At 34.2% G+C, this 57671-nt stretch carries 51 protein-coding genes, 5 pseudogenes, 1 riboswitch and 1 other annotated feature (2 of these 58 cut by a window edge); of the genes and pseudogenes, 15 read left to right on the plus strand and 41 right to left on the minus strand.

What is annotated here, in order from left to right:
- Window positions 1-429 carry the 5' portion of a cobalamin biosynthesis protein CbiN gene (locus tag JFT89_RS05095; protein ID WP_033706646.1) on the minus strand. It extends 123 nt beyond the left edge of the window, so only the first 429 of its 552 coding nucleotides appear in the window; it begins with the start codon at window positions 427-429; the stop codon falls past the left edge of the window.
- Between the two features lie 182 nt (window positions 430-611).
- Between JFT89_RS05095 and JFT89_RS05100 the strand changes: the two genes are divergently transcribed.
- Window positions 612-1595, plus strand: coding sequence for a ketoacyl-ACP synthase III (locus JFT89_RS05100; protein ID WP_002135577.1), 984 nt, complete (start codon window positions 612-614; stop codon window positions 1593-1595).
- A 48-nt stretch (window positions 1596-1643) separates the two neighbouring features.
- Here JFT89_RS05100 and JFT89_RS05105 read toward each other — a convergent pair whose 3' ends face one another.
- From JFT89_RS05105 to JFT89_RS05130, 8 genes are all read right to left on the minus strand, one after another.
- Window positions 1644-2921: an MFS transporter gene (locus JFT89_RS05105; RefSeq protein WP_201039569.1), complete on the minus strand. Its 1278-nt coding sequence runs from the start codon at window positions 2919-2921 to the stop codon at window positions 1644-1646.
- 139 nt (window positions 2922-3060) lie between these two features.
- Entirely contained in the window at window positions 3061-3633 is a 573-nt protein-coding gene (locus tag JFT89_RS30105; protein ID WP_242488370.1) for a hypothetical protein, read from the minus strand.
- A 143-nt stretch (window positions 3634-3776) separates the two neighbouring features.
- Window positions 3777-3932 carry a hypothetical protein gene (locus JFT89_RS30110; protein WP_242488371.1) on the minus strand — a complete coding sequence of 52 codons (156 nt, stop codon included), beginning with the start codon at window positions 3930-3932 and terminating at the stop codon, window positions 3777-3779.
- The gene (locus JFT89_RS30115) at window positions 3929-4243 is read right to left on the minus strand and encodes a hypothetical protein (protein ID WP_242488372.1); all 315 of its coding nucleotides are present in this window, start codon (window positions 4241-4243) and stop codon (window positions 3929-3931) included. Before JFT89_RS30115 ends, JFT89_RS30110 begins: the two co-directional genes overlap by 4 nt.
- A 257-nt stretch (window positions 4244-4500) precedes the next feature.
- Window positions 4501-6249 carry an MFS transporter gene (locus JFT89_RS05115; RefSeq protein ID WP_201039576.1) on the minus strand — a complete coding sequence of 583 codons (1749 nt, stop codon included), beginning with the start codon at window positions 6247-6249 and terminating at the stop codon, window positions 4501-4503.
- A gap of 36 nt (window positions 6250-6285) precedes the next feature.
- On the minus strand, window positions 6286-6825 hold the full coding sequence (locus tag JFT89_RS05120; RefSeq protein ID WP_002086322.1) for a PadR family transcriptional regulator: 540 nt from the start codon (window positions 6823-6825) through the stop codon (window positions 6286-6288).
- 178 nt (window positions 6826-7003) lie between these two features.
- On the minus strand, window positions 7004-7816 hold the full coding sequence (locus JFT89_RS05125) for a polyphosphate kinase 2 family protein (RefSeq protein ID WP_201039578.1): 813 nt from the start codon (window positions 7814-7816) through the stop codon (window positions 7004-7006).
- A 327-nt stretch (window positions 7817-8143) separates the two neighbouring features.
- On the minus strand, window positions 8144-8452 hold the full coding sequence (locus JFT89_RS05130) for a hypothetical protein (protein WP_016126765.1): 309 nt from the start codon (window positions 8450-8452) through the stop codon (window positions 8144-8146).
- Window positions 8453-8541: 89 nt separating this feature from the next.
- On the opposite strand from JFT89_RS05130, the gene JFT89_RS05135 reads away from it, so the two are divergent.
- Complete coding sequence (locus JFT89_RS05135) at window positions 8542-9006, plus strand: hypothetical protein (protein WP_201039579.1); 465 nt, start codon at window positions 8542-8544, stop codon at window positions 9004-9006.
- Window positions 9007-9025: 19 nt separating this feature from the next.
- On the opposite strand, the gene JFT89_RS05140 is transcribed toward JFT89_RS05135, so the two are convergent.
- The 4 genes from JFT89_RS05140 to JFT89_RS05155 all read right to left on the minus strand — a co-directional run bounded on the left by JFT89_RS05140 (window position 9026) and on the right by JFT89_RS05155 (window position 13670).
- Window positions 9026-9304: a hypothetical protein gene (locus JFT89_RS05140; RefSeq protein WP_002135550.1), complete on the minus strand. Its 279-nt coding sequence runs from the start codon at window positions 9302-9304 to the stop codon at window positions 9026-9028.
- Window positions 9305-9332: 28 nt separating this feature from the next.
- Window positions 9333-10595: an MFS transporter gene (locus JFT89_RS05145; RefSeq protein ID WP_201039580.1), complete on the minus strand. Its 1263-nt coding sequence runs from the start codon at window positions 10593-10595 to the stop codon at window positions 9333-9335.
- A 196-nt stretch (window positions 10596-10791) separates the two neighbouring features.
- Window positions 10792-12171, minus strand: coding sequence for an S-layer homology domain-containing protein (locus JFT89_RS05150; protein ID WP_016094323.1), 1380 nt, complete (start codon window positions 12169-12171; stop codon window positions 10792-10794).
- A 254-nt stretch (window positions 12172-12425) separates the two neighbouring features.
- A complete protein-coding gene (locus JFT89_RS05155; RefSeq protein WP_016094324.1) occupies window positions 12426-13670 on the minus strand; it encodes an N-acetylmuramoyl-L-alanine amidase in 1245 nt (414 codons plus the stop codon).
- A gap of 175 nt (window positions 13671-13845) precedes the next feature.
- Between JFT89_RS05155 and JFT89_RS05160 the strand changes: the two genes are divergently transcribed.
- Window positions 13846-14331 (plus strand): 8-oxo-dGTP diphosphatase, encoded by a 486-nt coding sequence (locus JFT89_RS05160; RefSeq protein ID WP_002064755.1) that lies wholly within the window; start codon window positions 13846-13848, stop codon window positions 14329-14331.
- Between the two features lie 27 nt (window positions 14332-14358).
- Here the strand turns inward: JFT89_RS05160 and JFT89_RS05165 are convergent, their stop codons facing one another.
- Genes JFT89_RS05165 through JFT89_RS05175 form a run of 3 tightly spaced genes read right to left on the minus strand, consistent with a single transcriptional unit; the run spans window position 14359 to window position 17514 of the window.
- A complete protein-coding gene (locus JFT89_RS05165; RefSeq protein ID WP_002064754.1) occupies window positions 14359-15984 on the minus strand; it encodes a YndJ family protein in 1626 nt (541 codons plus the stop codon).
- A 5-nt stretch (window positions 15985-15989) separates the two neighbouring features.
- A complete protein-coding gene (locus JFT89_RS05170; protein ID WP_002064753.1) occupies window positions 15990-16601 on the minus strand; it encodes a DUF4166 domain-containing protein in 612 nt (203 codons plus the stop codon).
- 4 nt (window positions 16602-16605) lie between these two features.
- Complete coding sequence (locus JFT89_RS05175; protein WP_016094325.1) at window positions 16606-17514, minus strand: DoxX-like family protein; 909 nt, start codon at window positions 17512-17514, stop codon at window positions 16606-16608.
- A gap of 192 nt (window positions 17515-17706) precedes the next feature.
- Window positions 17707-17893, plus strand: a riboswitch (Lysine riboswitch).
- A gap of 201 nt (window positions 17894-18094) precedes the next feature.
- On the opposite strand from JFT89_RS05175, the gene JFT89_RS05180 reads away from it, so the two are divergent.
- Window positions 18095-19324 carry an aspartate kinase gene (locus tag JFT89_RS05180; protein ID WP_201039581.1) on the plus strand — a complete coding sequence of 410 codons (1230 nt, stop codon included), beginning with the start codon at window positions 18095-18097 and terminating at the stop codon, window positions 19322-19324.
- A 280-nt stretch (window positions 19325-19604) separates the two neighbouring features.
- A pseudogene (locus JFT89_RS05185) lies at window positions 19605-19703 on the plus strand (VOC family protein); the annotation flags it as partial.
- A 557-nt stretch (window positions 19704-20260) separates the two neighbouring features.
- On the opposite strand, the gene JFT89_RS05190 reads toward JFT89_RS05185, so the two are convergent.
- Window positions 20261-21475: an IS110 family RNA-guided transposase gene (locus JFT89_RS05190; RefSeq protein WP_002148946.1), complete on the minus strand. Its 1215-nt coding sequence runs from the start codon at window positions 21473-21475 to the stop codon at window positions 20261-20263.
- Between the two features lie 413 nt (window positions 21476-21888).
- Between JFT89_RS05190 and JFT89_RS05195 the strand changes: the two genes are divergently transcribed.
- The gene (locus JFT89_RS05195; RefSeq protein WP_000717614.1) at window positions 21889-22191 is read left to right on the plus strand and encodes a hypothetical protein; all 303 of its coding nucleotides are present in this window, start codon (window positions 21889-21891) and stop codon (window positions 22189-22191) included.
- Between the two features lie 242 nt (window positions 22192-22433).
- On the opposite strand, the gene JFT89_RS05200 is transcribed toward JFT89_RS05195, so the two are convergent.
- A complete protein-coding gene (locus JFT89_RS05200) occupies window positions 22434-23141 on the minus strand; it encodes an IS6 family transposase (RefSeq protein ID WP_201039582.1) in 708 nt (235 codons plus the stop codon).
- A gap of 251 nt (window positions 23142-23392) precedes the next feature.
- Between JFT89_RS05200 and JFT89_RS05205 the strand changes: the two are divergent.
- Window positions 23393-23560, plus strand: a pseudogene (locus JFT89_RS05205) (transposase); the annotation flags it as partial.
- Between the two features lie 399 nt (window positions 23561-23959).
- On the opposite strand, the gene JFT89_RS05210 reads toward JFT89_RS05205, so the two are convergent.
- From JFT89_RS05210 to asnA, 3 genes are all read right to left on the minus strand, one after another.
- Window positions 23960-24316 (minus strand): helix-turn-helix domain-containing protein, encoded by a 357-nt coding sequence (locus JFT89_RS05210; protein WP_374191838.1) that lies wholly within the window; start codon window positions 24314-24316, stop codon window positions 23960-23962.
- Between the two features lie 113 nt (window positions 24317-24429).
- Window positions 24430-24543 (minus strand): helix-turn-helix transcriptional regulator, encoded by a 114-nt coding sequence (locus JFT89_RS05215; protein WP_002031128.1) that lies wholly within the window; start codon window positions 24541-24543, stop codon window positions 24430-24432.
- A gap of 144 nt (window positions 24544-24687) precedes the next feature.
- Window positions 24688-25671: an aspartate--ammonia ligase gene (gene asnA / locus JFT89_RS05220; protein ID WP_002064745.1), complete on the minus strand. Its 984-nt coding sequence runs from the start codon at window positions 25669-25671 to the stop codon at window positions 24688-24690.
- 70 nt (window positions 25672-25741) lie between these two features.
- Window positions 25742-26001 (minus strand) — a binding site (T-box leader).
- Window positions 26002-26409: 408 nt separating this feature from the next.
- Between asnA and JFT89_RS05225 the strand changes: the two genes are divergently transcribed.
- Window positions 26410-26541: a DUF3934 family protein gene (locus tag JFT89_RS05225; protein ID WP_000047589.1), complete on the plus strand. Its 132-nt coding sequence runs from the start codon at window positions 26410-26412 to the stop codon at window positions 26539-26541.
- A gap of 135 nt (window positions 26542-26676) precedes the next feature.
- Here JFT89_RS05225 and JFT89_RS05230 read toward each other — a convergent pair whose 3' ends face one another.
- The 8 genes from JFT89_RS05230 to JFT89_RS05265 form a co-directional block, all read right to left on the minus strand.
- Window positions 26677-29883 (minus strand): DEAD/DEAH box helicase, encoded by a 3207-nt coding sequence (locus tag JFT89_RS05230; RefSeq protein ID WP_002064744.1) that lies wholly within the window; start codon window positions 29881-29883, stop codon window positions 26677-26679.
- Window positions 29884-30254: 371 nt separating this feature from the next.
- Window positions 30255-31490 (minus strand): MFS transporter, encoded by a 1236-nt coding sequence (locus JFT89_RS05235; protein WP_033706641.1) that lies wholly within the window; start codon window positions 31488-31490, stop codon window positions 30255-30257.
- Window positions 31491-31636: 146 nt separating this feature from the next.
- Entirely contained in the window at window positions 31637-32107 is a 471-nt protein-coding gene (locus JFT89_RS05240; protein WP_001030885.1) for a MarR family transcriptional regulator, read from the minus strand.
- A gap of 161 nt (window positions 32108-32268) precedes the next feature.
- Window positions 32269-33201 (minus strand): response regulator, encoded by a 933-nt coding sequence (locus JFT89_RS05245; protein WP_002135525.1) that lies wholly within the window; start codon window positions 33199-33201, stop codon window positions 32269-32271.
- 2 nt (window positions 33202-33203) lie between these two features.
- Window positions 33204-34502 (minus strand): sensor histidine kinase, encoded by a 1299-nt coding sequence (locus JFT89_RS05250; RefSeq protein ID WP_087946990.1) that lies wholly within the window; start codon window positions 34500-34502, stop codon window positions 33204-33206.
- Between the two features lie 64 nt (window positions 34503-34566).
- Complete coding sequence (gene malS / locus JFT89_RS05255; protein WP_201039584.1) at window positions 34567-36279, minus strand: oxaloacetate-decarboxylating malate dehydrogenase; 1713 nt, start codon at window positions 36277-36279, stop codon at window positions 34567-34569.
- Between the two features lie 74 nt (window positions 36280-36353).
- The gene (gene aspA / locus JFT89_RS05260) at window positions 36354-37793 is read right to left on the minus strand and encodes an aspartate ammonia-lyase (protein WP_002012229.1); all 1440 of its coding nucleotides are present in this window, start codon (window positions 37791-37793) and stop codon (window positions 36354-36356) included.
- A 24-nt stretch (window positions 37794-37817) separates the two neighbouring features.
- Window positions 37818-39089, minus strand: a complete 1272-nt coding sequence (locus JFT89_RS05265; protein WP_002165995.1) for a cation:dicarboxylate symporter family transporter — start codon at window positions 39087-39089, stop codon at window positions 37818-37820.
- A 380-nt stretch (window positions 39090-39469) separates the two neighbouring features.
- On the opposite strand from JFT89_RS05265, the gene pyrH reads away from it, so the two are divergent.
- Window positions 39470-40213 carry a UMP kinase gene (gene pyrH / locus JFT89_RS05270; protein WP_002064732.1) on the plus strand — a complete coding sequence of 248 codons (744 nt, stop codon included), beginning with the start codon at window positions 39470-39472 and terminating at the stop codon, window positions 40211-40213.
- Window positions 40214-40440: 227 nt separating this feature from the next.
- On the opposite strand, the gene JFT89_RS05275 is transcribed toward pyrH, so the two are convergent.
- From JFT89_RS05275 to cls, 3 genes and pseudogenes are all read right to left on the minus strand, one after another.
- A complete protein-coding gene (locus tag JFT89_RS05275; RefSeq protein WP_201039585.1) occupies window positions 40441-41010 on the minus strand; it encodes an imm11 family protein in 570 nt (189 codons plus the stop codon).
- A 37-nt stretch (window positions 41011-41047) separates the two neighbouring features.
- Window positions 41048-42234 (minus strand): annotated as a pseudogene (locus JFT89_RS05280) (AHH domain-containing protein); the annotation flags it as partial.
- Between the two features lie 318 nt (window positions 42235-42552).
- Window positions 42553-43764 (minus strand): cardiolipin synthase, encoded by a 1212-nt coding sequence (gene cls / locus JFT89_RS05285; protein ID WP_201039592.1) that lies wholly within the window; start codon window positions 43762-43764, stop codon window positions 42553-42555.
- A 116-nt stretch (window positions 43765-43880) separates the two neighbouring features.
- Between cls and JFT89_RS05290 the strand changes: the two genes are divergently transcribed.
- Complete coding sequence (locus JFT89_RS05290; RefSeq protein WP_201039594.1) at window positions 43881-44819, plus strand: esterase/lipase family protein; 939 nt, start codon at window positions 43881-43883, stop codon at window positions 44817-44819.
- A gap of 44 nt (window positions 44820-44863) precedes the next feature.
- On the opposite strand, the gene JFT89_RS05295 is transcribed toward JFT89_RS05290, so the two are convergent.
- From JFT89_RS05295 to JFT89_RS05315, 5 genes and pseudogenes are all read right to left on the minus strand, one after another.
- Window positions 44864-46009 (minus strand): ABC transporter permease, encoded by a 1146-nt coding sequence (locus tag JFT89_RS05295; RefSeq protein ID WP_201039596.1) that lies wholly within the window; start codon window positions 46007-46009, stop codon window positions 44864-44866.
- 1 nt (window position 46010) lies between these two features.
- Entirely contained in the window at window positions 46011-47120 is a 1110-nt protein-coding gene (locus JFT89_RS05300) for an ABC transporter permease (protein WP_016094343.1), read from the minus strand.
- Between the two features lie 66 nt (window positions 47121-47186).
- Entirely contained in the window at window positions 47187-48125 is a 939-nt protein-coding gene (locus JFT89_RS05305; protein WP_002086377.1) for an ABC transporter ATP-binding protein, read from the minus strand.
- Between the two features lie 136 nt (window positions 48126-48261).
- Window positions 48262-49361: pseudogene (locus JFT89_RS05310) on the minus strand (sensor histidine kinase).
- Between the two features lie 4 nt (window positions 49362-49365).
- Window positions 49366-50004, minus strand: coding sequence for a response regulator transcription factor (locus JFT89_RS05315; protein ID WP_002012250.1), 639 nt, complete (start codon window positions 50002-50004; stop codon window positions 49366-49368).
- Between the two features lie 324 nt (window positions 50005-50328).
- On the opposite strand from JFT89_RS05315, the gene JFT89_RS05320 reads away from it, so the two are divergent.
- The 4 genes from JFT89_RS05320 to exsE are packed head-to-tail and all read left to right on the plus strand — an operon-like array spanning window position 50329 to window position 53225.
- Complete coding sequence (locus tag JFT89_RS05320) at window positions 50329-50769, plus strand: RNA polymerase sigma factor (RefSeq protein ID WP_229178794.1); 441 nt, start codon at window positions 50329-50331, stop codon at window positions 50767-50769.
- On the plus strand, window positions 50766-51209 hold the full coding sequence (locus tag JFT89_RS05325; protein ID WP_002126705.1) for a hypothetical protein: 444 nt from the start codon (window positions 50766-50768) through the stop codon (window positions 51207-51209). The genes JFT89_RS05320 and JFT89_RS05325 overlap by 4 nt, the downstream gene beginning before the upstream one ends.
- Window positions 51202-52272 carry a hypothetical protein gene (locus JFT89_RS05330; protein ID WP_201039598.1) on the plus strand — a complete coding sequence of 357 codons (1071 nt, stop codon included), beginning with the start codon at window positions 51202-51204 and terminating at the stop codon, window positions 52270-52272. The genes JFT89_RS05325 and JFT89_RS05330 overlap by 8 nt, the downstream gene beginning before the upstream one ends.
- On the plus strand, window positions 52269-53225 hold the full coding sequence (gene exsE / locus JFT89_RS05335; RefSeq protein ID WP_002166003.1) for an exosporium protein ExsE: 957 nt from the start codon (window positions 52269-52271) through the stop codon (window positions 53223-53225). The genes JFT89_RS05330 and exsE overlap by 4 nt, the downstream gene beginning before the upstream one ends.
- Window positions 53226-53255: 30 nt before the next feature.
- On the opposite strand, the gene JFT89_RS05340 is transcribed toward exsE, so the two are convergent.
- Complete coding sequence (locus tag JFT89_RS05340; protein WP_002064720.1) at window positions 53256-54503, minus strand: DUF445 domain-containing protein; 1248 nt, start codon at window positions 54501-54503, stop codon at window positions 53256-53258.
- Between the two features lie 159 nt (window positions 54504-54662).
- Window positions 54663-56003, minus strand: coding sequence for a D-serine ammonia-lyase (locus JFT89_RS05345; RefSeq protein ID WP_002064719.1), 1341 nt, complete (start codon window positions 56001-56003; stop codon window positions 54663-54665).
- A 149-nt stretch (window positions 56004-56152) separates the two neighbouring features.
- Here JFT89_RS05345 and JFT89_RS05350 point away from each other — a divergent pair.
- Window positions 56153-56697: pseudogene (locus JFT89_RS05350) on the plus strand (helix-turn-helix domain-containing protein).
- A 48-nt stretch (window positions 56698-56745) separates the two neighbouring features.
- Here the strand turns inward: JFT89_RS05350 and JFT89_RS05355 are convergent.
- Window positions 56746-57426 carry a prolipoprotein diacylglyceryl transferase family protein gene (locus JFT89_RS05355; protein ID WP_201039600.1) on the minus strand — a complete coding sequence of 227 codons (681 nt, stop codon included), beginning with the start codon at window positions 57424-57426 and terminating at the stop codon, window positions 56746-56748.
- A 14-nt stretch (window positions 57427-57440) separates the two neighbouring features.
- A protein-coding gene (locus JFT89_RS05360) for a TlpA family protein disulfide reductase (protein ID WP_002031090.1) crosses the window boundary here: on the minus strand, window positions 57441-57671 show its 3' portion. It continues 324 nt past the right edge of the window; the window shows 231 of its 555 coding nt (coding positions 325-555); the start codon falls outside the window, past its right edge — the gene reads right to left on this strand; the stop codon is at window positions 57441-57443.

The raw sequence follows: 57671 nt of genomic DNA on the forward strand, positions 1-57671 counted from the left end.
TTTCTTCGTCGGAACAGACTCTTTTGCAATATGACTTAAAGCCGTTTTTTCTATCTCTGCCTCATCTAATCTCTTCGTTCCACTGCAGATAGATGTCTCTAACTTTTCTTCTCCTCTGTAAGAAGAAAAGACTAGGTACTCTCCTCCCTTTGCAAAAGGAAATGCACAGCTACTAACACTTGTATATATAATAATTTGCGAAGAACTTGTCCCTTTCCAAATGTTCTTCACTTCAAATAATACTTCAGTTCCAACTCCCTCTTTCCTTCCAATTTCAATTACTTTCCCCTCAAACACCACATCATTTTTTTGAAATGCATCCTCTGGAGATTTTTTAATACAGTCACAAGCATAAGATTTATCTGAAAAAACAATAAGAATAAAGCTACAAATAATGACAACAGGCAACATGTGCAAAATTCTTTTCAAGGAGCCCCACTCCCTTCATTATCAATTTCAAAAGCTTCTCGTATATTATTTTTACGCTACTCGCCAAATTCCTCCAGAGTAAATTAAACATTATCGTTCCCATAGAATAAAAGTATTTATTGACATTTTTATAACCTGATATTAGTATCAGGTTATAAAAATAAAAATTAGGAGATGTCCCTATGAATTCTAAATCTCGTATTACCGCAATTGGTACTTATGTTCCAGATCAAGTATTGTCTAATAACGATTTAGAAAAGATGGTCCATACGAATGATGAATGGATTGTACAAAGAACAGGCATGAAAGAAAGAAGAATTGCTAACGAAGACGAATACTCCTCACACTTAGCCATTAAAGCCATCGAAAATTTATGTACAACATATAAGAAAAACTTAGAAGATATTGACTGTATCATCGTCGCTACAACTACTGCTGATTATGTTTTTCCTAGTGTCGCGTGCCAAATACAACAATACTTCAACATACCTCATACACTAGCTTTTGATTTAAATGCAACTTGCGCTGGTTTCACATACGGACTGCATGTCGGTAATAGCTTAATCACTTCTGGATCACATCAAAAAGTACTCGTCATAGCGACAGAGACATTATCTAAAGTTACTGATTACACCGATAGAACGACCTGTATTTTGTTCGGTGATGGCGCTGGAGCTATTTTATTAGAAAGAGATGAAAACAAACCAAGCTTTATCGCTGCTCACATGGGAACAAACGGTGACGGTGGCATTCATCTATACAGAACAAACTTATCTACTACTATGAATGGCACACCACTACAAACAAGTGAAAAAATCGTTCAAAATGGAAGAGAAGTATATAAATGGGCTGTACGAACAGTACCATACGGCATAAAAGAACTATTACATACTGCAAATTTGCAAATAGATGATATAGACTGGTTCATACCACATAGTGCTAACTTAAGAATGATTGAATCTATTTGCGAAAAATCAAAAATATCTATTCAAAAAGCATTAACGAGTGTGGAAGATATGGGGAATACATCTTCCGTCTCTATTCCACTCGCTTTAGATTTAGCTAGAAAAGAAGGAAGATTAAATAACGGAGACACACTTTTGCTATACGGATTTGGCGGTGGACTTACGCATTTAGGGCTTATTGTGGAGTGGGATTTAAGTTAAACGAATTAAAAAGAGGTTCTAGGAAATAACTAGAACCTCTTTTTAATTTCATGAATTTTTTTTACCTAACCGAGACCACATCACAACAGGAATTAGCAATAATGCTAACAATCCTCCCGCTAATGATAATGCCGCATAACTGGAATTCGCTACTATCATACCTGACATCGCTCCACCAGAAGCTCCAGCTAGCGCAATAAAAACATCTATTTTCCCTTGTGTTTTAGCACGTGTAGACGGTGTTGTGGAATCAACGATTTGTGCTGTACCACTAATTAATCCGAGATTCCATCCTAATCCAAGTAAAGAAAGCGCAACAATTAATAATAGTAAAGAATCACTTGGTGCTATCGCAGCTATAACACCCGCTGCAAGTAAAATCATCCCACCAGCTATACTCATCGCAGTACGGCCAATTTTATCAATTAACATTCCTGTAACAAGTGATGGAAGGTACATTGCACCTACATGAAAACCAATCACGAGACCTACTGCACTTAATCCATGACCGTGGTGTCCCATGTGAACTGGAGTCATCGTCATAATCGCAACCATCACTATTTGAGTAAGTATCATTACGATTGCTCCGATGGTAATACCCCTTTTATTTTCTAACGTTTCATTAGTTACCGATTGTCCTTTATATGTATGTTCCTGTTTATATCTTTCTATTATGTTAGCAATAATTAACGGATCTGGACGAAGCATAATAAAAAGAACAAGACCCGCAAGTATAAATGCCGCTGCTGATAATATGAACGGACCTGCAAGGTTAGGAATTCCAATTGAATCAGCAAAATTCCCCATTACACCTACTAAATTCGGACCAGCTACCGCACCAAAAGTCGTCATGACCATTGTAATACTAACAGCAGTTGCTCGTTGCTTCTTATCTGCTAAATCGGTACCAGCATAACGAGCTTGTAGATTCGTCGCTGTACCTGCACCATATATGAGTAAAGAAACTAGTAAAAGAATAATACTATTTGTTAACGCAGCCAATACAACTCCAATAGCCCCTAGTCCCCCTATTATAAACCCTGTTGCAAGTCCTATTCGGCGACCATATTTTTGCGATAACTTCCCAACAAAGAAAGCCGCTACCGCAGATCCCATTGTAAACATAGCAGCCGGTAATCCTGCATATGCATCTGTCCCAAGCATTTGCTGCGCAAGAAGTGCCCCCACTGTAATTCCAGCAGCTAACCCCGCTCCGCCAAACATTTGTGAAATACTTACGATTATTAATGTTCGTTTATATAATTTTTGTTGGTCTTCTTCGGTGTATATGTGATTACTTAATGAAGCGTCTGCTGTATCTATCATTTTTTTCACCTACTTTATATAATGAATTCTCATTGTTAATGTACTATAATTATTGTTTCTCTTTGATTCGTCTCATTTAAATACAAATATGCCCTCATTCCTTATTTTAGAAATGAAGGTATTTCTAAAATAAATAGACTTAAAAAATCTCTGAAATTTTAAAACTATATTCTGAAGGTAATTTATCTCGTTTTCTCGAGATTTCTGCTCTGAAACTTTCTCTGCCTTTAATAATAATTTCTTCTTTTTTTATTAATATTTTCCCAAAGCTATAGGGTGCCCAATATGTATCAATAAAGTCAATATGAACAATTTCTATATTCCCTGATTTTAAATCTGTTACTTTAAGTCTATATTCCGCTTTATCTCTAAAATCTTTAGGAACTTTATAAATAACTTCAACCCTGTAGTTTTTATTCTCCTTTTCTGCATAAACTAAATCAATATCTTCTCCATTATTTTTTATATAATTAATTACTTTTTCTATTTTCTCTTTTTCTAAATGATCAAACTCTGCAATTAGTCTCATTCCATCACATACACTCTCAAAAAGCATTTGAGATTTTTCATATTTGTCGCTACATGTATACTTAGATATATTCAATGTAGCATATGTGTATTTATGCCATGTTTCTAATGATATTTCTTGTTTTGCATCTTCTATTGTTTCGCCAATATTAACGTATATTTCACTGTAATTTGGAAGTTTCACCTCGGCACGCCTCAGCAAATTACTAAATAACTCCGAATAGATATAATCAAAAGGTGCTAATATTCCATTTTCAAGTTGGTCATATATCCGAATACCAACTATATTTCTGTTCAATTCCGTTGGATTAGTTTTATACTTATAGATTAAACAATCGCTTCGTTTTGCATTATTATAAAATTTCTTTTTTCTTCTTCTCGAGCATAATCCTTTAGCTCTTCCAAATTTTTCGGTGCTTTTTCAATTGCTTTATAATAATCATTTAAAAGCTCATTCTCTTTATAATCTAAAGGTTCTTTCAACCTAATATGCCGAACTTTTTTATTGCTTCTTCTATTTTTAATAACGCTATTTGAAATTCCTCAAAATTTAATTTATTACTACTTTTAAAGTCCTCTATTAATTCAATCTCAGCTATTATTTTATAAAGAGATTTATTTTTTAATTTCCGTGTTACAGGTGAATTATTAATAAATCTGACCAGAATTGTATCGAAGGTTTGTCCATGATATTTATCAATTAAGTGTTCGTTTAAAAATGTATCAAGTACATTTAAGGTTTTATTTTTTTCCTCCTTACTTTTCAAATCTTTATATTCAATTAGAAATCTCATATTAACTCCTTTACACATTCTCTTTTTAACAATCTTAATATCAAATCATACTATTTTTCAATTGTCATCTCCCAGTTATTTAAGAAATTTAGAACATATTGATGAAATTGAAAATAACACTTCAATTTTAAATTACGTCGGAATTGATTTTGCTGGTTTTAATAATAAAAGACATTGTAGTAATAAGTTTAATGAACTAAACCCAGATCTTCCATACTAGTGTAAAGAAAAACAGGCTAATTATAGCCTGTTTTTCTTTACACTTCCCCTGCTATTCGTTTGTCTCTTCTGTTACTTAAAGCTTTCCCTTCCCAAAATAACAAACTTACTAAAGCACAAATTAAAATAACTGGAACACTCGCTTTATATAAATCAGTAAAACTCATAGCCATCTTATTTTTGGCATACCGACTTACATCTTTTGAAAATGCAAGTACTTCTTTCTTTATACTCTCCTCTTGTTTTTCAACTTCTTTTGTTACTTGATTCGTAATTTCTTCTCTTTTTATATCTCTATATTCTACTGGAACGCCACTTAATACTTCATCCACTTTTTGGTGAATTAGTTCGTCTTTTTTCTCTTTACTTAATCCCACCAATGTTTCATTTTGTTTCTTTTCTACATTTGTTTCTATACTTTGTTTCTCTATTTTTTCTTTTGTTACCTGTAATATCTCAGCTTGCTGAGCACTATTCACATGAATATTACGCACTTTTTCTTCTGCATAACGATATACATTCTCTTTATTTAAAGATAAGTTGTGAGTTAAATTAGATACAAATATTGCAACCGCTAATACAATCCCTACTTGCCGCAACATTGATACAACACTTTGAGAAGCAGTTAATAATTCTCCTTCAAACGAAGATGCACTTAAAACTGTAATTGGCCCCACTACTAAACCATATCCAACACCTAATATCATACATGGAATAATAATTTCTATATTTGTTGAGTTAACGTCAATCATTTGCAACCAATAGTAGGATAGGCCCATAACAAGAAACCCTGACAAAATAATAGTTACTTTTCCAAGTTTTTTAATTAAAGTTGCTGCAACAGGTGAGATAAAAAATATCATAGCTGAAATAGGTGTCACTAAAAAAGCAGCTTCAATTTCCGTTCGGTATTGTATTTTTGTCAAGAATGTTGGAAGCAACACAGTTACTCCGATTAAAAATAAATTACTTAATACAACAACGATAGACGCTCCTACAAACATTCGATCTTTAAATAAATTTAAATTCACCATCGGATTATGAATCTTTCGTTCCACTAAAACAAATAGAATAAGAGAAATAGTGCTAATGGCATAACAAGACCAAGCGATATTACTTTGCCATCCCCACGTATTGCCTTTCACTAATACGAGAGTAAAAGAAAAAATCGCTAAACTACTTAATATAAGTCCAATCCAATCAATTTTTGAAATAATACGTTCTTCATTTTTTACTTGTAACATAATACAGCATAAAATGATTCCCAGAATACAAATCGGAACATTGACGAAGAACACCCATCTCCATCCTACATTTTGCGTAATAATTCCGCCTATTACTGGACCAAGTGCAGCTGACAATCCTTGCGTTACTCCTAAAATAGCAAGTGCAACATGCCTCTTTGCTAACGGCATAGCTGATACACCAATTACCATACTTGTCGGAAATAAAATTGCTGCTCCAACACTTTGTATAAAACGAGAAAAAATAAGGAAGTCACCTGTATTAGCAAAAGCACAAAGCACTGATCCACCACCAAAAATAATTAAACCGAGAATATACACCTTTGCTTTCCCAAAAATATCTGCTATCCGTCCTAGCGGTATTGCGAGTACTGCAATCGTCATTGTATAAACATTTAATACCCAAGACATCTTCTCTAATGAAGTATTTACACTCGATTGTATTGCTGGTAAAGCTATATTCATAATCGTTGTATCAATCATACAAAGAAAAATACCTAAGCACATTAAAAAGACAATCTTAATACCCTTTGACTGCTCCATGTTAATCTACCCCTTTATTTATTGTGAACGTGTTTTTTATTCTTCCGTTTTATTGTTTTCTTTTGCTTCTAATTGCTGTAACTTCCTCTTCAACATCTCTACTTGTGCACTATATGATGCAATACCTACATCGAGCGAAATTTCTTCAACGAAAGTAATACCTTCTCTCCATTTTTCATATTTCAAACGAAGATCCGCAATGTACGCTTCTTTCCTTTCAATTTCGTCTTCAATCCATTTTTTTATCGCCCTATCATCACTATAATTACCAAAATACATCCTCATTAAAAAATCTGAACGTAAAACGTCTTTCTCTACATCCGTTTGCATGTATTTATAAAACTCTTCACGCCCTTCATCTGTAATAAAGTACATTTTCTTATTCGGTTTCCCTTCTTGCATGACAATTTCTTTTTTAATTTTCCCCTCCTTTTCCAATTGTCGTAACGTTGGATAAATCATTCCAAAGCTTCCATCAAAAAAGTAAGTAAATACATCCTCAAACACAATTTTAATGTCATAACCAGACAATTCTTTTTCCATTAATAAACCTAAAACAACATCTCTTCCCTTCAAAATAAGACCCCCACACAGTATATAATCAATAATCATATTAACATTGTTAATATGATTATTGATTATATACCTTATTCTGTAAATTGTAAAATGTTTCTAACTAAAAAAGCTGTCTTGTAATTTGGGTTTACCAAATTACAAGACAGCTTCCTCCATATTTCCTATACAAACCTTCTTACTATTTAACCCCTACATCTTGCACAGATTCAATTTTCTTTTTCTTTCCTTCTTTTATTTCATTATAATAAGAAGGTAATTCTATATTATTTTCTAAGAAGTAATCCTCAATTAATGAAATAATCACTTTCAATGTTTTCAAACGAGCGTATAATTTATCATTACTCGCAATAATATTCCATTTAGCATTCGGTTTATCTGTGTTTTCAAACATGTCTTCCGTTGCTTCGACATACTCATCCCATTTTTCCCGATTACGCCAGTCTTCATCTGTAATTTTCCATCTTTTAAGAGGATTGTTCTCTCTTTCTTTAAATCTCTTTAACTGTTCTTCTTTACTAATATGATAGAAAAACTTTCCTATTATGTAATGATCATCTGTTAATAGTTTTTCGAAATCATTAATTTCAGCATACGCTCTCGTCCACTCTTCGTTTGTTGCAAAACCTTCTACACGTTCAACTAATACACGGCCGTACCATGAACGGTCGAATATAGTAATTTGCCCGTACTGAGGAAGTTTCCGCCAAAAACGTTGCAAATAATAATACCGTTTTTCATGAGGAGCAGGCGCTCCAATTGGATTTACTTGGAATCCGCGTGGATCAAGATGTTCAGTCACTCGCTTAATTGCTCCGCCTTTACCTGCCGCATCCCAGCCTTCCATAACCATCATAACGGCTATTTTCTCTTCTTTTAATATTTGTTGTAGTGCCAATAAACGCATTTGATATTTTTCAAGTTTCTTATTGTACTTAGATTTTGATTCAATTCTTTTCGTTAAATCTACTTTAGCAAGATGCTCTTTTTCCATCAAACGAATCCCCCTTGGTATATGACAATGTTATTTTAACATATTTTTTGGTAATATTTTCATATTAATATCTCTTTTAACTAATACTCGTACCCCTCCACCTATATCTATCTTTTATAAGTTGGACGCTACTTTATATTAATAAATTAATCCCCCTGATATGCTTTTTCGTATCCTTTAGCAAGCATTTATTATTAATCAAAAAAACAAAATAAGGAAACTATGCCGAAAAATCTTTACACAGTTTCCTTGTTTTTTTAAATGTGCGTGTGACATACTTGGGAAGATTAATAACGAAAAGATAGGAGCTCTATCGATTCACTTATACTACAAACGAATTACAGGCGGAATATCTCCTTCTCGTAAAAAGTAAGCAAACACTGTAAATCCAATAATTAATATTGAAAATAATGTTATTATAATTCCACCTGGTAGTGTTAGAAAAATAGTATTCAAGCTACTCTTCATAGAGAAAGCAATCGAGTATATTCCTAGCAGAAGACTGATTATAGCAATAGCCACATAAACCACTACCGCATACCATGGATTGAGTTCCAATAAAACAACAGAAATAAATATATACAAAAATAACAGTTGTAGAAACATGCTGCTTCCCATACTTACTAATTCTTTCAATATACCCTCCCCTAAACTACATGGTATATTATCTTAAAAAGAGAAGATAATAACAAATAAATCCTTTAAAGAATGGGAGCTCTCTAAAGATGAAACGAAAAATATTTTCTCTCTTTGCACTAATCTGCTTAGCACTACCAATACAAGCTAGTGCATACACATTTCAATCACTACCAATTGCGTCAAAGTCTAAACAGTGGTATATCGAAATTGACAAATCTCATAGCTCAAACAAGCAAGCCGTGCAGCCAAAACAAGGTGTATATGATACGTATAGTTTACTCTTAAAAAATATTGGTAATGATGTTGCAAATGTATCGGTGGAAATACTTGATAACACACCTACATCTAAAGCTACCTTTAATCCTACTTTATCTAATAACAACGTTTCAAAAAGTCATACAAGCTTTGACTACATGGTATTCCCATTAGACTTTAATAGCCATAATTTTAAAGTTGTCATTACTTGGGAAGAAAAGAATTTCTCTTACAACGGTCATCCAGTACATGAGAGTAAAAAAATGAAGCAAACATTTGTGTTTAATGAAGAGTAAGCCCTAATTTGATTAGGGCTTACTCTTTATTTACAAAACCCGATTGAATTGCTTCTGTCACTTCTTTTGCAATATGTATTTTTGTAGCGTCTACACAGATTTTTTTGTCCCAAACATGTACGGAAGGCTCTTCATTAGACAAATGCTTAATTAAGATGAATCGATTATATGTCATTTTATTTTCTATAGGAGTAGCAATATACACCGTGAAATTCCTTGCTTCAAATACCTTTTCTCCCAAAACGTATTTACATCCCAACTCATGTACTACTAAATCATGTAGATTTTCTATAGTCATATACCATCCCCCCTTTTTGCCTACATAATCAATCGAACCGCCGAATACTTGGTACAGACAATGCCATTCCAATTGTTATGAGTACTAAAATAGCTAGCATTATAATTGTTATCTTTCCACCTATTACAGTAGCTAACCAGCCTACCACCACATACCCTAATGGTAATAAAGCAAATGAGCCTAACATATCAAGACTTGCCACTCTTCCAAAAGCTTCTTCTGGTACAAGCTCTTGTAAACTTGTTTCCCAAATAAGCCCAAATATCATAATACCGAATCCTTCAATTGCCATTAATCCAATTAAGGCGGGTGCCCAAGAAACGAAAGGCATAATTAATAACGCCATTCCACTAATTAAAACACCACCATACGCAAGTAATCCTCTCTTATGCCACCGCTGCCTCCCACCAAAAATTAGTGCTGCAATTACAGCTCCAGCGCCAGAAGAAGCCATACCCAATCCATATACGTAAGCTTCAAAATGATGATGAACATTAAACAACCATGGAATTAATACAACGATTACGCCAGCATAACAAATATTAACGAAAGAAAAGACTAGAATGGTAATCCACAACCATGGATGACTCTTTAGAACAAGAATCCCTTCCATAAAATCTTTTTTGTAATTGATTTTATTTCTTTCAAATTTCTGTACTTTATTAAACTTTAGTTCTCTTAAAAATAATAAACATAAAAATGATAGCAAATATGTTACTGCATCCAAACCAAATCCTATTCCGGCGGATGCAACTGAAACGATCAATCCTCCAAGAGCCGGTCCAATTAGTCGTATTCCTTGATTACTCATTTGCGTTAATGCATTAGCTGCATTTCGAATTTCCGGTACAAATACTTTCGCTCTTACAGCTGAATACGCCGGCTGAAATATCCCTTCCATAAGTCCATATAACGCTACGAGTACATATAGAAGTGGAATTGTTAAAACGTCCATAAATATAATTGTTGCAAATAAGAGCATTAATATGCAGCGGATTATATCTGTAAATAACATCAATTTCACCCGGTCAATTCGATCCACGACTAATCCAGCAAACGGTAACGCAAGAATATTAGGAAGCATGTATATTGCCATAGTCATTCCCATTACAACTGTTGAACCAGTTAATGAATACACAACGACTGGCAGAATAACCATCGTTATCGAACTACCTAAAGTCGAAAGTAATTGCCCAATCCATAAAAACTTAAAGTGCGGTGACACTTTAACTGGCAATAACAATTTACCGACATAACCTAAATTTTTCTCTGTTGGTATTTCTCCTTGCATATCTCTCTCCTCTTTTCAAATTAAGTTAATACCCGAAATAAAAACAGAAAATTCAATCTTCAATAACTTTAATTATATATGAAACTGTTAAATTATTGGTGGAAATATAAAAAAGAAAATCATAATGAATCTATACATATTACTTGTTGAATATAAATAAAAAAGGTGTTTTCATATATGAAAACACCTTTCCACTTTATAATTTTAAGTTCTTCTTCAATGTCCAATATTTTTCTGGAGCATTTTCAAGTGAGAATTCTACCCAGCCATTTGGATCTTCACGATATACGTTTACTTTTGTACCATTTTCTAATTTTCCAACTTCATTTTGTGTAACGTTTGGTACACTCTTAATTGGATTGTTAAACGGGAATGGAACTTGATAGTAAGATCCTACAGTTTGAACAGTAGCTTTCGCATCTTTTGCATAATCTTTATATGGAATTGTTTCGCCTAATGCCTCTACATTTAATGTATTAGGGTTTTTCTGTAATCGTTTTACATTTTGATAATCTTTGTTATTGAAAGGCTTAATACGCTCCATAATATTAGCAATTTTGCCAGCCCATTCTTTATCAGTTGAATACATTACATTCATCGCAGGTAATGTGTAACCTTTGAAATACTTAGCACCTTGTTCTAAGTAATTCTTTCTCACATAATCAGCATTGTATGAAATACTTAATCCATAAGATGGTAAATATTTTGCATGTGCGAATGGATCCCAATCATACGCTCGTAGTCCAAATAAATTATGTTTACGATATGCAATTTCTGATTTCCCGTATCCAGACTCTAAGATTGCATGTGCTGCTAAATATAAAGAGTTCACGCCATACTCGTTTTGCGCTTTAATAAAGTCTTGTCCAACTCCAACAAGCGGACTATCGGGATGATATCTTTTAATATAATTATCAATCTCTTGAGCTGTTACATTAGAAGGTAATGTTACATCTAAATCGATATATGATGCCATGGCATTAAATAAAAATTGTGCATATTCTTCACGTGTTAAAACACTAGTTGGATTAAATGCACCTGCTCCATTACCTGCAGCAACACCGTTAGACTCTAATGCACTAATCGCATCATTTGCCCAATGATCTTTCGGAACATCATTAAATGTATGATTAGCTTTTACTTTTAGTTTAAAGGCTTTCTGTAAAATTACAGCCATTTCAGCACGAGTTAAAGATTCTTTCGGTCTAAATGTTCCTTTACCATCACCTACGAAAATCCCCATATCTGTTAAAGTTAAAATTTCATTTTGGAACATTGTCGTTCCTTCGCTAATATCAGAGTATGGATTTTTATATTCGCTTTTCGCTTCTGGTTTTAATGCACGATATATTAATGCGGCTACTTGCTCACGATTTACAACATCCCCGAATCCAAACTTACCATTATCATATCCTGCAATAATTTCTTTTGATGTTAAATTAGTAATTGCTTTATACGACCAATGATCTTTCGGAACGTCTGGAAATTCCTTTTCAGCTGCAAATGAAGTTGCCGGAGCCATCACTACTTGAAGTGCGACTGTCACTGCTAATACATTAGAAATAACTTTTTTCATATTTTTTTAACACGTTATGTATATGCTTGTCCCGTGTTAACTTGCCTCCCTTTTCAATAAAATTTTCCCTATTAAACTAACAAACTCTTAATTAGTCAACAGTAAAAGTATACGTGATACAAATAAACTAATCTACCATTATTTTATTTATAATCAGCATAATACGATACATCTTGTTATTTCGATACAAAATTATATAAACTCATATGAAAAGCCCATCTCTATATAGAAGATGGGCTTAGCAAACGATGTTTTTATTTAGCTAAACGATATTTTGAAACATTGAAACCTTTCCACTCATAATAATCTAAAATACCAGCATAAACTGCTTCAGCAGCAATTTGTCTTCCTGATTCTGAAGCCAACTTCTCATAATCTGCACTATTATCTAAAAATGCTAGTTCAGTTAATGCTGCAGGCATCTCATTTTCTCTTAGTACATAAAAGTCTTCTGGTTTCGCACCACGATCTCTTGTATCTAGAGCTTTAACTACTCGTTTTTGTATTTTCTCTGCTAACATACGACTATCTTTTTCACGTTCAGTTAATTCTTTCGTTTCAGATCTTTTATAATAAAAAGTCTCCGTTCCATATCCGTCATGATTGTTAGAGCCATTTGCATGAATACTTACAAAAATATCTCCATTATGCTCTTTCGCGAACTCTACACGGTTTTTAAGGTCCTCAGGTTGATTTTCACCAAGACGGATATCCGTTTCACGTGTTAACAACACATGGAATGGAGTATTTTTATCTAGTAATTTTTGTAATCTTTTCGATGTATCTAATACAATATCACTTTCATATAATCCTTGTGTCGGCTTCCCAGAATCTTTCCCACCATGACCTGGATCAATAATAATTACTTTTCCTTCTAATGCATCTGGAATTTTAAGAGAATCTGATTTTGCAATAAATTGCGCTGCTTCTGCCTTCGTTACAGTTTTATTAGGTAGCCAAGCTGTACTAGTTACACCTTGTGAAATATTCAATTCTACTAAAATGTTCGCTTTATCTTTTCCCCAACTAGGATTTAAATCTGCAAATTTTGTTGGTAATGGTTGTTTTACTTTCGCATCTAATTTATATGCTTCAACAAGCATCGATGCCATTGAAACTCGGTCAATTTTCCCATTTGGATCAAATACGCCTGGGCCTTTCCCTTTAACAACACCAGCTTTTTCTACAGCTGCGATGTATGGGGTATACCATCCGTTTTGAGAGTCACCGAAAGATGGTTTAGCATCTTTATCGAATGGTAAGTTTAAGATTTTAGCCATCATTGTAGCTGCTTCTGCACGAGTGATCTCTTTTCCAGGCTCGAACATTCCTTTCTCGTTACCTGTAACTGCGCCTTTTTCTGCTAAGTAGTTAATAGAATTTTCTGCCCAGTCCCCTGCTGGGACATCTGGAAATGTTTTTGTTTGTGCGAAACTACTAGATGAATAAGATAATATACTAGCTGCGATTATTCCTGCTGCAATTATTCTATTTTTCATAGAATATATTCCCCTCTCAAGTACAATGTTTTTATGTAACAGACTAATTATAGTTCTGAAAATTAGTAATAGTCAATTGCATTTTGTATAATTTTGTCTTATTATTGTATTTTTTGGAACAAATAACTATAGTTAAAAACTATAAGATTCTTATTATATAAGAGGAGAGTTTCGTATGAGCAAGAATTGGAAAAATATAGAACACCGCATTTATACAATGTGTATGATTCAACATAATAACGAAGTATTACTAATACAACGGCCGGATCATCTAGGCTTCCCTGGTTACATCGCTCCTGGCGGTAAAGTAGATTTTCCAGAAAGTATCGTTCAAGCTGCTAAACGAGAAGTAAAAGAAGAAACTGGATTACTTGTTTCAAATTTAACTTTTAAGGGATTAGATGAATACGTAAATCCGAAAGAAAATGTTCGATATATGGTATTTAACTATTGGACAGATTCATTTGAAGGTGAACTCCTTTTGAATCCTCCTGAAGGCGAATTATTATGGGTGCCAATTGATACAGCACTCAATCTTCCTATGCAAGATTGGTTTAAAGAGAGATTCCCATTATTTTTTGAAAAAGGTACGTTTGAAATTCAGCGTGTTTGGGACCAAGACTTGGATAAACAAGTTGCTATGACAATTACCCATACATAAAAAGCTTGGAATCTCTCCAAGCTTCTCTTACTTCTCCTCTATTTTCTTAATCTCATAATCAATTTCTAAAAACTTGACTCCGAATATCCACATTCTATGGTGAGCTGTTAACATTTGGTCCGCGCTCTCTTTAATGATAAATGTCTCTGCTAATGGTAAACGTATTGTAAAGAAACGAGTATATAAATAAATCCCCTCATCTCCCCTGCCATTCTCTCTTAACTTACTTGTAATGATTAAAGCATTATCATCATTGCATAACTTCAAAATACCTGTCATATTCGAATATGGTAAAGGTAATGCGATATTCATATATGTATCTTTCTTGTATGTATGCTTTGAATAAAGAGCTACAAAAATTGTCTCCCCTGCTTCATTTTTTCTTAGCCAAGCCCTTACATTCTCTCTTCCATCCTTCTCATCTATTATCCCAATGATAGAGCCATGCATCGTTTCCCACTTGCCGCCCATTCCTAAATGTATTTGTCCTACACGCTTACTCATTTTCTCATAACAAAATGCAACCGGGCGGAACCAACGAGTCCATTTAATATGCGATTGTAACTCATACTCTTTTGTATTTTCATAAAAACGAATAATACTTAAAGGAATCTTCGTCATGTCAAATGCCTCACTATGAAAATCATTCATTTTATCAACTAAACCTTTGTATTCCTTGCTATCTATTAAATTTCTGTTATGTAAAAATGCTTCACCAACTGTCGCATTTCCTCTTAACCTGCTCATTGTTTTCCCGTAATATTTATAATTCGGAGTACTCTTTTCAATCATCCAGCCAAGAAAAGCTGGTAACGCTACTCCAATTCCATTTACAACACCGTGAATCCAGACCATTTGTGCAATTGTAATCGTCATTACTTGTTTGAAATTTCCGTATGAATATATGAGTGAAAACATTATTGTTACCATAAGTGTACTGGATGAAAGAGTAAGGAGAATCTTAGCACTTATAGCATTGGATTTCGTTCTCCATACGTAAATCCCATATCCATAAATGGCACATAAATATATGAACACTGCAAAAAATTCAAATACCCTCGAATACGTAATTCCTATTGCAACTGTCATTGGAGAAATAACGATGATAAACATAATAGAGTCATATAACTTACTTCCCCGTTCTCTTTTTCTTCCAAGTAAACCAGCTGATAACGGCAATAAAAATGCCGAATAATGAAAGTGTGCCGCTGTAAGTAAAACAATGTCAGAACTAAAGTGCATAATTGAAACCTTTGCTACTGAAGCAAAAAACCAAAAACCACCTAAAAACAAATAAATAAACGCACTATCAATAGCCGTCTCTTCTATCGGTTTCCATCCTCTTTCTAACAATCTACTTACACCAAATAACGCAACGATTCCTGTATATGCAAACCAAAGTAGCGCAAAGAAATAGTGATTTGTTACGAAAGCTAGCATTGCACTGATTGCTGCGATTGGATATAAAAACGATACAAATTTATAAAATAATACATACGATCCATTTCTTGTTTTCTTATCAATAATACAAAAAGACATCGGTATAAATAACAAAATAGATAATAAAATAATTGCTTCAACTGGGTTTACATTTGACCACTCACATATTAGAAAAATAATATAGCAAGCAAGTCCAAATATTATATTTTTCATCTCGTTTATTCCCTTTCCACAAATGTTCCCTTATATGAAAATAATGAACCAATTAACGGATTTCGTACTTGTACATGAATTCGAAAACATTGTAGTGTTTCATCATAACTTTCTACAATTTTTGCCTCTCCGTATAAAAATCTAGGTAACGGTATTTTTCTTCCAAACATAAAAAACCATTGTTTCTTTGAAGAAATATGCACCCCGCCTTTTTCATCAATATAAAAATTCAATGTAGAAACGAGTAAATGTGGCTCACCAAAATAATCTACAATTTCATTATTCTCTTCATCCAACTGCATAACAGCGTTAAAATATCTTTTCTTATTATGAAAATAAAAAGTACGATTCCACCGTACAAACTCATTTCCATGCTCATCTCGCTCAGCGGTATTATGTATCACAAACGGAACTTTTTGCCCTCGCTCAGAGAAAAACATTCGAAACTTCGATGTAATTTTTAATATTAATTTAACGAAAAAAGATCCTCCATAAATTTCATCCATTTCCCCTTCCCCAATAAAGCTATTTTCCTTTGTTATCGCATATCGTTCCTGCAATTTTGGATGAAGCCTTTTATAAGAATCCCCTAATAATCTTTCATAAATATTAACCATATACTTATCCCTTTCTCGTCCTCTTGCAATTTTTTGCGCTTGGCAAATTAGTGCTATTTATATAACCGACAATCGATAACCCTATTAGAAGAAAATTTAATGTAATCGGATTAAACGGTTGCGTAAAACTAGCGATATTCGTCGATCCTGCCGCTAATGTTAAAACTATCAACAATATAATATGCCCTATAAATAATTTTCGTTTTGGAAGTGGCAATAGCCATATCACACCCAATATTATTTCTAGAAATCCAACTATTTTAAGCATAAAAATACTACTTTCATTCGATCCGATTAGTGCAGAAAGCATCTTTACTTCTTCTGAATGAGTAAACATCAATTTCGGTACAATCCCTTGATATAACCATACGAAAGCAAATAAAAAGCAAACTAGCCAATACGTCATCGTTCTTCTAATTAGCAACTTAGGATGAAGTCCCTTTTCTAACCATAATTTTAAAGCATCAAAACTCCATGCTGTCGCCCAACCTAATAGTGGACGAAAAACATATAAATCTATCACATTTCCTATACGACCAAATCTCGTATCATAATCATATTGCGTTTCAAAATGAATATGTTCTTCATTCGGTGTATACTTCCAATAACCACGCCCTATTTGTATAAGTGATAATTGATTGTCTGTCCAAAATTTTAAAGAGGAAATGCGTTCTCCAGTTTCTTTTCTTATTTCACCTATCGATTCCCCTTCTCCGGCTATTTCAAGTCCAAATCCGATCTTTGTTTTATATAAAAACTTCTGTGGTTCTCCCTCTTTTTTTTCTAAATACGAAATCTCAGTAAAACGAGCATCCCACTCTGTATGTATATCAGGCTCTTGTGTATATTCCCATAGTTTCTCCATTGTTGTGTTCATTTCTGTTGCTACATAAATAGGCTTTTTCTTCCCCATCCTTCCACCTCCCATGCTCTATATTTTTAATGTACATGCAACGAATTTATTTTGCTACATTTTTCACAAACTAATTTAATAAAAAGATAGAATTTCAAAAAAACACAAAAAACACTTGATTCCCTGAAAAATTTAAATTATTATAAAACAAATGTTACCAACAACTTCATAAATCATACACTCTCGCCTAAAACGTGAGATAGAGGTTGCAACGCTTATAAGTATTCTAAAGGAGACACAGAGATGTCTATGATCTTAGAGGAAAGGAAGTGTTGCCGAAATTGATAAATTTCTCTGTATTTATCAATTGGGGCTGTTTTCGAATAGAAACAGAACTGTCATATGTACAGACGTGTACGTATGAAGAGCTATCTACAAAAAAGAGATATCATTTTTATGATATTCCTTTTTTGGCGGTTTTTTTATTAGCTCCGTTTTCTGTTTCCCTTTTCCTGTAACAGCACCATCCTCACTTATTTGAGATGGTGTTTTTTGTTTTTCTCTCTGGTAACTATAGGAATATTGGGATTTGTATATGTCCTAACCTATTCTTAAAAATGGACGAAAGAAGGAATTCGTAATGGAAACGATTGTACAAAAATTTGGCGGTACCTCTGTCGGAAGCGTCGAGCGCATTCAACATGTAGCAAATTTAATTATTGAAGAATATGAACGAGGACATAGTATTGTCTCTGTCGTTTCAGCAATGGGAAAAAGTACGGATAAACTTGTAGCACTTGCTAACGCTATTACTGAAAATCCAAGTAAACGTGAAATGGATATGCTCCTATCTACAGGAGAACAAGTAACCATTTCATTATTAACAATGGCACTACAAACAAAAGGTTATAACGCAATTTCATTAACAGGATGGCAAGCTGGTATTACGACAGAATCTGTACATAGTAGTGCACGGATTACTGACATTAATACCACTCGTATTCAGTCTCACCTTACTGAAGGCACGATTGTTATAGTAGCTGGTTTCCAAGGAATAAGTGAAGAAAATGAAATTACCACACTTGGTCGCGGTGGCTCCGATACGACTGCTGTCGCATTAGCTGCTGCACTAAAAGCAAAAAAATGTGATATTTATACGGATGTGACCGGCGTATATACGACTGATCCACGAGTTGTACAAGATGCTTATAAATTAGATGAAATTTCTTATGACGAAATGTTAGAACTTGCCAACCTCGGTGCTGGCGTATTACACCCACGCGCTGTTGAGTTTGCTAAAAATCATAATGTAATTTTAGAAGTTCGCTCAAGTATGGAACAAGAAAACGGAACAATTGTAAGGGGAGAATATAACATGGAACAACAATCAATCGTTAAAGGTATTGCATTTGAGGATAATATTACACGCGTCACAATTAAAGGATTAGAACAAGGTGCACTTTCAACAGTTTTCTCTACATTAGCAGCAGCACATATTAATGTAGATATTATTATTCAAAGTATTACAAATGAAGGAACTGTTCACCTCTCCTTCTCGATCCATTCTAATGATTTAAGAGAAACATTAGAAGTATTGGAACAAAATCAAGAAGCACTTCACTATGAATCTGTAGAACATGAAAATCATTTAGCAAAAGTATCAATTGTAGGATCTGGTATGGTATCTAACCCAGGAGTTGCTGCGAATATGTTCACTACTTTAAAAGAAGAAGATATTCATATTAAAATGGTAAGTACATCAGAAATTAAAGTATCTGTCGTTATTGACCGTCTTCATTTAGTAACGGGTGTTGAAGCACTTCATCAATCATTTATGGCGAAAATTGAGCCTTTAGTGCAAATGAGCTAATTTCCGCCGGTAAAACTTACAATAAATTATATTAATCTATTTCCTTCCTATATAAATAGAAAGCTGTTTGCATAGTGGAAAGTGAGAAAAAGGTTATTTAGTTTAAAATAAAGTCGTTTAAAGAACAATAAAATTGTTAAAAAATAGAATCAAGTCATTCTATTCAACAATCGGGCAGTTATCTCCCACCTAACTTCCTCGCATTCGCCGAATTTTGAGGTGGGAGTCTTATTGCCCGCAAATAGCGGGATAAATTTTTACACATAAGGAGATAAAGACTATGGCAAACAACAGATTACTAAGAATGGACAATGTCAGCATCGTTGTAGAATCTCTTGATAACGCAATCTCTTTCTTCAAGGAGATTGGATTAAAACTCGGAGAAATTTTATCAAGAAGCATTAAAGTTTGCAGGGGATTCAACATCTGACGATGTTGATTTAAAATAAAGTCCGATAATTTATAAAAAAGATTGATAACTTAAAATAAAGTTTGATAAAAATGACTTACTAGGAGTCACCATACATGCCCATCAAGTTAACAAATGTAAATACCCTCAAAACGAGAAATTCGTACCATTTTCTCGTTTTGGAGGTTCTAAAATTCTTAAGTTGATGGATATGTGACGCTACCCCATAAGCTATATTTTTTAAATAAATTATCTTAAACTCAATGTTTTTTTCGCAAATTTATTGTTACAATATAAATTGTAACGGTTACATAAAGTTAAATAAGACTTGTGGTATTAAGTCAAGTATATGATTGATAAAAGCTAGAGAAGAATTTCTAAAAAAGAGCGCAGGAAACTAAACCTTAGGAATACACAGAACGTTAGTTCGTATTTTTAGATGGGAAACATGAATGTTTGTTCATATCCCTAAAGCCGTCTTGAAAGGATATCAAAAGCAGTAGTTAGCTCTTGATTTACACGCTCCTTTATGGCATGTAGAGTTGGTGGTTGCGTAGTAGCACATCCACCAGACGCACTAGTTTTCTCGCTGTTAAGACAAGGGCTCTTTTATGTTTGTATTTCGGAACTTCATCATATTTCTTTAAATAATAAGCACGGTAAGTAGCTTCACGAAGTTGTACAGAGTTGGCAGCTTCAACCATGTAATAACGAAGATACTGGTTTCCCGTTCGTGTCATGGGTGTTCGTTCCGATTCAAAGTTTCCAGATTGCGATTTTTTCCAGTAAAGACCGGTGTATTTGGCCAATTGTGCTTCGTTCTCAAAGCGTTCAATTTGTCCAACTTCCGCAATGATTCCCGCGGCGTATACGACTCCAATGCCTGGAACACTTGTTAAATATCTCGCTTCTGGAATGGCTTCGAATAAAGCAGTAATGCTTTTTTCTATCTCTTTGATTTGTTTTTTCAATGTTTGAATCAATCGTGCATAAGTGGCTAATACAACGTCCACAGAGTCTTGAACGACCTTACCTAGTCGGTAGGAGTCACGTATGGCTTTCTTGATGGTTTTCGCTAAATCTTCCGGGTCGCTAAAGCGTCCTTTCCCCTTTTTCTGAAGAAGAGTAGCGAGTGCTTCTAGATCCATTTCTGCGATTTCATCCAACGAAAGGGAATCTGAGAGTATTTCCATCATCGTCGCACCAAAAACAGAGGTATTTAACTCTTTCGATAACGTATTACATTTGTAGTAAAGGTTCTCCAGAAAGTGTTGCTTACATTCTGTTTGCTGGTGAACGAGTTGATATCTAGATCGTGTTAAACGTTGAAGGGCAACGTATTTTTCCTCCTTGATAAGAAACTTATTATACCGCCCGATTCGTAAAAAATCGGCAATACGGAAAGCATCTATTTTATCGGTCTTATCTTCTTCAAAGAGTTTTTTATACCGATGGATGGCTTTTGGATTTTGTACGACCACTTCCACGTCTAAAGCCCTCAAATCCTTATCTTCCGTTAGGAACATGGAAGGATGGAAACTATAGACGGAAGTAGATTCCATGCCAATGACAATTTTTTCATAGTTGTACAACTGGTGAAAATGGAGAACATCCTCCTTAATGGCGTTGGCACCATTCACATCGTTTGAAAGACAAATTTCTTTCAAAACAGTGTCATGACTGTCAAGAAAACATACATCAAGTTTTTCAGAGCTTACATCAATAGCTACGAATAATCTCATGGAAAGGACCTCCTTTCTTTGAATAGTATTTGGAATGAGCTTGGATACTGTGGGATCTCCCTAGAGTCCAAAACATAGCCACAACCTCGCGTATGAGTATTCAATGATTGCCTTCACCTAAGCTGCCCTCCCACCACTATGAGAGGTAAGTGAAGGAAACCGATACAGCTTGTGCGTATGCAGTGCATTTTGGTCTGGGTCACAGTCTTTTAACGTGGTCGAACTACAGGAGGAGTAAGCATATTCCCGATGGATCCATTTCCACACTTCCATTATCTAGGGAAATCCCCCAGTATCCAAGACTAAATTTTACCCATACATCATTTTTTTGATGTAGCTCTTGAAGATAAAAACTATTTAATTTTCAAGGAACAGTTATTAACTTAAAACTTATTATACGAGGAGGGTGTATCATGAAAAAAATATGCTTTGTATTAATTGTCGACGCTGGTATAAATTATGGTTCAATATTTTCTCTACCATTTTTAAGGAATCAGGATGATTTGAAGGAATATTTTTCTAAGTATTATGATGTTTCAATTAATTATATTAGGGATAAAAACTCAGTTGACTATTTGGTAGTTCCCAAACCGTGTCCACCTTTTGATAATGAAAATAATCTTCCAATAATTGAAGTACCAGCAATCTTATTTATGGAAAAGGATTTTGAAAAAATAAAGACTTATATAGACAATTATTTTTCTAATAACTCATAAAGAAAATAAAAGTACAGTAAAAAGAAGTCCGATAAAAAACGAGTGGCGTAGAATATTTCTATTAATCATTCGTTTTTTATTATATTTACATATATTTTTTAAAAGAGGATTATAGACGTTCTGAAAAAATTAATTATAACAAGAACAGTGTTCGTGCTACTATCTACGGTTATTTTTTGGGTTCTGGTGCAAAGATAAAATAAAAGAGAATATAGCGCATATATTTCGAGCGGAATTGTATTTTATGCTGTTAGCCCAAACAATTGATGGATGAATTCTTTCTGATTTTGGACAGACTGGTCCCGTAAATCAATCTGTTCTTTTTTAATCATATGCATGGCTTCAACACCACTCAATATAGAAGTTGCAGTTTTAAATGACTTAAACCCCAACATAGGATGCACACGTTTCTTAATAAAACGATGATCTTGTTCCACTATATTATTGAGATATCTAACTTGTCTTAGCTTTATGCCTTCAGGCATATGTTTTTCTTCTTTCAACGCTTGAATTGCTACAGGATAGGCAGGGTTCTTATCTATTGTTATCACGCGAGGTTTAGAAACGTACGAAAAAGTCAGGGCTTTCTTGAAAAAACACTTGGCGGCTTGTTTATCTCTTGATTTACTTAGATAAAAATCAATGGTATTCCCTTCTGAATCAACGGCACGATATAAATACATCCATTGCCCTTTTACTTTAATATAGGTTTCATCGACTCTCCATGAATCATTTGTTGATTTTAGATGATGTCGTACTTTCTCTTCTAGTTGAGGTCCATATTGATGAACCCAGCGCATAATCGTTGTGTGAGCAATGGGTAATCCTCTTTCCTCCATCATTTTCACCAGGTTACGGAAGCTCAAATTGTACCTTAGGTACCACCTTACTGTTAATAAGATTAGTTCCGGCTGATAATGCTTCCATTTGAACAAATTTCTCTTTTCCATACCGATCACACACCTTTTTTAGAGTAATACTATCAGTATGTCCAAGTTTAGGAGATTACTGGCAAGAGCTTTAGAGTTTTTGCACCAGAACCTATTTTGGTTCTGGTGCAAAAAATAATGTCATTGTGTACACTGAAATTATGCATAAAAAGTACGTCACTCTTTCTCGTTAATATAAAAGAATAGTAACGTGCTTTTAACTTTAAAAATAGCCTAAATGCTTAAGTTGATGGCGATGTGGCGGTACCCCTTCTACATATCAAGGTTCAGGAGGTAGTGGTCATAGTGCTGGTGTGAAAATTCAATTAGATTACAGATTTGCTTAGTGGTCAATTCTTACATGTTCATGTAAGTTCGGGAAAGAAAAATGATAAAATTTTGGTTCTACTTGCTTAACGTCTCTTCAACCGCATATGGTACATTGCTGGAGGATTACTATTATTTAATCTTTTATATTTTTTAGGCTATCGGAAATCTTAAAATGACCAAATATAATTTCTAACAATTAAAAGCCGAATTTATCCGTTTTGGTGCGCAAATTACTTAAGTTGATGAGCATGTATAGTGACCCCTGTAAGTGTTTTAAAAGATAGAAAACAACTGTTTACGGTATAAAAATAGTGCTATTACTAAAAGGGATTTTTTACTTTACCTTAGGATAGCACTACACTACATTAAATAACTTTATTATCATTTTACACATAGATTTCAAGACTCTATACAAACAGCTTTTTAACATATTACTTATATCTAAAAATCGTTATAAAACAATTAGATTATTCACAATACCTTTTCCTAGGAAATATAACGGACTCTTCTCACTTCTTATCATATATATCTTTTCCTTTAAATAACGAGCGAAATTCATTCAAAATAACTTTCTTCACGTCGGAATAAAAGACCATCATGAATAGCGCAGCCCCTAATAAAATCTCTTGAATTCCTTCGTAATCAATGAAAGCACTCATAATTAGCAAACCAAATCCAATATAAAAACCAAACTCATTCTCTTTCTCAAAACCCTCATCTTCTTCATCAATATGTATTTTCTCTTTAAAGTTTTGATTCCCTTTTATTAATTCATCGAGCGTAACGTTGTACATTTCGCTCAATAAAATTAAATTATCAATGTCAGGGTAACTTTTATCATTTTCCCACTTACCCCGCTTTAACAGGCATTAAATCCCATCATAGCTTTTAAATACATCAAAGAAGCCAGATGGGATTAACTGCCTATAAAAGCCCGATTGGTTCAACTAATAATCAGTGGGATAAATCGCTCCACTGATTAAAGTTTCACTTTATACACCGCTTGCCTCGTCACCCCAATTTTCTTAGCGACATCCTCTTGTGAAAATCCTTTTGATTCTCGTAATTTTTTTAATTGTTCTCCCAAGTTCATAACGTCCCCTCCTTTAACAAATTATTACATAAAAGGAGATAAAAAAGAAAGAAACTATTAGTAACACTCACTGTAAACCACCAGTTTACACAATAAAAAAGGGAGAGTAACTCTATTTTCAAGCTACTCTCCCTCACACTTATATTAAAACAGATGAATGTTTTCTTTCTTGCAAGCTTCACGTAAATCGTCAGGCCATACAGAAGATTGAACTTCACCGATATGTGCTTTACGTAAGAAGTACATACACATTCTTGATTGGCCGATACCACCACCAATTGTTAATGGTAGTACATCTTCTAATATACCTTTATGGAAATCGTACTCACGTTTGAAATCTTCGCCAGTTTTAGTTAACTGCTCATCAAGGGATTTACTATCAACACGAATTCCCATTGATGATAATTCGAATGAAGCTTGTAGTACTGGGTGCCAGAATAAAATGTCACCGTTTAATTTCCAATCATCATAATCGGACGCGCGCCCATCGTGCTTTTCACCTGAACGGAGTGCATCACCAATTCCAATAATAAAGACTGCACCATGTTCTTTCGCAATTGCATGTTCGCGATCTTTCGGTGTTAATTCTGGATATTTATCTTCTAGTTCTTGAGAAGTAACGAAAACAATTTCTTCTGGTAAATACTTTCCAAGGAACGGATACTTTTCAAATAAGTGACCTTCCAATTCTTTGAATATTCCATAAATTGTTTGTACTGTTTTTTGTAGGTAATCGACAGTACGCCATTCTTTTTGAACGATTTTTTCCCAATCCCATTGGTCAACATAAATAGAATGCGTTGCATCAAGTTCTTCATCACGACGAATCGCGTTCATGTTTGTATATAAACCTTCACCAGCTTCATATCCGTATTCATGTAATGCGAATCTTTTCCACTTCGCTAGTGAATGTACAATTTCTAATTCTTCACCTGAATGTAACATATCAAACTCAATTGGACGTTCTACACCGTTTAAGTGATCGTTTAATCCTGATTTTTTCGTTACGAATAATGGTGCAGATACGCGGAATAGTTCAAGACGTTTTGCTAATTGATCCTCGAAAAATGTTTTAACTTCCTTAATTGCGATTTGAGTCTCTCTTACTGTCATTAATGATTGATACATGGTGGTTTCCTCCTAAAATGTTTGGATGTTGTGAAAAGAAGCCAACAAAAAAAGCCCTTCTTTCCCAAAAAACTGGGACGAAAGACTTTGGTTCCGCGGTACCACCCAAATTAGCAACAGAGGTTGCTCACTTATACAGTACGGAGATTAAAAAATCTCGATACTGTTCTTCTTGTAACGGCGAAGTTCCCGGCTAAGTCTACTTTCCTATAAAGGATTTCGGTTAGCGACTCCAGGAGGTTCTTCATAATAGGCTTCGTATCAGGCTCACACCGCCCCTGACTCGCTTAAACTACATCCTACTACTACTCGTCCTTTCATAGTCGTTTTATTGTCACATCTCTGAAACATTTTATTAATGATTATTCTATACAAAAAATAGATAAAGTCAACAAAAAGTTTTAAAAAATTTTTCAATTCTTTATTTTATGCCTTTACCAATTGTTCTTAATATAACATTTTTATTTCCTTTGTCTCTTCAATCCAAAAAACATTTCACTAATTGAAACTAACATATATACAACAACTAGTGTGATTGTTCGAAATATAGAATCCGCAGTATTTCTTATTATTTTCATTTTCTTTATAATTCCTTTCAGTTTACTCGCAATTTCATGATATACTATAGCATTCAAGCAGTTTGTTTTTATTTAAAGCAAGCATAGTCATTTATCGATAGTATTTTTCTAAAACATTGGCTATTATCAAATCAGATTTTTTATATAACGGAGTGATCATATGAGTAAAACGAAAGCAAAACCGAAAAAAGGTGTAGGACAAGGTACAGGAAGTAAAGGATGGAACCGTTGGCAATCAAGTGCGAAAAAGAAAGCTGCAAAACCATACAAAAGTAAAGGTACAAAGAAATAAAATAAATAGTGGGAGATGAACAACTCCCACTATTTAAAGTTTCACTTTATCTCTTTACTTTGTACAAAACAAAATATAATTATTACAACAAAAAAGCTATGCTTTCATCTCTATGAAAGCATAGCTTTTTTCATATTAAATCATAAGAATATCGCGGATTTCTTCCTCTGTAATAGAAGATAACTTTTCTTCTCCCGGCTCGATAATTTCAGCGATTAAATTTTTCTTACTCTCTTGTAACTCGTGCATTTTTTCTTCAATTGTTCCATGTGCTACTAACTTAATCACTTGCACTGTATTTTTTTGTCCCATTCGATACGCTCTATCCGCTGCTTGTTGTTCAACAGCTGGATTCCACCACAAGTCGTACAATATAACTGTATCTGCACCTGTTAAATTTAGTCCTGTGCCACCAGCTTTTAACGAAATAAGAAATAGATCCCCTTCTCCTTCGTTAAACCGATTGCATAGCTCTACACGTTCTTGCGCTGGTGTACTCCCGTCTAAATAAAAGTATGGAACTGCTTGACGATTTAATTCACGTCCGATTATCGAAAGCATCTTCGTAAATTGGGAAAAGATAAGAATTCTCTTCCCTGTACTTCTGCATTCCTCCAAAATTTCTAGCAGCTGATCAAATTTAGCTGAACTACCTTTATAGTCATCAACAAACAAAGCAGGATGACAACAAATTTGCCGTAGTCTCGTTAAACCAGCTAAAACCCGAATTTTATTTTTACGTAACGTATCTTTATCCAAATGTTTTAACGTTTCTTCTCTTAACTTTGCTAAATAAGCTGCGTAAAGCCTCTTTTGATCTGGTAAAAGTTCTGATGATTGTAAGTGCTCAATTTTTTCTGGGAGTTCGTGTAATACATCACCCTTTAACCTTCTTAACACGAAAGGTTTTACCCGCTTCGCAATATCTTCACGTCTTAAATCACCGAACTCTTTTCTTCCCGGTAATAATTCTGGGAAGACGACGTGGAAGATAGACCATAGCTCTTCTAATGAATTCTCTACAGGTGTTCCCGTTAATCCAAAACGGTACTCTGCTTGAATCGTTTTTACTGCCTTCGCAGTTTGCGTCGTATGATTTTTAAACGCTTGTGCTTCATCAAGAAATAACGTATGAAATGGCCTTGCATATAATCTTATATCTCTTCGTAGTAAAGGATATGACGTAATGACAACATCAAATTTCGTTATATCTTTTAAAATTTTTCGGCGCTCTGCTTGATTTCCATCGGCAATAACTGCTCTAATATGTGGAGCGAATTTTTTTAACTCGCTAAGCCAGTTGTAAACGAGGGACGACGGAGAAACAACTAATATAGGCAGTTTCTTCTCTCGAATTTCCGGCAAAACAGAGTCTATAAAAGCAATACTTTGCAACGTTTTCCCCAGTCCCATATCATCAGCTAAAATGCCGCCAAAACGATAATAGGCAAGTGTTTTCATCCACTGGAATCCGTATGTTTGATACTCTCTCATTATCGCATCTAAGCCACTTGGCACCACAAACTTCAGCTTTTTAGGGTTTTGAATGTTCTCTACCAATTCTTGAACGGACTCATCTAAACTTAATACGTTTCCTTCTTGCAGTGAATTCATCCATTTCACACTACGAATAAGAGGGACCTCTATTTCTTCGCCCTTTAAAAATTCTTTTCGAATACTAGATTCTTTTATAAACTGATTAATATCATTAAACTCTTTACTCTCAAGTGATAGTAGAGCACCACTTGCTAAACGATAATATTTTCGTTTCTCCTCAAGAGCGACTAATACCCCTTTAATTTCTGCCTCTGGAATACCTTTTATATCAAAGCGGAATGATAACCAATCAATTCTCTCTTTCCTTCTAACTCTTATAAGAGGAGCTGTGTCTCCCTTATGAATTCGTAATTTGATTGCTGACGTCGCATAAATATCAACTAAACCTTTTAACGTTGGAACAGCATGATATAAAAAGTTATATTCAGCTTCTTCATTATGCATAAAATAACCGCCTTCCGTTTTCGCGAAGGCACTTTCACTCATAATGTCTAAAATCTCTTTTTCCTTTTTCTCATCACGATTAAAAACAGATGGCTGCCCATCCTCTTCTAACGGATTAATCACGACGTTTCCATAATGAAATTCGAGACCTGCTAACAAACGATTTTTCACTCGATCTAAATACAATTTTGCTTTTAGCGAAGGCGTTTCAACACGATCTGATATTACTTCATCAATTCGCACAGTACCAAGCTTCATTAACCCTGGTACAACTTTTGCTACAAAGTGTTCCATCTTATCTGCTGGAATATACAATTGGTTACTACTAGAACGATTCATCATTTTTTGTAATTCGATAAGCCGCTTACAATCCTCAGCGTTCAACTGATACAGTTTCCCTCCAAATAGAGCATAACTATACGTATCCATTACTTCTACTTGTTGTAAGCCGTCAATATAAAGTGTAAACCCACCGTTACTCCCTTTATTAAACTCAAAATGTAAAGGAAGTAGCCCTTTTGAAATTTGTAAACCGTGAAAAGATTTTCCATCTTGATTAAGTCCCACAAACTCAACTTTAGAAAGTAAAGAAAGCATATCCTTCCATGAAGCTGGTGGTATTAAAATCATACTATCATCTTGTTTTGCATGTACTTCCAGTGTATCCTCATACATTTTTTCATTATGATAAATTTTAATGAGCTGCTGAATAATCGCATCCGTTTCTTGCTTAAAGCTATGTACATCCGGTGTATATGTAAATTCATTCGAACAATTATAGGACTCTCTTTTCTCCACATTGGAAAGAAATTCTCTAATATGATTTACAAAATACATCTTGGCGAGTTTAAACTGAATACCTAGCAGTGCCCCACCATTTTTCGTAACTACTGGCGTACATATAAATTCAACATGCAGTATTTCACGTGTATCAAAACGGTGTTGTTTACTTTTTGGTCTTAATGATTTTTCTGCAAATAAATGAAACATCCCGCTTGTTAATTGATCATTTCCACTCATATTCCCGCTACTAATAGGCACCATTCCACCGGTTTGCTGATTATAATTTATTTGTATCAATACTGCCGCAACATGTTGACAGTATGTTTGAAAAGACGCTAACGAAGGACAACTACATTTCGCAACAACATCACCTTTTTTAGCTTTTTCTACTGTAACATGAAAATCTTCGTTCCCTTTTACCGTCGCCTCGCAAATTTCTTTATTTTCATCATAATGATTTATTATTACTTTATTTGATTTATAATAAGCTTCGCCTCTTTTATATGAGGTCTCTCCGCATACTTCTTTAATAATCGATTTATTTAATGTAAAACTCATTTTTTGACACTTCCTTACTGTAAAACCATTTTCTCTTACTTAACATTTTACATGCTTCACGAGAAAATATAAAATGTTGGTTTAACAAAAAAGATACTTATTTATAAACACCTCAGACTGTAAGCAAATAGAGTTTCAGTACTTGTTAAAACTGCCTATTATGCAGGCGATTCTGAAATCTTCCAGCGTAGTATTTAAATATCTTCTACATTATTCATGTAAAAGTTTTACCGGCCATCGCATCAATAATTTAAAAGATATAATTTTATGAAGAAGAGTAATAAAAGTCTTGCACACACACCGTTGAGATGGATGTGCAAATTTTGATGCAGGGGTCTTACTGTCTATAATAGGGGGATAAAGTACGTAATTTACATATTTTCATGCGTGCCCTTATATAAGACTGTTATTGCGGCTACTATAAGGATGATCCCCATACAAGCAGGTGCGGCATGCCCAAGTGAAACATAAATTTGCCCTCCAATGATCGGCCCAATCATTCTTGCTAAAGCTTGAATAGATTGACTACCTCCTTGAACCCTTCCTTGTTCACTAGAATCGACAGACTTCGAGAGCATCCCATTGAATGAAGGTCCAAAGATGGAATCACCAAAACCAAATATAAACATTCCAGCGATAAGAAACGGATAAAATGAGAACAAAGCTGATGCTGCAATAAGACTATAACCTATAATCTCCGAAACCATTCCGAGAATTGCTATCTGTTTATCAGTAAGTTTTGTCAAAAGTTTTGGCATTATGAAACTTTGTGAAATGATATCTTGGAATCCCATAATTGAAAACATAAGTCCGATTAACGCAGGCTTCCAACTAAAAGTATCCATTGTAAATTGTGAAAAAATTGCCTGTAAAGATCCATTTGGTATCCAAAGTAAGAATGCTGAGACAAGTAGCCATTTTAAATTTTTCATGGAAAGTATATTTGCAAGCAGTGTAAATGGATTCAATCTTACAAAGGTAATCTCTTTCAATCTATTATTTTTGTCAAGGCTCTCAGGCATATATAAGATTCCATAAACAACATTTAATAAAGTTATTATTGCTCCAAAATACATAGGTACAGAATAACCAAACTTGGCAAGATATCCACCTATAGTTGGTCCAATTACAGTACCTACTCCTACAACCGCACTTACCCATCCGAAGTATTTCGTTCTTTGTTCTGGAGGAATAATATCTGCAAAATATGCGAAGATAGTGCTTATGCTCCCTCCTGTTATACCTTCTATTATGCGCCCAGCAAATAGTATCCATAGAGCTCCTCCTATGCCAAAAACTAAGTACCCGATTGCGGAACCGAAAAGGCATACTAAAAGTAATGGACGACGACCATATTTATCACTCAAAGCTCCAAGTGCGGGAGCCGCAAAAAATACGCATACTGCATAAACAGAAGTTAATAGCGTAACGACGACCGCTTGTTCTGCCGAATTACTTGTATATGGCTGCACTAAAAATGGAACGACAGGTATTATAATGCTGAATCCTATTCCGCAAAGAAACACAGAGATGAGACCGAATAGTAAGGCGTGTTTATCTATGACTCGTTCCGTATTATGTTCATTATGTGATCTGAATTTGGACATTTACATTCTCTCCCCAACAGTTATTTTTGTTTCCTTATCAACAAAACAATAACTCCATTTTGTTTCCCTGTCAACAAAATTACAACAATAAAAAAGGCGGTCCATCCTTGGACTGCCTGCCGTTTCATTTTTATTTTTTGAATAGATTACGACTTAATATGTACACCTTGTTTCTTTATTTCTGTATCCAAATGTCTACTATACTTTTCCACGAAGCTAAGTATACTATCAAATTCTTCCTCGGTTACTTGATCAAACACAACTTTATCCCGTTCTTCAAACTCTTTGTGCAGATCCTCATGTATTTTATAAATTACTTTCCCTTGTTCAGTAAGCCTAAAATAGATTTCTTTCTTATTATCCGACTTCTGATAACTTTCGATAAGGCCTTTTTTTATAAGTTTTTTAGTTATTCTACTTATGGCACCGCGAGTCATATAAAAGGACTCCGCAAGTTTTGTCACGTTAGAATCTACATTTTTTTCAATGTATTCGATACAATGTACTTCAGAAGAATTATAACCCTTAAGACTGTCTTCCATCTTATCCTTATTAAGCCAAACAATCTTATTATATAAGTCCCTGAAACCCACTATGACCTTTTCTTCTTTATTCATGTCCTGTCCTCCTCCCCGTTGGTGCATTAACAATATTATATTTATTTTTTGTTTCTATTCCAACTCTAATTAAAAAAGAGAGTCAAAAGCATGTTAAGCACCAAGAAACTCAATGTCACTTGAACAAGACTTTGTCTACAATCTGAAACACTTATCTCTTTTCATTCTATCTCCATCAACCGTTTCGCCTCAAAATACAACACTTGAATAAATTTCTTCGTATTAATTCGTATATGGCCAGAAGTTGCTACTTCATCCTTTGTCATTTCTGTCATTCGTTTTCTAACTACAGTGAAATCAAAAAATTTCGGAGCATAGCTTTCAAATTTCGGATTTGAAAAGTCTGTTAATCCAAGGGAAGCTAAGTGATTTAACGATTGATAAATCGCTCTACGTACCCTTTGTTCAGATGCTTTTCTCTCCTTATCTATATCTGCATCTGAAGCTATATTCTCTAATTTTCTTATAGTTATATGGTGAAAGATATCTTTTAGCGCAGGAAATCCAAATTCAAACGTTTGCTCTTTTTCTTGTCCATATAAATATTCCAACATACTAAGTAAATCTTTACTTCCATTCTCTCCCGCAATACCGAGTTCTGATAATAAATAGCGCCCTGAATCTGCTATTCTTTTTCCTTCCTGCATTGGCTCATTTCGAACTTGCGGCTGTTCCCACTTAAAAACGTTATTCAATGATTTTTGAATATCATGTATAGAGCGCTCTAAACGAATACGTTCCATTACTTTACGTACAACAGATACAACCTCAATTTTATTCAATGGTTTTGTAATATAATATTCAACACCAAGTGTATACGCCTCACCAATAAGCTGTTTCGATTCAACTTGAGAAATCATAATGATTTTCCCTGTAAAAGAGGATGCAATATGGCGAACTGTTTCAATCCCATCTCGCATTGGCATTAATAAATCAATAAATAAAATATCTACTTTTTTAAAATTTAATTGATCCGCTTCAATAAAAGCTCCATCTTCCGACTCTCCAATTACTTCCCCAAGATCGCCATCTTCAATAATTTGTGAAAGCATGGAGCGGAAAACTTCATCATCATCTACGATATAATAAAACAACTTTATTCTCCTTCCCGCTTTAAACTGCACTCTGGTAAACAAACGATAAACTTACACCCTCCGCCAGTTTCTCGGTCTTCTAATCTCACTTCTCCACCTAGCTCTGTTACCATTTCGTTTATGTAAGAAAGTCCAATACCTGTTGAAGGTGTTCCCGTTTGATCATACTTTGAAGTAAATCCTGGCTTAAATACTAATTTCTTATACTTCTGTGCAATACCAGGACCATCGTCAATTACTTCAAAGAATATATGTTTATCTCGTTTATATAGCTTAATAATAATGAGACCTCTACCCTCAATTGCTTCAACTGCATTTGCAACTAAGTTATTAAAAATGGATAAGACCGTATACACATGATATTCTGCATGCTCACCTTCTATATGTTCCGAAAAACGTATATCTTTTTCTAACATTTCAGCATACTTCTCATTAATTCTTACAATCATTTCCGCTAATTCATGTCCTTCTACATACTCAGCCACATTTTTATCTAATAACAGTTTAGATAGTCCTGCAAAAATTCTTTGATTATCCTTTTTGATTTCGTGCACTTCTCCTGCTATTTTTAATGCTGTTTTGCTATTTAAATCATCGTTCGCTTGTAAGTTTCGATATAGTTGATATGCTTCTTGTGTAATTAACTCAGCATTTTGTAACGTTTTTTTCAAATGGACAGATTCCACATATAAATTAGAGAGGTACATTAACATATTTTCATTTTCTTTTCGAACTTGTGATTCTTTTAACTTCGTTTCATATAAGTTCATCATATTTAAAAAACCAAGTGCAAAGAAACTACGGAAAATAGCAATAATAATTAGTTTATTCACTTCAGAAACTGTTATCGTTGTCCCCAGCACTAACATATGATAAAACGCAAGTTCAGACATACTTGCGATAATTTCAATTGTAATTCCAAGACATCCTATCACAATTGGCTTCTGATGAAACTTATTCACCCTACAAAGCGAAAAAAGACTTCCATATATAAAATAATAAAAGAAAACGGGATAGCGCAAATAAAATGATTCTGTCATATGAAATGACCCTTGCAATACCCAGTCAAGACATACACGAAATAAGACTACAGATATACCTACAAGAATACCTGCAGCTGCTGCTGGCACTCTTCTTAAAAATAGTAATAAAAAGAAGAAAAGCGGTGTCCCGAAACTAACACGAAACATATCATTAAAAGGATGAAAATTCAGCTCTCCAGCAATCGGAACAACAACCATTAATATAATTAAAAGATACATATCTTTCTTCCATAATTGATTCCAATTCAAAGGTGCCACTTCCTATGCTTTTTTTCAATTGTAAAAGTGAAAGCCCGCTTATAATTATAAACGGGCTTTATTTCTATATTCTAACCTTTTCTACCGCTTTTATTTGGCGATACTCCGGTTCCCATATTGCTTCTTTTACTGCAATCTTAATATCGTCATCACTTAAGTTCTCTCTAGCAACACCTTCTGCAACTGCAACTTTCGCTACTTCAATCGCAACCAGTTCAGAGATATTACGTAACTCTTCAACTTCTGGCAAAATAGGCGCTCCTGGCTGACTTGTATCTACCATACTTGCAACTGCTTCTGCTGCTGCTGCGAACATTCCATCCGTCATGACGCTTGCACGAACAACAATTGTACCAAGACCTAGTCCTGGGAAAATAAGTGCGTTATTTGACTGTCCAATCACATACGTTACACCGTTATATGTAACCGGTTCAAACGGACTTCCTGTTGCAACTAATGCTTTTCCTTCTGTCCACTCGATTAAATCTGCTGGTTTCGCTTCAGCAAGTGGCGTTGGATTCGACATTGGTAAAATGATTGGTCTTTCTACGTGAGAAGCCATTTCTTTAATAATTTCCTCTTTAAATGCGCCTGCAACAGTAGATGTACCAATTAAAATTGTCGGTTTTACATGTTTCACAACTTCAGCAAGTCCGATAGCATCATTTTGTTTCCAATCACTTACTTCAGCTTCTTTTCTTGCATATGGAATTTGGAAATCAAGAAGATCTTCCATATTATCTGTAACCAACCCATTACGGTCAATACACCAGAAACGATTATGTGATTCTTCGTCTGATAAGCCGACACGAACCATTGCATCTCTTACTTGATCTGCGATACCGATTCCAGCCGTACCAGCACCAAACACAACAACGCGGTGTTCACTTAACGGTACACCAGAAGCTTTTACTGCCGATAATACAGCAGCAAGTGAAACTGCCCCTGTACCTTGAATATCATCATTAAATGTACAAACGTCATGACGATATTTATCTAAAATTTTTCGTGCATTTCGAGAACTGAAGTCTTCCCAATGTAGAAGCGCTTTCGGGAATTGTTTATTTACCGCTTGAACAAACGTATCAATAAATTCATCGTAAGCTTCACCTGTTATACGAGGGTGACGATTTCCAATATAAAATGGATTGTTTAATAATTCCTCACGATTTGTACCTACATCTAAAATTACCGGTAATACACGGCTAGGATCGATTCCAACTGCGGCCGTATATACAGCTAATTTCCCGATTGCGATGTTAATTCCACCAACACCCCAATCACCAATTCCTAATATACCTTCTCCATCCGTTACAACGACTAAATCAATGTTTTCAGCTGTTGCACCGATATTTTCAAATGCATCTTCAATACCTGATGGATCGTTAATTGATAAATAAATGCCACGTGGTTTACGGTATTCATGACTATATCTTTGAATTGCTACACCAACAGTAGGTGTATATACGATTGGTAACATTTCACGTAAATGCTCTGTTAAAATACGATAAAATAACACTTCATTTCGATCATGTAACGCTGTTAAGTATACATTCTTTAATAAATCATCCGGCTGAGAACTAAATTGTTCATACGCTCGGCGTGCTTGTTCTTCTAACGTTAAAACCGCTGGCGGTAATAACCCTTTTAAACCTAACTCTTCTCTTTCCTCTTGTGTGAAAGCTACCCCTTTATTTAAAAGTGGTGTTGATAATACTTCTGCTCCTCTTAATGTTGTTTCTAATGCACCATTAGAAGCCACTGTAAACTTACTCATAACATCCCTACCTCTATTCATATATAGCATTTCTATATTGTAAACAAAAAAGAGGGGATTGTCCCCCTCTTCTTTTAATTTTTCTTTAAAAGAGTTGCTCCTGCAATCCCTGGGTGTGTCATTTCGAATGGATCTAGAATTAACTCTAATTCTTCTTGTGACAATACACCATTTTTCACACATAGTTCTCGAACGGATTGCCCTGTCGCAATTGCTTCTTTCGCAACGCGAGCTGCTGCTTCATAGCCGATATGAGGATTCACGGCTGTAATAATTCCTACACTCTTCTCAACGTACTCTTTTAAGCGATCTTCATTCGCTTCAATTCCTTTTAAGCAATTATCTGTAAAGGCACGGAAACCGTTATTCATAATGCTAATAGATTGAAGTAAGTTGAAAACAAGTACTGGTTCCATAACATTTAATTCTAATTGTCCTGCTTCTGAAGCAAGGCAAATTGTATGGTCGTTACCAATTACTTGGAACGCAATTTGATTAATTACTTCTGGCATAACAGGGTTTACTTTCCCTGGCATAATAGATGAACCTGGTTGACGAGCTGGTAGCATAATTTCCGCTAATCCAACGCGTGGACCTGATGCCATTAGACGAAGGTCGTTCGCAATTTTAGACATGTTCATCATACATACTTTAAGTGCTGCAGATACTTCAGTGTACGCATCCGTATTTTGAGTTGCATCTACTAAATCTTCTGCACCAACAAGTGGTAGTTCACTAATTGTAGCTAAATGTTTTACAACTGCTTCAATATATTCTGGATCCGCATTTAAGCCTGTACCAACTGCAGTTGCTCCCATATTTACTTCATATAAATGTTGACGTGATTGCTTGATACGTTTCATGTCACGTTCAAGTACGCGGGAGTATGCTTTAAATTCTTGTCCAAGACGAATTGGCACAGCATCTTGTAAATGTGTACGACCCATTTTAATAACATGATCGAACTGTTCTGCTTTTAATTCAAATACATCATGCATATAACCCATTGTTTGTAATAAGCCTTCTAATGCATTTAATGTTGCAATATGAATCGCTGTTGGGAATGCATCGTTTGTTGATTGTGCCATATTTACATGACTGTTTGGACTAATATAATCATAGTCTCCCTTTTCCATTCCTAATAATTCAAGGGCACGATTGGCAATGACTTCATTTGCGTTCATATTCATTGAAGTTCCTGCACCACCTTGAATTGGATCAACGATGAAATGATCATGCCATTTCCCCTCAAGGATTTCTTGTGATGCTTCTGCGATAGCACCACCCTTTTTCAATTCCAATCTTCCTACATCTGCATTAGCAAGTGCTGCCGCTTTTTTTACAATTGCTAACGCTTTAATTAAACCTTCATGGACTTTGTATCCTGTAATCGGGAAATTCTCTACTGCACGCATTGTTTGTACACCGTAGTACGCATAATTTGGTACTTCTTTTTCACCTAAAAAATCTTTTTCAATTCGCACTCCATTTTTAACTTCAGTTAATGTTGCCATGATTACTCACTCCTTAACAATCTCTTACGCTGCTTTTGTTTGTTTGACCGTTTCTACATATTGTTTTGCTTTCTCATCATCGAATTCGCCTTCCCACTTCGACATAACAATGGCAGCTAATGCATTTCCTAATACATTGACAGCTGAGCGAATCATATCTAAAATGCGGTCAATTCCCGCAATTAATGCGATGCCTTCTAGCGGTAATCCCATTGATCCTAACGTCGCTAATACAACAACGAATGATGCACCCGGAACTCCCGCCATACCTTTGGATGTTAACATGAGAACGAATAATAACGTTATTTGCTCTGTCAGTGACATGTGTATACCGTACATTTGTGCAACAAACAATGCCGCTAACGCTTGATAAATAGCTGACCCAGTCAAGTTAAATGTATAACCTGTCGGAATTACGAAAGAGGCAACTGCCTTTGGACAACCGAACTCTTCCATTTTTCTCATTATATTAGGTAAAACAGCTTCTGAACTTGCTGTCGTAAATGAAAGAATAAGTTCTTCTTTTAAAATTTTCATTAATGTAAAAATGTTTACTCCAACCATTCGTGCATTAATACCTAATACAATCACAACGAATAGTATAACAGTTACGTATACAGCTAGCACTAGTTTTCCTAAAGGAAGTAGTGTTGCTACACCAAATTTTGCAACCGTAACAGCAATTAATGCGAATACACCAAATGGTGCGAATTTCATCACTTGATTTGTAACCCAGAACATCGCTTCGAGCACACCTTCAAAAAAGTTAAAAACAGGCTTTCCTTTTTCTCCGATTGCTGCAACTCCTAAACCGAATAGTACTGAGAAGAATATAATCGGTAATAAGTCACCTTGTGTAATAGACTCAAATATATTTTTCGGTACAATATGAACAATCGTTTCTGCAAAGCCTTTCTTCTCTGTTGCATCTGCTGTTTGTTTATAAGAAGAAATATCACTTTGCTGTAAATTACTCATATCAACGCCAGTACCTGGTTGGAATATATTCGCTGCAAGTAATCCCATTAAAATAGCAATCGTCGTAATAATTTCGAAATAAAGAATTGTCTTACCGCCCAGTTTCCCAAGCTTTTTCATATCACCTACACCAGCTACCGCAACAATTAATGCTGAAATAACAATCGGTACTACAATCATCTTAATTAAATGAATAAATATATCCCCAACTGGTGTGATATAAGAAATCGCCGTTTTATTGCCATAAAAGATTGCCCCTACTACAATCCCTAAAACAAGTGCGACAAAAATTTGTGTTGCCAATCCGAATTTTTTCATTTATGTTCATCCCCTTTTATGCGAACGCTTTCATTTAGTATTTATAAAAGCTTACTCACACATCATATAGGCGAACCTACAAAATCATACAAAAACCTACAAGTTCGTCACAAAAAATTCAAATTTATTTCTTATAATATTCATTGACACTTTTTTATAAAAAAGAAATAAAATAACCTTGATAAAACATCAGATTATTTCGTATAATCTAAAAGATATACGTATTCTAAATAAATGGGGATGAAAAGGAGTGGATGTTATGAAAAATCACGCGAAGAAGTTCATCATATCTATTTCTTTTCTATTTCATTTTCTTACGAAGGAACAAAGGCATTCGCCTTTGTTCCTTTTTTATTGCAATCTATATAGGGGGAATTGTTATGAAACCATATAAACGCGTCTTAATTAAACTAAGTGGCGGCGCACTTGCTGATCAATCTGGAAATAGCTTTAACTCCAAACGATTAGAACATATCGCAAACGAAATAATATCCATTATTGACCTAGATATCGAAGTATCCATTGTCATCGGCGGCGGTAACATTTTCAGAGGTCATCTAGCTGAAGAATGGGGAATTGATCGTGTAGAAGCTGATAATATCGGTACGCTAGGTACGATTATTAACAGCTTAATGCTTCGCGGCGTTTTAACAAGTAAAACAGATAGAGAAGTACGCGTTATGACTTCCATCCCTTTTAATGCAGTAGCTGAACCATATATTCGCCTACGTGCAGTACATCATTTAGATAACGGTTATGTTGTCATATTCGGTGGTGGTAACGGGCAACCATTCGTTACAACAGATTACCCAAGTGTACAAAGAGCCATTGAAATGAATAGCGACGCCATTTTGGTCGCAAAGCAAGGTGTAGACGGTGTCTTTACAAGTGATCCAAAATATAATAAATCAGCGAAAATGTATCGAAAACTGAACTATAACGATGTTGTTAGGCAAAACATACAAGTAATGGATCAAGCAGCTTTATTGCTTGCTCGAGATTATAATTTACCGGCACACGTCTTTAACTTTGATGAGCCTGGCGTTATGAAAAGAATTTGTTTAGGTGAACATGTTGGGACGTTGATTAATGATGATGTTTCGATGCTTGTGCATGAAAAATAGTATTTTTCATCGGAAGTTTTGTCCACCCCCCACTAATTATTAGCCTTCTCCAATCGGGCTTTTACGAGCAGTTGATCTCCCACCTAACGTCTTTGCTTTAGCCGAATTTTGAGGTGGGAATCTTACCGCTCGTTAATGTAGGATAAATAGTCCCCTACTTTGTATAACAAGGGGACTTAAGTTTTTATCGTAAACTTATCAAGGCCCTTTATAAGTTTAGAATTTCTTTATGAGAGCTCTTCTGAATCCCACACTTCAATAAACTCAAAACCTTTTAAATCACTTTGTTCAATTAAAACCTTCAATTCATCCGAAATAAAAACAGCCGTAGGATGAATTTTTCCATTTATGTAAACCTTAAAAATCATTTCACTTTGAACAGTATTACTATCAAATGCGAATTTTTCGCATCCTATTATTAAACCTGTAATCAGTTTTTTAAAAATTGCTTTATCACTATCAATTGCATCTAGTACATTCAACACATGGACCAAGTAATATACCTCACTAGTTGAATCGCGTAAAAGTGGTAAGAATTCAACATTATCGCCTATTGAAGGTTCTAATAATGCTTTTGCTTTTTCACTAACCATTAGGGCACCAATTTCTCCCCAGAAGTGTGGAAAATCACTGGCCTTTCCTCCTTCTAAACATTCAATAGGTAACTTTCTCCATGAATCTATTAGTTTTATTGTAGAGTTAAACTTCCCTTCAAAAAACTTTTTATCTTCTTTATACTTTAATAATTGAAAAGACTCATAGTTATCAGAAGAACTTCTTAATTCCCATATCTTCATAGTTTTTCTCCTTTAATATTAGAAATATGCGTGTAAATCATTTTGGATTATTTAATTTTAAACTACCTTCTAATAGACGTATTCTAATATCATGTAACGCTGCGGCAACATCTTCCTGAGTACCACCATATTCTTTGATTTCCTTTAATATCTTGGTTACTTCTTTCATATATTCGGTACTATGATTTCCTACGTGTAACACTTCCGTAGTCACATAGTCATTTACTTTATAAGGTAAAAACACACCATTAGCAGCTGAATTATGATGTATCCCAAACTCTTCAAGTAATTCCTGTGCTTCAATTGCCCTTTTGTCATTCCAAGCAGTAATATGATGTGCTGCATTTGGATATGGATATGGTGGTGGCTCAATACCTGCAGCTTTAAGTTCTTCACGCAGTACCTTAGATGCGTTATAAGAATCAGGATATTCGTTTTTTATTTCAACTTTATCCAGAACCTTATCTGCATAATCTTGTATTACTTCTTGTACATCTTTAACTTTACTTCTTCCACCAGTTTTTGAAAACATAAATGTTTCACGAGCTTTGCGTAAAACTTCAAATATTTTTATTTGATTGCTTCCAAATCCACTTGCACCTGCAAATGTCAACCGATCCGTCAGTGGCAATTTATTTGCGAAAGAAGACATTCCTGTAGAGAATTTTGCACCTTTTGCTAATGTAGTGACTTTACTTATCCCCTTATCACCAATAAGTCCAATTTGTGTAAAAGCATAACTTCCCCACTTAGCACGACTTTCAGCGTCTCCATTTATTACATCATTAATAAATGAATCTGATAATGTGTTCCACATAGCAGGTAAGGTTTCATTTAAATGAGTAAAAGCGTACCCCATGTTTCCCATTTACCAAGTGCCACAACACCATCTATTGTATCTTCAACTGCTTGACCCGTACCTTCTAAAATACCATCTATAATTTTTTCAGAAGTAGATTTTTCAGGAGGTTTCTTGCACACCGCTCCCTCTTCCATTGATCCTTTCTTTAAAAGATTATCAACTTGACGTTTTCTTTCATCAGCAATTTCTTGGATCGAAACGGTCCAATCCATATTTAATCCTTGTGTACTAAACGTACCACTTACAGGACTAAATCCTTTCCCGCCTTGGACTTCAGCAAGGCCGGCAGTAATACTAGCCACTAGTTGAAGAGCTGTGTTGTAGTTATTACTGGACGTATAGTTAAATTCATATAGATAATTATTTTTATTTATCAAAAATTTCAATTATGAAACTACAGTTTTTTAAGCATTCAACTAGAACTCACTTAGAACCCTTAATCAAAATAGAGACATTAGCTTAACTTTATTTTAATTACATATTGAATTTTTTACCGAAGCGCAAATGAAGACGGAGGGGCACCCGCCAGACCAGACTATTTTTTAACTACCAATAATAAATTATAAAATAAGAAAGAACCTTCTGTTTTTGAAGGTTCTTTCTTACTTCTCAACTTTTTGAATAAACAATACAGCTTTCTATTTACTATATTCTACATTTCCAGTATTCCAGTTAAATCATCACAAATAAAAATCAACCAATCCCGCAAATTTCTCCTTACAACGCTCCCAAAAAGATAACTTCTCAAAAAACTCTTTCGTCATTTCTTTCGAGTCATGAAAATCTTGTGTTAACGCCTCATTCACTTCTGATACGATAGATCCACCATGAATATACAAATTCATCTCATCATTTATATAGAAACTTCGTGCAGTTATGTTCGTTGTACCGATAACAGTTAGTTCATTGTCAATCAGCATTAACTTTCCATGAAACATACCTTTTTTATAACCATATACCGTAATCCCGTTATTAACAGCTTGACGAATATAAGGATACGCTGCCTCTTTAATAAGAGGAATATCTGGTTTATATGACCATAGTATTTTTACTGTAACACCACGTTTTTGCGCTCCAATTAAAGCATTCATTAATTCTTTATTTTTCGCTATAAAATAAGGTGTTGTAATTACAATTGAATGTTTCGCTTGTTTTATTAACTTTATATATTTTTCAACGACGTGATGTCCATTGTAGCTAACCATCGTATGTAATGTATTCCCTTTACTCGCTTTATTCGTACTTCTTTTTATATGTTCTTTCGTATCTCGTTTCCAATCTAAAGCGAATTGCTCTTCTAAATCTTTTGCTCCTTCTCCTCTAAGCCGCACATGATAGTCACGCCAATATCCAAATCGCTTATCTTTCCCTAAGTACTCATCCCCCATATTAAAGCCACCCGTATAGCCAATCTCCCCATCAATCGTCGTAATACGACGATGATTACGATGGTGAAGTGAATAAAATCCGAATGGCAATTCAGGTTTTCTACTATATGTAAAATGTACACCACTTTCCCGCAATTCATTTTTCATCTTTCTTTCAAATGATAAATCATTAATGCGATCAACTGATAAATAGACGTTTACTCCTTCTTTCGCCTTCTCCTTTAATAAGTTTAAAAAAGTATGGCTACTTTTATCATCCGATAAAATATAAAAATAAGTGTAAATAGATTGCTTCGCTTCACTTATATCAGTAAATAACTGTTTATAAAACGACTTCCCTTCTACATATAATTGAAAGTCACTATAATGAGGTGCATACTCTGTCGGCATATTTTTCCCGGCTTCCATTTTCCTTCCGAGCATAACGTCAATATGCATCCAAATTAAAATAACAACGAAAATAGCAATAATAATAGAAGTGACTCGCACTATTTTTTTAATCATTTTGATTTCCTTCCACTCATATTACTTACTATTTCGTAGTGTTTCATTAAAATAAATTTTCATTCAAAATGCATTTCCTACTTTTTGGATGTTACAAAGTTAAAGGAGAGCAGAATATGAAAATAAGAAAAACTCCTATTATTTTTATCCCAGGTCTTTTCGGTTCAATGAGTAATATTATTATTCCTGGTACCGGTAATTGGAACTTTGGCCTTTCTGCTTTTATTTATGAACCATTCATTATGATGTTAGAAAGTATAGGCTATGAACGAAATCAAAACTTGTTTATCTGTTTTTATGACTGGCGTCAGCGTATTGCTTTTTCTACTCAAAAATATTTATTAAAAACAATTACCTATGTTAAAAAATTTACAGGGTGCGACAAACTAAATTTAGTTTGTCATAGTATGGGCGGACTTCTTGCACGTTCTTACGTTCAAAGTGAAGAATATGAAAATGATGTGGAGCAACTTATTATACTCTGTACACCAAACGCTGGATCTCCCCCCAATTATAGTTATTGGACTGGAGGTACTCTCCCTGTTCATGCCTCTTCTAAAATAAATATTGTCCATTTTTATATGGAACAATATATTCATTACTTAAGCACCTTTTATAATATGGATAAAGTTGAAGCGATACACCGTTACTTTCCGGGATTACAAGATGTTATTCCTTGTAAAGATTACGGAAAGTATTTATTTATAAGATCCGGCTCTTCTATTACATTTCTTCCTTATAGTAATATGCAAGCGAAAAACCCTTTCCTCGATACATTAAATGAAAATAGATTCATTATACAGAAAAGAAACATCGAAACTACACTCATTGCAGGAGATGGAGTAGAAACGATTCAATATTTACAAGTCGTCCCTTCATATTCAAAACTGGAATGGACAGACGAAAAAGTCGTCGGTGATATACTTACAAAACATGGTGATGGTAACGCTGTTCTACATAGCGTTTTTCTTCTAGAGGGAAATAAATATGTTGTGCATGCTTCACATAACGAATTGCTCTACAAAAGCATTCCTATATTACAAAAGATACTTTAAATTACGAATACAAAAAAGGTGTGGCATTGCGCCACACCTTTTCATTAAATGAAGTTCCTTGCATCATTATTTCTTCCAAACTTATAAATCGCAATTAAGAAGAACGCTATCGCAAAGGCGAATAAAATTAAAATGTTTAAATACAACTCTGAAAACGGAATTCCTTGCTGTAATTTCGAAATCGTGTCCATTAGCCAGCGTTGCGGTAAAAAATCAGCTATTTTTTGTACTGTTTTCGGCATAATATCATATGGAAAATAACATCCCGCTAATAAACATGTCGGTACAATAACAACATTTTGCATCGCATTTGAAGCAGTTGAACTTTTTGAAAAAGACACAATGACTAATGATAAACCAATTGCTATTAAAGCAAATATCATGAGTACACCAATCATCACTGTGAAAGGCATATTTATATTTGTATGGAAAACATACTTCATAAATAATACGGCAATTACAACCTGCACTGTTAGTATAATCATATTCACCGCGACATTAGATAATATAAATTTCTTTCCATCTATCGGTGTCGATAATAATCTAAAATACGTTCTGTTCTCTTTTTCTTTTAAAATAATTCCAGATAAATTCGCTGCCGAAAATAGCATAAACATGATAAGATAACCAATCGTTTGATTTGTCATATCCTTATTTTTCGAAGTATCTTCAAGTGTCTCTGCTTTTACTTTAAATGAACTTTTTTGATAACCAGCGTACATACTATTAAACGTACTTTGATCCGCCCCTGCCACTTTACTAATCGCAGCTATATTATCAACATAGTTATATAAATATGATTTTATAAATACTGTTACTTGATCACCTTTAATCGATGAAACTTCAATTTGACTCGGTTTCCCTTCTCGAACACTTTCGGAAAAACCAGACTGTAATGTAATAACACCATCAAGTTTTTTTGAAATGAGTTTATCTTCCACTTCGGATTCCTTAATTTTACTAACATTTACATGATTGAGTCCTTCTAAAAATTTCACTGTATCATTTGCGATAGGCTGATTTTCTTTATTTATAACCCCAATATTTAACGTTCCTTGCCCTACATTACCATATATTGAAAAAGAAATGAGTGTTCCTATTATCGGCAAACTTACAATAAGTAATAATCCTTTTTTATTTTTAAAAAGCGCAGCTAATGTTTTTCGTATGAGCCATAAAATATCTTTCATATTACAGCCCCTCCCGTCTACGTAATGCGATAATCGCAATTAATAAAAAGATTGCTGAAATTCCAAGATTTAAAGAAATAACCGGCAGTGCTGCTCCTATGTCATTTGCATAAATAATTTTCATAATGGCTGTGTTGGCCCACGTTAATGGCGATAAATTCGTAACGACATTTTCTTCCACTACGAAATAAGCACCACCAAAAATAGAAGCTAATTGCACAACAACCATAATAATTGCTCTAGATGCCTCACCTGTTTTTGTAATAAATCCGATTCCTAAACCGAAGCTAATTGCTAGAAAGACTTCTGTTAGTAAAATAATAAATATGATTCCAAGATGGTCACCCCAATTCGCTTGAAAAACAAATTTACTAAATATAACGACGAGTAATAGACAAAGTGCATTTGCTACAAGACTACCGAGCACTTTCCCAATGAAAATTTCAGCCTTACTTATAGGTGCTGCAATTAAACGATCTCCTGTTTTACGTACTCGTTCTCCTCGAATTAAAAAACTCGCACCCATTGCAGCGTACAGTGCAATCATCGTCGTCATTACAACCGCATAGTAATCCATAGAACCTGGTTTTTTAGCAGCTTGTAAAGATGTTTCTTTAATATAATCATTATGATTTCCGTTTGAAATAACTGCGCTAACCTTACTCGGATCTACTTTTGCAACTTCGGCCGCTACGTTGTACTTATCAACAAATGTTGTAAGCATGCCTTCCACAATACTTCCCTCAATACTACTTTTGTCACTTCCGTAAAATTTTGCACCATCTTTATTTAACTCTACATAAGCAGCATATTTATTTTGCTTCACTTCTTCTTTCCCATCTATACCTTCGGAAACTTTTTTAAAATGAATACCTGATTTATCGACTTCTTTCGTAAACGCTTCAAACGATTGAGAAAACGTGCTACTCGCTTCATCTTTATATAGCACTTGTATATCCTTAATCGCTTGACTATCGCTATTAAATGCGTTACTTAACGCTGTTCCTAATACAAGCATAAGCACAATCGGAAATGCTAACATAAAAACTAAAGTTCTTACGTCCCTGAAATCTCTTTTAATGTGCATCACTGCAATGTTAAAGATGTTCAATTGATGAACCTCCCTTTACCTTTTCTTCATTTACCTTTTCTTCATTTACCTTTTCTTCATTTACCTTTATTTATCTCGTAAGTTTCTTCCAGTTAACGTAAGAAATACTGTTTCTAAGTTTGGAGCCTGCTCCTCTAACGAACGAATTTCAATGTCATGATTAATGAAATGCTGAATAATTTTATTTAAATTATTTAATCCTGCATCCGAGTTTACCTTGATTACGTTCTCTTCAATTTGAACAGCTTTCACACCATTTATCTCTTTTAAATTTTCTACATCTAAGTTTTCTACTGACTTTACTTCAATCCAAATATCTTTCGTATCTGTAATAATCGCTTTTAACTGTTCTTTCGTTCCTTCTGCAATTACTTTACCGTGATCGACAATTGCTATTTTCGTACAAATCTCTTCTACTTCTTCCATGTAGTGACTCGTATAAATAATCGTACTTCCCATTTCATTTAATTTTCGGACAGACTGAAGAATGTAGTTCCTTGACTGCGGATCAATTCCAACTGTCGGTTCATCCATAATAATTAACTTCGGTCTATGTGCGATTGCACAAGCGATATTCAGTCTTCGTTTCATCCCGCCAGAAAAGTTTTTTGGGTAACTTTTATGTTTATCACTAAGGCCTACAAATTGAAGTGCTTCCTCTACTCTCGCTTTTAGCTCGGCTCCTCGTAATCCATACAATCCAGCAAAGAATTTCACATTTTCATAGGCAGTTAACTCTTCATAAATCGCAATATCTTGCGGAACGATACCAATATTCATTTTCGCAAATCGATTATGTTTCTTTATATTTTTTCCTAATATGCTAATTTCACCTTCATTACTTCTTAACAAACCAGCAATCATATTAATCGTTGTACTCTTACCAGCACCATTCGAACCTAAAAAGCCAAATATTTCTCCTTCTTTAATAGATAAAGACATATTATCTACCGCGATGAAATCACCAAATTTTTTCGTTAAATTTTTAATTTCCAATGTGTTCATCATTTCACCCCTATTTCGGTTTCTCTGCTTTTATTATAAACAAAAAGAATGAACCTGCTCAGTGCAGAAGTTCACTCTTTTCACATGAGATTATTCACTTTTTTCATATGAGATGATTCATCCTCGTCTCATCCTCTTATATCGGCAATAACATTGTTACTGAAAAACCACTTGTTCCATCTACAATAATTTTTCCGTTTACTGATGCTGTTCGCTCCTCCATCCCCATAATACCGAGGCCTTTCTTAACAAGAGCTGCACCTTTTCCATTATCCTTTACTTGTACTTTGATCATCTTGTTCAGTACATGAATATCGATTGAAATGACTGTCGCATCAGCGTATTTCATCGCGTTTGTTAGTGCCTCCATAACATTTTCACCGATAATCTTCCACTGAATTGGTGAAATCATATCTAAGTTCCCTTTATATACGAATGGGATATTTATATCATGCTTACCAGCAAATTCCTCTATGAATAATTTCATACGATGAATACCAATTTGCTCAGTTGGTGGCTTCATATTTTTTAATGTAATCCGAATGCTTTCAATTCCATCTTTTGAAATATGAATGGCATTTTGTAATAATTCCGCAGATTTCACTTTATCTATTTCCATTAATCTCTTCGCTGCTTCCATTTGAATTAGTGCACCTGTCATTGAGTGACCGATTTTATCATGAATTTCTTGAGATAGTCGATTTCTTTCCTCTAATTTAAATGTGTATTCAGATTGCCTTATGTAATCTTTATTTTCATTTAAGCTTTTCGTAAGTCTTTGTATGTCTTTTCTCATTTTATCATTTTGTATTTCTAGTTTTAATAATCGTGCTATATAGCGGTGAGCTATCGTTAAGGAAAAAAACAAAATGCACTAATAAGTCCATACGTCATTTGAATACCTTCACCTATAAAAATAATAGGAAGAATCATAATGAAAAAGATTAACCATTTCTTTTTTATGTAATAATTTGCAATTTCATATAAGTTCAAAGGTAAAAACAAAATAAAAAACGGATGAACCTTCCATGTAAATAACATAACTACGCCAATTGACACACAAGTTAATATGTTTTTGTACGTATCTTTTTTAAATATAGAGATCAACACATTGACAGAAAGATATAAAAGCAAAGTAAGTATAATCCATGGTAAGTTCGTAACATTCAAATGAATGTAGCTAAACACTATATATAAAAAGACAATAAGTTTACTTACAGTTAACCAAAATTCCATAACATTAATCTACTTTCCCTGTTAAGTAATAAATCGCAATTTGCGTGCGATGTTCTAGTCCAGTTTTCCCCAAAACTGATGTAATATAATTTGCAATTGTTCCTTCAGATATGAAAAGTTGCTTTGAAATTTCTTTATTTGAGAAACCTTTCGCAATTAATGCGATAATACTAAGCTCTCTTTCTGTGAAAAGGCTCTTATCAATTTTAGATTCTTCCTCTTTACTTTCCATTAAATTAGACTTAATTTTATCAAGCACTACATCTTGCATAACAGTTTGACCGTTATAAACTCCTTTTATCGCATCACGAATACGCTCCGGATCATTATTTTTTAATAAATAACCTTTCGCTCCGTTTTTTACTGCGTCCAAAATATATTCATCATCATCAAATGTCGTTAAAATGAGAGGCTTCGTTTTTGTCTCTTCACAAATTAACTTCGTCGCCTCTACCCCGTTCATGTTTGGCATACGAACATCTAAAAGCGCGATATCAACTTCATACTTTTTACAATATGCTACAGCTTCTTTTCCATCATTTACAGTATCTAATACTTCAAACTCTTCATATGTATTTAAAATAATTTTCATACCTTCTCTAATAAAAGAATTATCGTCCGCTATTAATATTTTAATTTTCATGTTTGTTAGTATGGACCTTATCCTACTAACATTCACATCCTTTCTCCATGTAGCATTTCCTCTTTGCTCATTATATACTTCTCTTTACCATTTTTTCACACCTTTTTCATATAGCCCTCCTGCTAAAAATATATTATTCTTTTTTTATAACATGTGTAGGGTGACTTATCATTTCTTACGTCTATATAATAGAATGCGTCAAAAAGGAGGGAGAGACCGATTGAGGAAAAACAATTAGTTGCAAAAGCACAGCAAGGAAGCGAACATGCTTTTCGTATCCTTGTACAAACATATCGTCATTATATTTTTCAAGTTATCTTTTCCATTTTAAGACATGAAGAAGATGCTAAAGATGTTACACAAGAAGTATTCGTAAAAATTCACGCCTCTCTCCCAAATTATCAATTTCGCGGATTAAAAACGTGGATGGCACGTATTGCCACCAATCACGCTATTGATTATAAGAGAAAAAAAGCTAGAGAAAACGAAGAACTCTCCTTATGTAAAGAAACTGCGGAAAATATAAAATCCTCTCATAATATTGAGGCTTTATTATTGACGAAAGAGCAAAAATTGCTCATTGCTCAAAAACTGAGAGAACTTCCCGACAATTATCGTGACGTCGTTCTCGCACATTACTTAGAAGAAAAAAGTTATCAAGAAATTGCTTTTCAGGAAAACATCGAAGTGAAAACGGTCGAAATGAAACTGTATCGGGCAAGAAAATGGATTAAAAAACATTGGAAGGAGGAAGAGTTTCTATGATGCATTATTCAAAAGAAGATTGGCGCAATTATACATTAGATGTTATATCAAACAATGAACGTGAATCTATGGAAGAACATCTTTATGAATGTGATCATTGTTTAGCACTTTATATGGAAAGTATTGATGAACAACATGAAAACCTTCCAATGATAAATGATGATTCATTTACGAACGAAGTTATGACGCAAATTAATTTTGAAACGTTACAGCCTAATGAAAATATAAAAACAAACTCACTAAAGCGCACGATTATTCACTACATAATTGCGACTGCGGCTACAATTATTTTTATGGTAAGTGGTTTATTCCAGTATATTTTCACAGCGACATCAAATTTCGAGAAATCCTCAAAACATAACGAGTCTTCTATCTCACAACAAATTGTAAACAAATCGGTAGACACATCAAAAAAGGACGGAGGTTCAAAGCATGAATAAAAATCCCTTTTTAGCACTTGTATTAGGGCTAATTCCTGGGCTTGGACATTTATATTTAAAGAAATTTGGACGATTTATTTTATATAGCGGAGGGGCTTTATTTCTATTTATCTTTGCAGCATTTTGTACAATAGCATTAGGAGCGCGTGATATTACTTTTCTTTCTCTATTTTTACTAGTCGTGTTATGGGCAATCAATTTATTAGATTTAGTTATCACTATTATTAATCAATCGAAAAAACAAGCAGCCGGAGAATTTACAGAGTCCTCTAAAGAGAGCGAACGATTTTATATCATTCTCCTATCAATTATCCCTGGACTTGGCCATTTCCAATTAGGACTTATGCAGCGAGGACTTACATTTTTAGTAGCTTGTACAGGCATAGGAAGTATGATTATATTCGTTGCACTCTTAACATCTCAAGAAAGTTTCCTTATCTTCCTTATTACGCTACCTGTTTTATGGATTTATAACTTCTTTGATGTTGTTCAACAACTACAGAAAAAAGAACGCGGAGAGCAACTAGATGACCGTACTATTTTCGAAGAGTTTGAAGAGCACCGAGAACAAGGAAAGAAAAATAAAACATTCGCTTCCATTTTAGCAATGTTTCCTGGAGCAGGACATATGTATTTAGGCTTACAGCGCCGTGGTCTTCAGCTTATGGCAGCCTTTTTACTATCTATTTATTTGCTCGACTTATTAAGACTTTCTGCGTTTTTATTTTTAGTACCAATCATTTGGTTCTATAGCTTTTTTGATGCGTTACAGCAAACTGCAAAATACGGAAAAGAACGTGTAAATGACGAACCTATCATTGACTATTTTATCAATCATCAAAGATGGATCGGTATTGGTTTAATTACACTCGGTGGTTATTATTTATTAGATCAAACAGTCCTTCCTATTTTGAATGATTATTTTGTAACTATATTTAATATTCATCTTAGCGAACTATATTATAGCTATTTCCAAACATCTATCGTTGCTCTCCTTTTAATTGGTGGCGGCTTTAAATTGTTACTTGGAAATAAAGAAAACAAAGGTGGTACAAACGAATGAGAACATGGCGCGTTGGAACATTCTCAATGGGGCTTTCCATTATTACATTAGGTTGTTTCTTACTATTTTCAGTTATGAAAGGCACTCAAGTATTGGATACATTAACAGCATGGTGGCCTGTTTTACTTATCATACTTGGCGCTGAAATTTTACTATACCTTCTATTTTCTAAGAAGGAACAATCATTTATTAAATATGATATTTTTAGTATTTTCTTTATCGGAGTTTTAGGAAGTGTTGGAATTGCTTTTTACTGTTTATTATCAACTGGATTACTAGAAGAAGTTCGTCATTCTATTAACACAACTAGGCAAACGAGTAATATTCCAGACGGACAACTTGATATACCTGAATCTATCAAAAAAATCGTAGTGGATGCGGGGCATCACCCTCTAACAATAGAAGGAAACAACACAAATCAAGTTCATCTTCTTGGAACATATGAAATGACGACGAAAGCAAATGAAAAACTCAATTTAAAACAAGAGGATTTCCTTTCAGTTCAAACAGCTGGAGAAACGATGTATATAACTTTAAAATCATTACCGGTTCAGCATACGTTATTTAACTCAACACCACAGGTGAAACAAACACTCGTTCTTCCGCAAAATAAAAATGTAGAGATCCGCGCTTCAAATAACGAACTATCTCTTTATCCAGGTCAATTACAAAATAATTGGTTTGTACAAGAAAGTTCAAATGTATCTGTTCATTTAGTAAAAGAAAGTGATGTATCTTTAATCGCCATAACAAACAAAAAAGAAACTCACGGGAACACACCTTGGGAACAAGTAGAAGATTTAACGAAAAAAGAAAATAATTCTTCAGAAGAAAATCCAGAATTAAACGGGCAAGAACATTGGTATAAAAACTCGATAAAAACAGGAAATGGGACGTACAAATTAAATATCGAGAAAGCTTATAATATAAATATGAGTGTTATCGAAAAATAAGAAACCTTCCACAATTGTGGAAGGTTTTTCTCATATAATCGCTTTTATTCCTTCTAAAACTAATCCAATCATAAAACCACAAACAGCCCCGTTCACACGAATCCACTGCAAATCTTTACCGACATTATTTTCAATCATTTCGATTAATGTTTTATCATCTAATTTATCAAGGTTTTCTTGCACAAGCTTTCCAATTTTTGAATGATTCTTTTCAACAATAGTAACAACTTGTTTTTGTAACCAATCTTCTATTTTTTGAACAATCAGTTCGTCTGCTTTTATTTTATTCATTTGTGTTTGTAAGAATGGAACAACATATTTATCAACAAATTCTTCATTCTTCACAAAAGTAACTGCCCTACTCTGTACTTGCTCTAGCATCTCTTTTATTTTGTCAGTAGCATCCCAATTTGCAATCCATTTTTCTTTCCACTTCTCTAACTCCTGTAATAAAGATTCATTTTCTTTTACATTTATAATTTCTTGACGAATTTTCGCTAATATAAGTTGTCTTGTGCTATTATCTGCATCTTGTAAGCTGTTAATATTGCTAATGATAAACTTCTGCAAAATGCCGCCAATTTTATCTTCATCTACAATATTCATAAATGATTTCAAAGTAAACTGCAGGAATCCATCTACTTTTATGTTTTCCATCGCCTTCATACCTAAGCTTCCGAGCTGATAACGTGCTTCATCTTGAGCCGTCCAATCTTTCACTTTTACTAATATGTAATCAAGTGTTTTTTCATCATATTCTTGCACTACTAATTGATCCACGAGAACTTGTAATATGTTACTTGTGTTAATTGTATGCAAATACGTTTTTAATTCTTTTTCAATAATAACAGCTAATTTTTCTGTATCTATTTGAAGAATCGCTTTCTCAGCAATTGTTACAATTCCTTTTTTCACAGCGTCAGACTGTAACTCTTTCTCAGCAATTTGCAGTACCATTTGCGCTAGCTGCATTTCTTTTACTTTACTTGTAATACTTTCTTTCGTCAGCCATTCATTTTCTAACGTAGAAACGAGACCCTTTGTTACCCGTTTCCGATTTTTAGGTAATAATGCTGTATGTGGAATTGGAATTCCTAACGGATGACGGAATAAAGCTGTAACCGCAAACCAATCCGCAAGTCCACCAACTAACCCAGCTTCAAATCCACCTTGTATAATTTCTCCTGCTACCGTTCCTTGAAAAGGGATTGAAGCCGCAAAACCTACACCCATAACCCCAAGCGAAATACCCGCTATATATTTAGTCTGTAATGACATCTTATACACACATCCTCTTATTATGTAAAATAAAGCTGTTTTGTTATATTTAATCGATATGAATAATCCTTTATAACTATACTATAAAGAACTAATGTGAAAATAACAAAGATTTTTATGTACATGAAAAAATGAGGCTTTAAATCGCCTCATTCTTCCTTACTCTGCTTTCGTTAATTCCGAACCTTTTTTATAATAACCACTCATCACGTCTTCCGGAACCATACTACCGCCAGTTCCCCACACAATATGAGTACCTTTCTTCACCTTCTCTGTTAAATGTTGTTTTTGTAAATACTCATTTTCAGCTTTACATACATTCAACGGCCCTATCATACCCGCTAACGCAGAAGGCTCTAAATAAATATTTTCAGTATCAGCCAGTTCTTTTAATAATCTATACAACTCTTCATCACTTACTGTGTAATTTCCACTCAAAAATGGTTCCATCGTTTTACCGACAAATCCAGATGGTCTTCCTACTGCAAGCCCATCCGCATCAGTTACATTGTCAATCCCGATATCTTGAACGGCAATTTTATCGTGAAGCCCTGTCATTAAACCGAGTAACATACACGGAGAGTGCGTAGGTTCAGCAAAGAAACAATGCACATTGTCTTTGTACAATAACTTTAAGCCGAATGCTACTCCGCCAGGCCCACCACCTACCCCGCACGGAAGATAAACGAATAAAGGGTATTCTTCATCTACTACAATCTCTAACTCTTCTAATTGTTTTTGTAAACGTGACGCTGCTACTGCGTATCCTAAAAATAAATCATGTGAGTTTTCATCATCAACAAAATAACAGCTAGGATCTGCATCTGCTTGCAGTCTTCCTTCTTCTACTGCTTTACTATAATCAGCTTCATATTCAATAACGTTTACACCTTTACTTCTTAATAAATCTTTTTTCCATTCTTTTGCGTCTGCCGACATATGAACAGTCACATTAAAACCTAATTTCGCACTCATAATACCGATGCTAAGCCCTAAATTGCCAGTAGAACCTACTGCAATTGAATACTTCGCAAAAAAACCTCTAAATCTATCACTATCTAAAATTGAATAATCATCTTTCCCTGTTAACATTCCATGCTGAAGTGCCAGTTGCTCTGCATGTTTCAGCACTTCGTATATTCCGCCTCTAGCTTTTATTGATCCTGATATCGGAAGCCCGCTATCACATTTTAATAGTAATTCCCCTAAAATAGGTTGCCCATAACTTTTCTCTAAAGATTGTTTCATAGAAGAGATTTTCACTAAAGGTGATTCTATAATACCGCCTGTTTCTTTCGTTTCAGGAAATACTTTCGCAATATATGGTGCAAAACGCTTTAATCTCTCTTCCGCGTCTTTTACATGTTCTTCATTAAGTGGCGAATTTTTTATTGCTGTTTCATACTTTTCCATATTCGGGTTTATCCAAAATACTTCTTCTGTTGCGATTAAGTTATTTACTAGTGGATATTGCTCTTTTAATGCCTCTATCTCCTTCATTCCTCTTCCTCCTCATATCCTTGTAGCTAGCCATATAATAAATTATAATTAAATTAATTTTAATATAGTTTAACATAAATAATTCATTTTAGTTAATTTCAATTTAATTTATTTAAATATAATTTAATAATTATTAAGGAGCATTTATTATGGAAAATATAGATATTGGTAAAAAGATTGAAAAACAAAGAAAAGAAAAAGGATTAACTAGTAAAGAATTAGCAAAGATGGCCGAAATCACACCATCAATGCTTAGTCAAATTGAACGTGGTTCTGCTAACCCTTCTATTCAAACATTAAAGGTACTTGCAAAAGCTCTTGATGTTCCAACATTTAGTTTTTTACTTGAAGAAAATAATACAGACGATTTAATTGTACGTTCTCATAAAAGAAAAAAATGATTATCGATAATTTATCATATGAATTGTTATCACCTGATTTCACAGGAAATTTAGCAACAGCAATTATGACTATCCCACCAAATACTGCTTCATCAGAAAATGTTCTAGAACATAAAGGTGAAGAATTAGCATTTGTATTAGACGGAAAAATCACATTGCACTTAAATGAAGAAGAATACACATTAGAAACTGGTGATAGCGTAAAAATACCAGCTTATTTAAAACATAAATGGGTAAATCAATTCGAGAAAAATGCGATTGTTTTATTTTCTGTTACTCCGCCGATTTTTTAATTCATATGATGATACAAAAATAGCCATGCTCTCCGTGCATGGCTACTTTTATTTTTTTGGTACTAACAAAATCCCTATAATAACAAAAAAACTGAGTATTTGCTGTATTGAAAGACCAAATAGAACTGAATTTTGTTCACTAATAAGTGAAATAATGATATGAGCAATTCCCTCGCAAATTAGAAAAAAGCTTATATTCTTTCCATTTCCTAATCTTTCATTTTTAATCCATAACGAGCCAATTATACCGAGTGCGAGTATAATCTCATACATGAAAATAGGATGATACAAAAATTTTGATTCATATATTTTCATCCCCCACGGCAGTGTCGTTTGTGCACCTACTTCTTGATGGAATATAAAATAAAAGATTATACTCACGCAAAATCCAAAAGGTAATGTATCAAGTAAAATCCGAAGAGAAAATTGCTCTTTTTTACTTTTCCAAACAATATATATACTCGCAATTACGCACCCTACTATAATATGCTGAATACTTCCTACAGCTAATAATGCTGGCATTGGCGCCCCAATGGCCCATACCGGATTTAAAATTGCCGGTGCGAATTTCCATACTAATACAATGATAAGAAAGCCATTCGTTACTGCATCCATCATTTTTTCATATTGAATATTTTGCTTTTTCATCCTTAGTTTCATTAGAGTAAATCCAAATAAACTTCCTATTATAAGAGAAACGGGTTGTAACCTCACCATCCACTCCATCACTATGAAATCCCCTCTTAATTCTCAATTATTTTCTTAAACTTCTCTTCTAATTGATCTGGAGGTAATACACCTCGTGCATGATCTACAATAATTCCATCTTTATTAACAAAAAATGTCGTTGGTAAAGAAAATACTTTATAATCTATTCCAGCTACTCCGTCCATATCTAATAGAACAGGAAATTTAAATCCGTGACGATCTGCAAATGCGCTCGCTTCTTGTACTGGATCCCCGATTGTTGCATT

This window comes from Bacillus sp. TH25 (genome assembly GCF_016650935.1).
In the GTDB taxonomy this organism is placed as follows: Bacteria; Bacillota; Bacilli; order Bacillales; family Bacillaceae_G; genus Bacillus_A; species Bacillus_A mycoides.

What these genes read in the sequence shown, in the direction of transcription:
- JFT89_RS05100 (WP_002135577.1), top strand. Translation starts at nt 612, where the DNA reads ATGAATTCTAAATCTCGTATTACCGCAATTGGTACTTATGTTCCAGAT.
- JFT89_RS05105 (WP_201039569.1), bottom strand. Translation starts at nt 2,921, where the DNA reads ATGATAGATACAGCAGACGCTTCATTAAGTAATCACATATACACCGAA.
- JFT89_RS30115 (WP_242488372.1), bottom strand. Translation starts at nt 4,243, where the DNA reads ATGAGATTTCTAATTGAATATAAAGATTTGAAAAGTAAGGAGGAAAAA.
- JFT89_RS05115 (WP_201039576.1), bottom strand. Translation starts at nt 6,249, where the DNA reads ATGGAGCAGTCAAAGGGTATTAAGATTGTCTTTTTAATGTGCTTAGGT.
- JFT89_RS05125 (WP_201039578.1), bottom strand. Translation starts at nt 7,816, where the DNA reads ATGGAAAAAGAGCATCTTGCTAAAGTAGATTTAACGAAAAGAATTGAA.
- JFT89_RS05135 (WP_201039579.1), top strand. Translation starts at nt 8,542, where the DNA reads ATGAAACGAAAAATATTTTCTCTCTTTGCACTAATCTGCTTAGCACTA.
- JFT89_RS05140 (WP_002135550.1), bottom strand. Translation starts at nt 9,304, where the DNA reads ATGACTATAGAAAATCTACATGATTTAGTAGTACATGAGTTGGGATGT.
- JFT89_RS05145 (WP_201039580.1), bottom strand. Translation starts at nt 10,595, where the DNA reads ATGCAAGGAGAAATACCAACAGAGAAAAATTTAGGTTATGTCGGTAAA.
- JFT89_RS05150 (WP_016094323.1), bottom strand. Translation starts at nt 12,171, where the DNA reads ATGAAAAAAGTTATTTCTAATGTATTAGCAGTGACAGTCGCACTTCAA.
- JFT89_RS05155 (WP_016094324.1), bottom strand. Translation starts at nt 13,670, where the DNA reads ATGAAAAATAGAATAATTGCAGCAGGAATAATCGCAGCTAGTATATTA.
- JFT89_RS05160 (WP_002064755.1), top strand. Translation starts at nt 13,846, where the DNA reads ATGAGCAAGAATTGGAAAAATATAGAACACCGCATTTATACAATGTGT.
- JFT89_RS05165 (WP_002064754.1), bottom strand. Translation starts at nt 15,984, where the DNA reads ATGAAAAATATAATATTTGGACTTGCTTGCTATATTATTTTTCTAATA.
- JFT89_RS05170 (WP_002064753.1), bottom strand. Translation starts at nt 16,601, where the DNA reads ATGGTTAATATTTATGAAAGATTATTAGGGGATTCTTATAAAAGGCTT.
- JFT89_RS05175 (WP_016094325.1), bottom strand. Translation starts at nt 17,514, where the DNA reads ATGGGGAAGAAAAAGCCTATTTATGTAGCAACAGAAATGAACACAACA.
- JFT89_RS05180 (WP_201039581.1), top strand. Translation starts at nt 18,095, where the DNA reads ATGGAAACGATTGTACAAAAATTTGGCGGTACCTCTGTCGGAAGCGTC.
- JFT89_RS05190 (WP_002148946.1), bottom strand. Translation starts at nt 21,475, where the DNA reads ATGAGATTATTCGTAGCTATTGATGTAAGCTCTGAAAAACTTGATGTA.
- JFT89_RS05195 (WP_000717614.1), top strand. Translation starts at nt 21,889, where the DNA reads ATGAAAAAAATATGCTTTGTATTAATTGTCGACGCTGGTATAAATTAT.
- JFT89_RS05200 (WP_201039582.1), bottom strand. Translation starts at nt 23,141, where the DNA reads ATGGAAAAGAGAAATTTGTTCAAATGGAAGCATTATCAGCCGGAACTA.
- JFT89_RS05215 (WP_002031128.1), bottom strand. Translation starts at nt 24,543, where the DNA reads ATGAACTTGGGAGAACAATTAAAAAAATTACGAGAATCAAAAGGATTT.
- asnA (WP_002064745.1), bottom strand. Translation starts at nt 25,671, where the DNA reads ATGTATCAATCATTAATGACAGTAAGAGAGACTCAAATCGCAATTAAG.
- JFT89_RS05225 (WP_000047589.1), top strand. Translation starts at nt 26,410, where the DNA reads ATGAGTAAAACGAAAGCAAAACCGAAAAAAGGTGTAGGACAAGGTACA.
- JFT89_RS05230 (WP_002064744.1), bottom strand. Translation starts at nt 29,883, where the DNA reads ATGAGTTTTACATTAAATAAATCGATTATTAAAGAAGTATGCGGAGAG.
- JFT89_RS05235 (WP_033706641.1), bottom strand. Translation starts at nt 31,490, where the DNA reads ATGTCCAAATTCAGATCACATAATGAACATAATACGGAACGAGTCATA.
- JFT89_RS05240 (WP_001030885.1), bottom strand. Translation starts at nt 32,107, where the DNA reads ATGAATAAAGAAGAAAAGGTCATAGTGGGTTTCAGGGACTTATATAAT.
- malS (WP_201039584.1), bottom strand. Translation starts at nt 36,279, where the DNA reads ATGAGTAAGTTTACAGTGGCTTCTAATGGTGCATTAGAAACAACATTA.
- aspA (WP_002012229.1), bottom strand. Translation starts at nt 37,793, where the DNA reads ATGGCAACATTAACTGAAGTTAAAAATGGAGTGCGAATTGAAAAAGAT.
- JFT89_RS05265 (WP_002165995.1), bottom strand. Translation starts at nt 39,089, where the DNA reads ATGAAAAAATTCGGATTGGCAACACAAATTTTTGTCGCACTTGTTTTA.
- pyrH (WP_002064732.1), top strand. Translation starts at nt 39,470, where the DNA reads ATGAAACCATATAAACGCGTCTTAATTAAACTAAGTGGCGGCGCACTT.
- JFT89_RS05275 (WP_201039585.1), bottom strand. Translation starts at nt 41,010, where the DNA reads ATGAAGATATGGGAATTAAGAAGTTCTTCTGATAACTATGAGTCTTTT.
- cls (WP_201039592.1), bottom strand. Translation starts at nt 43,764, where the DNA reads ATGATTAAAAAAATAGTGCGAGTCACTTCTATTATTATTGCTATTTTC.
- JFT89_RS05290 (WP_201039594.1), top strand. Translation starts at nt 43,881, where the DNA reads ATGAAAATAAGAAAAACTCCTATTATTTTTATCCCAGGTCTTTTCGGT.
- JFT89_RS05295 (WP_201039596.1), bottom strand. Translation starts at nt 46,009, where the DNA reads ATGAAAGATATTTTATGGCTCATACGAAAAACATTAGCTGCGCTTTTT.
- JFT89_RS05305 (WP_002086377.1), bottom strand. Translation starts at nt 48,125, where the DNA reads ATGAACACATTGGAAATTAAAAATTTAACGAAAAAATTTGGTGATTTC.
- JFT89_RS05315 (WP_002012250.1), bottom strand. Translation starts at nt 50,004, where the DNA reads ATGAAAATTAAAATATTAATAGCGGACGATAATTCTTTTATTAGAGAA.
- JFT89_RS05325 (WP_002126705.1), top strand. Translation starts at nt 50,766, where the DNA reads ATGATGCATTATTCAAAAGAAGATTGGCGCAATTATACATTAGATGTT.
- JFT89_RS05330 (WP_201039598.1), top strand. Translation starts at nt 51,202, where the DNA reads ATGAATAAAAATCCCTTTTTAGCACTTGTATTAGGGCTAATTCCTGGG.
- exsE (WP_002166003.1), top strand. Translation starts at nt 52,269, where the DNA reads ATGAGAACATGGCGCGTTGGAACATTCTCAATGGGGCTTTCCATTATT.
- JFT89_RS05340 (WP_002064720.1), bottom strand. Translation starts at nt 54,503, where the DNA reads ATGTCATTACAGACTAAATATATAGCGGGTATTTCGCTTGGGGTTATG.
- JFT89_RS05345 (WP_002064719.1), bottom strand. Translation starts at nt 56,003, where the DNA reads ATGAAGGAGATAGAGGCATTAAAAGAGCAATATCCACTAGTAAATAAC.